The organism is Paracoccus sp. SM22M-07, assembly GCF_001887735.1.
Taxonomy (GTDB): domain Bacteria; phylum Pseudomonadota; class Alphaproteobacteria; order Rhodobacterales; family Rhodobacteraceae; genus Paracoccus.
This window is the reverse complement of sequence record NZ_JPKW01000011.1, coordinates 57672-115342: the sequence shown is the minus strand read 5'-3', so window position 1 is coordinate 115342 and position 57671 is coordinate 57672. Positions and strand designations below refer to the sequence as shown.

Sequence of the window (57671 nt, the reverse complement as noted above, 5' to 3'; positions counted from 1 at the left end):
CCGACCCCGCGCCCAAGGCGGCGTTCGAACAGCTGATCGCGGATTTCGAGGCCGAATATCCCGACATCAAGGTCACGGTAAACACCTTCGACCACGAGGGTTACAAGACCGCCATCCGCAACTTCCTGACGGCCGATGCGCCCGATCTGGCCAACTGGTACGCGGGCAACCGCATGGCGCCCTTCGTTCAGGCCAACCAGTTCATGGACGTGTCCGATGTCTGGGCCGAGAACGGGCTGAGCGAGAGCCTGCATTCGGCGGAATCGGCCATGACCATCGACGGCAAGCAGTGGGGGATTCCCTATACCTACTATCAGTGGGGCATCTATTATAACCGGGACGTCTATCAGCAGGTCGGGGTCGAACCTGCCGAAGATTGGGAAGGGTTCCTGGCCAATTGCGCCAAGTTCCAGGAGGCCGGGATCGACTGCGTGACCACCGGTTCCAAGGCGCTGTGGCCCATCGCGGGGATCTTCGATTACCTGTCGCTGCGCACGAACGGCTATGACTGGCACATGCAGCTGACGCGCGGTGAAATTCCCTGGACCGACGACAAGGTCAAGGCGGTCTTCGCCGAATGGGAAAAGCTGCTGCCCTATATCTCGAAGAACCATGCCGCGATCGACTGGCAGGATGCGGTGTCCAACATCGTCCAGGGCAAGGCGGCCAATTACGTCATGGGCAACTTTGCCGCGGCCACCTTCAAGGATGGCGGCATGACCAATGACAACCTGGGCTTCATGCCCTTCCCCACGATCAACCCCGACATCCCGCGCGCCGAAGAGGCGCCGACCGACACGATCCACATCCCTGCCGGCGCCAAGAACCCCGAGGACGCCAAGCTGTTCCTGGCCTTCCTGGCCCGCGCCGACGTGCAGACCAAGATGAACCAGACGCTTGGCCAGCTGCCGATCAATGCCGAAAGCTCGGTCGGGGATGATCCCTACCTGCAGGCCGGGTTCGAATTGCTGTCGACGGCAGAGGGTGGGATCGCCCAGTTCTTCGACCGCGACGCATCCCCCGAAATGGCCAAGGCGGGCATGGAGGGCTTCCAGGAATTCATGGTCCGTCCCGAACGCCTGGACACCATCCTGGAACGGCTGGAGCGCGTGCGCCAGCGCGAAGCCGGCTGACATCATGCGGGCGGTCCCCATCGGTCCGCCCGCATCCCCCACGCACCCACCCGCTTTCCCCGGAGGTCCCGCATGACCGCCCTTCCCGACATTCACCCGCCCAAGGCGCGCGCCCGCAGGCGCCGCAACAGCCTGACACCCTGGCTGTTCCTGGCGCCGGGCATGCTGATGTTCGCCGTCTATGTGCTGATCCCGATCTTCCAGTCGGTCTGGGTCTCGTTCCACGAATGGGACGGCCTTGGACCGATGCGTTGGGTCGGACTGGCCAATTATTCCGAGCTGTGGTGGGACGACGCCTTCTATACCAGCCTGAAGAACAATGTCATCTGGCTGGCCCTGTATCTGCTGGCCGTGCCCATCGGGCTGATGATCGCGCTGTTCCTGAACCAGACGGTCAAGGGCATCCGCATCTATAAATCGCTGTTCTTCTTTCCCTTCGTCATCAGCCAGGTGGTCGTGGGGCTGATCTTTTCATGGTTCTATGCGCCGGGCTTCGGGCTGCTTTACGTGCTGATCGAATGGGTCACGGGCACTGGCGTCGCGATCCTGGCGGATGAACGCTATGTCACCTATGGCATCATCGCGGCGGGGCTGTGGCCGCAGATCGCCTATTGCATGATCCTGTATCTGACCGGCCTGAACGCGGTCGCCCCCGACCAGATCGAGGCCGCGCGCCTGGACGGCGCCAAGGGATGGCGGATGCTGTGGCATGTCGTGCTGCCGCAACTGCGCCCGGCGACCTTCATCGCGGTGGTTGTGACCGTCATCGGCGCGCTGCGCAGCTTCGACCTGGTCAGCATCATGACCTCGGGCGGGCCCTTCGGGTCCAGCCGCGTGCTGTCCTATTACATGTACGAACAGGCGCTGTCGGAATACGGCTATCGCATGGGTTATGGCGCGGCCATCGCCGTGGTGCTGTTCGCCATCATGATGATCTTCATCACGGGCTTCATCTGGAAGATGTGGCGCGACGAGAGAGGGCTTTGATCCGATGTTCCCCCGTCCCATCCAGACCATGTCCCCCGCCTTTCAGCGCAGCTACAAGATCGCGCTGCCGATCATGCTGGTCCTGTGGCTGCTGCCCTTGCTGGGGGTGGCGCTGACCTCGCTGCGTCCGTCGGGCGACCTGGCGGCCGGCAATTATTTCGGCATCCCGTCGCGCATCGCCTTCGAGAACTATGCCGACGTCTTCCGCAATTCGCCCATCGCCCAATACCTGCTGAACAGCTTCCGCATCACCATCCCCACGGTGATCGGCGCGGTCGGTCTGTCCTGCCTGACGGGCTATGCGCTGGCGGTCTACAAGTTCCGGCTGTCGCTGGTGGTGTTCTTCATGTTCGTGGCGGGCAATTTCGTGCCCTTCCAGATTCTGATGGTGCCGGTGCGCGACCTGACGGTGAACATGGGTCTTTACAACACCGTCACCGGTCTGGCGCTGTTCCACATCGCCTTCCAGACCGGGTTCTGCACGCTGTTCATGCGCAACTTCATCAAGGCCCTGCCGCGCGAGCTGATCGAGGCCGCGCGTGTCGAGGGCGTCAATGAATGGCAGATCTTCTGGTATATCGTGATGCCGCTGGTCCGCCCGGCCATCGCGGCGCTGTCGGTGCTGGTCTTCACCTTCATCTGGAACGACTATTTCTGGGCGATGGTGCTGACCACGGGCGCCGAGACGCAGCCGATCACCGCCGGCCTGAACAGCCTGAACGGCCAATGGGTCGCCGCTTGGCACCTGGTGTCGGCGGGGTCCATTCTGGCGGCCATGCCGCCGGTCCTGATGTTCTTCCTGATGCAGCGGCACTTCATCGCCGGTCTGACCCTGGGTGCGGTGAAATGAGGGTCTGGCGCATCGATACCGCCGCTCAGACCCTGGTCTTCGGCAGCGATGGCGGCGTGGCCTGTTGTCATTACTGGGGCGCACCCCTGCCCGCCGATCAGGATCTGGGCGATCTGGTGGCGGCAGGTGCGGGTGGCCTGACCGGCGGCATGCTGGACCAGCTGCCGCCCCTGTCGCTGCTGCCCGAGGCGCGGCGCAGCTTTCCGGGCCAGCCGGGGCTGGTGGCGTTCGACGGCGACGGCACGCCCCTGGAACCGGCATGGGCGCTGCAATCCGCCGATCAGGGCGATGGGCTGACGCTGGTTCACGCGGCAGACGGTCTGACCCTGACCCACCGCATCCGTCCACAACCGCATGGGCTGGTCGCCATCTCCGCCAGCCTGACCGCAAATCGTCCGATCCGCCTGCATTGGCTGGCCGCCGCCGCCCTGCCCGTCCCGCCGCATATGGACCAGCTGACCGAGCTGGCGGGCCGATGGACGCGCGAATTCCAGCCGGTGACCAGCGATCTGGACCACGGCGCCCGCATCCGCGATGCCCGCACGGGTCGCTCGGGGCATGAACACCCCCCTCATCTGTGGCTGGCCACCGCCGGCACGACCCATACGCGGGGCGAGGTGATGGCCCTGCATTACGGCTGGTCGGGCGGTCACCGCATGGTGGTCGAGGCCCTGCCCGAGGGTCGCCGCCAGATCCAGCTGGGCCACGCCTCGGGGTCCGAACGCGCCACCGGCACCCGATTTGACAGCGCCGAGCTGCTGCTGGCGCGGGGCGATGCGGGGCTGAACAGCGTGTCCATCCCCTTCCAACGCGCCATTCGCGACCGCCTGCCCCCGGCCCGCCAGCCCCGCCCCGTCCATTACAACGGGTGGGAGGCGATCTATTTCCGCCACGACGCCCGGGAACTCTCGGACATCGTCGCCCGCGCGGCGGCCCTTGGGGCGGAACGCTTCGTGCTGGATGACGGCTGGTTCGGGCGGCGCGACGATGACACGACCTCGCTTGGCGATTGGCAGATCGATCCGCGCAAGCACCCCCATGGCTTTCAGCCGCTGATCGACCGGGTGCAGGAACTGGGCATGCGCTTTGGCCTGTGGTTCGAACCCGAGATGATCAACGAGGACAGCGACCTCTATCGCGCCCATCCCGATTGGGTGCTGGGACCTGCCGACCAGATCCGGGGCCGCAACCAGCTGCATCTGGACATGACGCGCGACGATGTGCGCGACCACCTGTTCACGCGGCTGGACGCGATCCTGCGCGATTGGGACATCGACTATGTCAAATGGGATCACAACCGCCTGACGCCCTTCCCCGATGCGGGCCAGACGCGCGGCGTCTATGACCTGCTGGACCGCCTGCGCGCGGCCCATCCGCAGGTCGAGATCGAAAGCTGCGCCTCGGGCGGGGGCCGCATCGATGCGGGCATCCTGACACGCTGCCCGCGCGTCTGGCTGTCCGACAGCAACGACGCGCTGGAACGCCTGCGCATCCAGCATCACGCGGCCGCTTTCCTGCCCGCGATCGCCACGGGCAGCCATGTGGGCCCGCGCGACTGCCACACCTCGGGGCGGGTGCTGCCGATGGCGCTGCGCGCCTGGACCGCCGCCCAACGGCATATGGGCTTCGAGATGGACCCGCGCGAACTGACCGAGCACGAGGCCGAAACGCTGACCCGCGTCACGACGTGGTGGAAGGCCAATCGCGACTGGATGCTGGCGGGCGACATCTGGCGGCTGGACCGACCCCAAGGGGCGCTGGCCGAAATGCAGATGGCGGCGGACGGATCGCGGCTGGTGATCTTTGCGGCGACGCTGGACAGCACTGTGGCCGTCCAGCCACCCCCGCTGCGCCTGACGGGGCTTGATCCCAGGGCGCGCTACAGGTTGCGGATGATTGAAAAGCCGCTTGGGCACCATACGTCCCATACGGCGATCAGTCAGGACGAGGTGACGCTGACGGGGGCCGCGCTGATGGCGCAGGGGGTTGCCCTGCCGCCCGCCTTCCCGCAGACCGTCGCCGTGATTGAAGGAATGCGTTTGTGACTGCCGATATTGACTGGATCGCCGCCGATTGGGGCACGACGAACCTGCGCCTTTGGGCCATGTCGGGCCGCCGGGTGGTGGAACGTCGAGCCTCGGACCGCGGGATGGGCGTTCTGGGCCCCGATGATTTCGCCCCGGCCCTTGCCAAGGCGACCGAAGGATGGCCCGCCGTCCCCGTCATCGCCAGCGGCATGGTCGGATCGCGCCAGGGCTGGGTCGAGGCCCCCTATGCCCCCGTCCCCTGCCCCGCCACGCCGCGCATGGTCGCCGTTCCGGGCGATCCGGGCGGGCGTCCCGTCCGCATCGTCTGCGGCATCCGGCAGGACGACCCCGCCGACGTCATGCGCGGCGAGGAAACCCAGATCGCCGGTCTGCTGGCCATGACGCCCGATTTCGACGGCATCGCCTGCCTGCCCGGAACCCACACGAAATGGGTCCGCATTTCCGCGGGCGAGATCTGCAATTTCAAAAGCCTGATGACGGGCGAGCTGTTCGGCCTGATCGCGGGCCAGTCGGTCCTGCGCCATTCCGTGGGCGGCCAGGATCACGACCCCGATGCCTTTTTGGCGGCCGTCTCCGACGCGATGGCGCGGCCCGAACGCGGCTATGGCGGCCTGTTCCAGCTGCGCGCGGAATCGCTGTTGTCGGGGCTGGACCCGGCCGTGGCGCGGGCGCGCCTGTCCGGCACGCTGATCGGATGGGAACTGGCCGCGGCCAAGCCTTGGTGGCTGGGCTGCGACGTCACCATCATCGGCGCCCCGGCGCTGTCGTCGCTTTATGACCAGGCGTTGCGGGCGCAGGGCGTCCCCGCCGCGCTGATGTCGGTCGAGGATGCGACCCTTGCCGGCCTTGCCGCCGCCCATCAGCAATTCAAGACAACCTGACCGAAAGGCCCCGCCATGTCCCGCCCCCTGATCGCCATCCTGCGCGGCCTGACCCCGCCCGAGGCCCCCGCCATCGCCCAAGCCCTGATCGACGCCGGCATCACCCGCATCGAGGTGCCGCTGAATTCCCCCGACCCGCTGGACAGCATCGCCCTGCTGGCCCGCGATTTCGGGGACCGGGCCACGATCGGCGCGGGCACCGTGCTGACGCCCGACCAGGTCCAGTCCGTGGCCGCGGCAGGCGGGCGCATGGTCCTGTCGCCCAATTGCGACGCCGCCGTCATCCAGGCCACGCGGGCCGCCGGCATGGACAGCTTTCCGGGCATCATGACCCCTTCCGAGGCCTTCGTGGCGCTGAATGCGGGCGCCTCGGGGCTGAAGCTGTTTCCGGGCGAATTGATCGGCCCCAAGGGGTTGCGCGCCATGCGGGCGATCCTGCCTGCGAACACCGCGATGTGGGCCGTTGGCGGCGTCTCGGCCGAAAACATGGGCGAATGGCGCCAGGCCGGTGCGGCCGGTTTCGGGATCGGATCGTCGCTTTACAAGCCCGGCGATGACGCGGCGACGGTGACCGCCAAGGCCCGCGCGATGGTCGCGGCATGGGACGGGGTGGCGGCATGATCTTTGACGACACCCCCTGCACCCTGGGCGAAGGCGCGCTGTGGCATTCCGACCTGAACGCACTGATCTGGTTCGATATCATCGGCAAGCGCATGTATCTGAAACCCGTCGGCGGCCAGCGTCGGCATTGGGATTTCGTCGACCATGTCTCGGCGGCGGGGATCGTGGATGCGAACCGGCTGATCGTGGCGTCGTCGCGGGCGCTGCTGCTGTTCGACCTGCGCGACGGGACCCGCACAACCCTGGTGGATCTGGAGGCGGACAACCCCGTCACCCGATCGAATGACGGGCGCGCCGATCCGCAGGGCGGTTTCTGGATCGGCACGATGGGGCTGAACGCCGAAGCGGGTGCCGGGTCGATCTGGCGCTATTGTCGCGGGGAATTGCGGCGTCTGTTCGCCCATATCACCATCACCAACGCCATCTGCTTTGCCCCACAGGGCGACAGCGCCTGTTTCACCGATACCGACAAGGGCGTCATCATGCGGGTCGCGCTGGACGCGGATGGCTGGCCTGTGGGCGATCCGCAGCCCTTCATCGACCTGCGCGCCGAAGGGCTGAGCCCCGACGGCGCGGTGATGGATGCCCAAGGCGGCCTGTGGTCGGCGCAATGGGGGGCGGGCCGCGTCGCACGATATGACGCGCAGGGGCGGTTCGACCGGGCGGTGATGCTGCCTGCGGCCCATATCTCCTGCCCTTCGATCGGCGGGGCGGATCTGGACACCCTGTTTGCCACATCGGCACGGCAGGGGCTGGACGCGCCCGGTCCCGATGACGGCTGCACCTTCGCGGTCACGGTGGATGAACGCGGCCAGTCCGAACATCGGGTGATTCTGCCATCCTCCGTTTCCTGAGGCTTGGCGGCGCGGCAAAATCCATCAATTTCTGCCCATTGTCTTGTCACCTCATCGTTGCCGCATCATGGTCTGGTTCGATATGCGGCGAAAACATGCTGCCCGTGCGGTCCGGGCCATCCGGCGAACTTGTCTCTTGGAGAAAGGGCGGGTCGTGCCGTAAACCGGACCTGTGCGGGCGGAGTTTGCCCACCATGACGAGTACACCTGTGTGAACGAGGAAATTTCGATGACGAAACGGGCTCTTATCACCGGGATCACCGGTCAGGACGGCTCCTACCTCGCGGAACTGCTGATGGAAAAGGGCTACGAGGTGCACGGCATCAAGCGCCGGTCCTCCTCGCTGAACACGCAGCGCATCGACCACATCTATCAAGACCCCCATGCCGAAGATGCGCGGATGTTCCTGCATTACGGCGACCTGGGCGACACGTCTTCCGTGATGCGCATCATGGAGGCCGTCCGCCCCGACGAGGTCTATAACCTGGGCGCGCAATCCCATGTCGCCGTCAGCTTCGAGACGCCCGAATACACCGCCAATGTCGATGCGCTTGGCACGCTGCGCATCCTGGAAGCGATCCGGTTCCTGAAACTGGAGGGCAAGACCAAGTTCTACCAGGCCTCGACCTCGGAGCTTTATGGCAAGGTCCAGGAAATCCCGCAGCGCGAGACCACGCCCTTCTATCCGCGTTCGCCCTATGCGGTGGCCAAGATGTACGCCTATTGGATCGCGGTGAACTATCGCGAGGCCTATGGCATCTATGCCTGCAACGGCATCCTATTCAACCACGAGTCCCCCCGTCGGGGAGAGACCTTCGTGACCCGCAAGATCACCCGTGGCATCGCCAATATCGCCCAGGGGCTGGAGGATTGCCTGTACATGGGCAACATGGACGCCCTCCGGGACTGGGGCCATGCCAAGGATTACGTTCGCATGCAGTGGATGATGCTGCAGCAGGATCAGCCCGAGGATTTCGTCATCGCCACCGGGGTCCAGTATTCGGTGCGCCAGTTCATCGAATGGTCGGCCAGCCAGGTGGGCATCACCCTGCGCTTCGAGGGCAGGGCCGAGGCCGAGGTCGGGATCGTCGCATCGGTCGAGGGTGACGATGCCCCCGGCGTGACCCCCGGCCAGGTGATCGTGCGCGTCGATCCGCGCTATTTTCGCCCGACCGAGGTCGAAACCCTGTTGGGCGATCCCACCAAGGCGCGCGAAAAGCTGGGCTGGACGCCCCAGATCACCACGCAGGAAATGTGCCGGGAAATGGTCAGCGAAGACCTCAAGGCCGCACGCCGCCATGCGTTCTTGAAGACGCATGGCTATGACCTGCCGCTCTATCAGGAAAGCTAAGGTTCGACATGACGCGGATATTCGTGGCAGGTCATCGCGGCATGGTCGGCAGCGCCATCCTGCGCCAGTTGCAGGCAAGACGCGATGCCGGCGAGGATCTTGACCTGATCACCCGCACCAGCCGCGAACTGGACCTGACCGAACAGGCGGCGGTGCGCGACTTCATGGCGACCGAACGTCCCGACGCGGTGATCCTAGCGGCGGCGAAGGTGGGCGGCATCCATGCCAACAACACCTATCCGGCCGAGTTCATCCACAAGAACCTGATGATCGAATGCAATGTCATCCACGAGGCCTGGGCCGCCGGGGTGACGCGGCTGTTGCAGCTGGGGTCCAGCTGCATCTATCCGCGCGAGGCACCCCAGCCCATCCGCGAGGATGCGCTTCTGACCGGCATCCTGGAACCCACGAACGAGCCCTATGCCATCGCCAAGATCGCGGGCATCAAGCTCTGCGAAAGCTACAACCGGCAATACGGCACCGATTACCGGTCGGTGATGCCCTCAAACCTCTATGGTCCCGGCGACAATTTCGATCCCGAGAACAGCCACGTGATGCCCGCCCTGATCCGCCGTTTTCACGAAGCGGCGCGGGATGGGCTGGATCGGGTCGTCATGTGGGGCACGGGCACGCCGCGCCGCGAATTCCTGCATGTCGACGACATGGCGCGCGCATCCCTGTTCGTCTTCGACTTGGACCGCGAAACCTATCAGGCCAATACCGACCCGATGCTGTCCCACCTGAACGTCGGCAGCGGCACGGATATTTCCATCGGCGATCTGGCGCAACTGGTGGCCCGCGTCACGGGATACCAGGGCCGGATCGAGAACGACCTGACCCGCCCCGACGGCACGATGCGCAAGCTGATGTCCTCGGACAAGCTGATGGCGATGGGCTGGACACCGCAGGTCGATCTGGAACGCGGCGTCGCCGAGACCTATCGCTGGTTCCTCGAGAACCGCGCCGGTTGATGGCCATGTCGGATCAGCAGGGCAAACTGATCGCCTTTCGCGCCGACCGGATGGGGGGGCGGCTGATCGCGCTGCTGAACACGATGCGTTTCGCGCGCAGCTTCGATCTGCCCTTCGTCGTCCATTGGCGCGACAGCGACGGGCTGGGCGACGGAACCCAGCTTTTCGCCGAGGATTTCGTCCGCGACCATTTCATCGACAAGCCCACCTATCAGGCGATGAAAAGCAATGCGACCGCGATCGGCACCGTCATCCACAGCGCGACCAAGGAACAGTTCCTGGACAATCTGAAGGGCGGCATGCACGTCCTGCTGGACCCGCCCTTCGACGTCCTGAAAATGCCCTTCGAGGATGAGGCCGAGGTCCACCGCATCTTCCGCGACGTGGTCGACACCCTGCCCCTGAACCCGGATCTGGCCCGCCACCTGCAGGCCCTGCGCGGCAAGCTGCGCGACGGGCGGCGGACGGTCGCCTATCACATCCGGCGCGGGGATCTGACCAGCGACCTGCGGGCCATGAACCGCGCCTGGCCGAACAAGTTCGTCCCCGACGAATTCTTCGAGGCCCATATCCGCGCGAACCTGGACGGCGCGGCGGCACGCACCATCCTGTTCAGCGACAATCAAAGCGTGCTGGACCGCTATACCCGCATGTTCCCCGACCTGCTGACCTTTGACCGCATCGCCGATACCGGCACCCTGACCGAGGTGCAGCGCGACGCGCTGGAGCTGTTTGCGATCTCCATGTCGGACCTGATCGTCGCGCCGCCCTCCTCGGCCTTCAGCTCGACCGCCAAGACCATCGGCGGCGGCGATTTCCGCGATGTCGAATCCGATATCACGCCGGATGCGCGCCATGCGGCACTGGACCTGTTGGCCAGCCGCCTGAAGGACCGGCCCGACCTGTTCGCCAACCAGGGCGAAATCGGGCAATATCTGGTCTATGCCTGCGAGCATCTGACCAAGACCGGCCGTCGCGGCGAATTCGTCGATCTGGCGCGTCAGCATATCCAATCCGGTCTGAACATCGCCTTCATCTATGCCATGGCCGTCCGCGAGATGTTTCTTGACGGTCAGTATCAGGCGATCTGCGATCTGCGCCCGGCGGTCGATCGCGGCTTTGTCACCTTCCAGCGCAGCTATGCCCAGATCGCGCTCTATCACGGGCTGGCGCTTTTGATGCTGGGCCGGAAGGCCGAGGCGATGGAGCAGATCACCTCGGCCTTCTGGCACGAACCGGTCGAAGGCGAGATCAACGCCCTTGCGGGCCTTCTGCGCAGCCGGGGCGATTACCATGACGGCAATTTCTGGGTCACCGACACGCATATCGAACAGCTGTTCCCGAACCGCTTCATCGTCGATCACATCAAGACATTCTACACCGCACCGGTCGAAGCGGGCATCCTGAGCTTTGACAAGATGATCCCGACGAACCGGGTGATGGTCTGGGAATGGCCCGATTTCACGCGGTCCGACCTGCGCAGTCACTATCGGTTCCGGGGTCATTTCCGTTCGATCCTGCGCATTCTTGAACGTCGCAGCTGGTCGGGCGACATCAAGCCGCATTTCGACAGCTTCACCGGCATGATCGCCCTGCGCGAGGGTGACCCGGGCCTCGCCGAGGTGCTGCTGCTGAGTGCCATCGAGGCCAAGCCCGAGGTCGCACTGTTTCACAAGCGGCTGGCCGAGCTGCGCCACGAACAGAACCGGCACGATGAGGCCCTTGAGGCGATGGACCGGGCGATCACGCTGGACCCCGGAGTGACGATCTTTCGGGCCATGCGCGGGCTGTTCCAGCTGCGCGCCGGCGATGTGGAAGGCGCGGCCGATCTGCTGGTCGGGATCATCGACGAGGGGCAGCTGCAGTTCCCGTCGGTCTATTTCCTGGCGGCCGACGCGGCGCGGGACGCGGGCCGAACCGCCGATGCCGTGCGGATCCTGGAAAAGGGCCTGTCGCTGGCACCGCTGAACTGGCGGCGTCAACATGCGCTGGCGGAGATGAAGGCCAAGCTGGGCGATGCCGCGGGGGCGGGGGCGGTCCTGGACTGGGCCCTGCAATGGGCCGACGACCATCCTCCGCTGGTGATGCTGAAATCCGACCTGCTGGTACAGGCGGGCCAGGTCAATGAGGCCCGCGCATTCCTGGAACGGCTGATGATCCGTTACCCGGACAAGACGCAATATATGCGGCGTCACAAGAAACTGGCAAAGTCGTAAGGGGGCGGGTGGCCCCGATGCCCACCCAAAGGCAGGAGAGCAAGTATGAGACGTGGTCACAGCAGGGTCGGGCAGGCACATTTCCTGGTCTATTCGAACGGGGTCGAACCCTTTGCCCGCAATGCCGATGATTACTGTGCCTCGGCCCTGAAGGTGGGGTTCGACAGCGCCCGCCATGTCACCGAGGCGAATTTGAAGAAGACCCCCTTCTGGGACGAAAACCGCTTCATCCTGGAACAGGAACGTGGCGCCGGCTACTGGCTGTGGAAGCCGTGGATCATCCTGCAGAAGCTGCGCGAGGTCGGCCCCGACGACATCGTCATCTATAACGACGCGGGCCGGTACGGCGCGGGCAGCTTTCACCAGTTTCCGTCCTTCCCCCATGCGGCGGTCGAACTCTGCGCCCTGACGCCCAAGCGGTTCATCCACGGCTTCATCTCGAACTGGCAGATCCAGGGGCATTACACCAAGCGGGACGCCTTCATCCTGATGGATGCCGATACGGACGAACAACGTCTGGCGGCCCAGGTCTGCGCGGGCCCGCTGCTGTTCATGCCGTCGAAGGAAAGTTTCGCGTTCCTGGAGCAATGGCTGGACTATTGCCGCGACCCCCGCATCCTGACCGACCAGCCCGACGAGATGGGCAAGACCCACGAGGTCTTTCGCGACCATCGCCATGATCAATCCGTCGGCTCGATCCTGGCGCACAAGACCGGCGCACACTATTTCGATTTTTCCGAAAGCGGCGCATTCGGCTCGGCCGAGGATGTGCGGCAACGCAACCGCCATGTGCCGCGCCTGCAGACCCATATCGGCTATGTCTCGCTGATCGCTGCGCGTGCCATGCCGGATGATTTCCTGGTGCGCGATGAACCCGATCTGACAGATCTGTCGCATCTGCTGCGCAACCTGGTCCCCGGCGAACCGGTTCCGGTCCATCCCGACAAGGTCCCCCAACCCGTTCTGGCGGCCGAGCTGGAGGAGTTGTTGAAGGAACCCCGGCCCACGCTGTGTCGCGACCACTTGCAGCTGGCGGTGGCCGATAACCGCATCACCAATTCCCGCCTGCACGTCCTGAACAAATACCTGGAAGAGGCACCCTTCTTCTGGGAACTGGCCATTCAGGCCTTCCGCGACCGTGCCGCCGCCCTCCATGCCCAAGGGCGCGAACCGACCATGGAAGATGTGCCGACCCTGGCCGTCACCGCCCTGCGCGACGCCGAGGCGCAGATGCCCGATCTGCGGCGCAAGGTGATGTCGGGCTTTGTCTGGACCCTGTTCACCGACGATGCCCGCGCCATCTTCAAGTCGGCCCATAAGAACGTCAAATCCAGCAAGGGCGCCCTGGCGATGGAACGGTTCGTCGCCTTGCTGGACGAACTGGACTTCATGCCGGTCGAGGTCGAGGTGGCGGGCAAGGACAAGATCCTTTCGGAAGAGGTGTCGCGCCGTCTGATGGACTGGATGCTGGTCGATCATGTCCCCGCCCCGGCCGATCTTTCCCCGGAGGGAGATCACGGCGGTCATTGACTGGCCGGACAGGGCTGCTAACCCTGTCCCCCCAACACGACCCGGAGGCGACCATGCAGATCCAGACGACAGCCTTGCCGGGCGTGACGGTCATCACCCCCGCCCGGCATGGCGACAGCCGCGGTTTTTTCAGCGAGAGCTGGAACCGGCGCAGTCTGGATGCGGCGGGATTGCATCTGCCCGACTTTGTCCAGGACAACCATTCCGTGTCGCGCCATGCGGGGACGTTGCGCGGGTTGCATTACCAGGCCCCGCCCCATGCCCAGGGCAAGCTGGTGCGTTGTGGGCGCGGGGCGCTGTTCGATGTCGCGGTGGATGTCCGCCGAGGCAGCCCGACCTGGGGGCAATGGGTGGGCGTGGATCTGAGCTTTGAGAACGGTCGCCAGCTGTGGATTCCGGCAGGGTTCCTGCATGGCTTCGTCACAAGACAGGACGATACCGAGATCGTCTATAAATGCACCGACCATTATGATCCCGACTGTGATGGTGCAGTGGCGTGGGATTCCCTTGGCATCGATTGGGGGGTAGAGAGCCCCATCCTGTCGGACAAGGACCGTGCTGCCCCAGAATTCGCCGGCTGGCAGTCGCCGTTTTCATGGCAGGCGACATGAAGCTGCTGGTCACAGGGGGCGCGGGCTTCATCGGATCGGCGGTGGTCCGACTGGCCATTGCGCGCGGCCACCGGGTGGTGAACCTTGATGCCCTGACCTATGCGGCGAACCTTGACAATCTGGCATCGATCGAAGGGAACCCGGCCTATTCCTTTGACAAGGCCGACATTCGCGACCGTAATGCGCTTGACCGGATTCTGACGCTTCACCGACCCGACGCGGTGATGCATCTGGCCGCCGAAAGTCATGTGGACCGTTCGATCGACGGGCCGGCGGCCTTCGTCCAGACCAATATCCTGGGCAGCTTCCATCTGCTCGAGGCGGTGCGGAGCTATTGGGCTGCGGCGGGACGGCCGGCGGGATTCAGATTTCATCACGTCTCGACCGACGAGGTCTTCGGCAGTCTTGGAGCCACGGGTCAGTTCACCGAAACCACCGCCTATGACCCGCGCAGCCCCTATTCGGCCAGCAAGGCAGCCTCGGATCATCTGGTGCGGGCCTGGCATGAAACCTATGGATTGCCGGTGGTTCTCAGCAATTGTTCCAACAATTACGGGCCTTATCATTTCCCTGAAAAGCTGGTGCCGGTGGTGATCCTGAATGCGCTGGCGGGGCGGTCGATCCCGGTCTATGGCGATGGCGGCAACATCCGCGACTGGCTCTATGTCGAAGATCATGCCGATGCGCTGCTGACGGTGCTGCACAAGGGCCGGGTCGGGCGCAGCTATAACATCGGCGGCGAAAACGAGGCGCGCAACATCGATCTTGTCCGCATGATCTGCGCCCATATGGACGATCTGCGGCCCGGCGCCGCCCCGCATGCCGATCTGATCCGCTTTGTGCCCGACCGACCCGGCCATGACCGACGCTATGCCATCGACCCGACCCGCATGCGATCCGAACTGGGCTGGCGGCCCTCGGTCACGCTGGAACAGGGGCTGCGGCGAACGGTCGAATGGTTCCTGCAGAACGAAAGCTGGTGGCGACCCCTGCTGAACCGGCAGGGCGTCGGACAGCGTCTGGGGATGGCATGATGCAAGGGCTTCTGGTCTTTGGACGCACGGGCCAGGTGGCGCGGGAACTGGCGGCCCTGGCCCCGGACGCGCGGTTTCTGGGCCGTGACCAAGCCGATCTGGCGGATCCGCAGGCCTGCGCAAACGCCATCGGGAACGCGACCGCCGTCATCAATGCGGCCGCCTATACCGCCGTGGATCAGGCCCAGAGCGATCCGCAGATGGCCCACCGGATCAATGCCGATGCGCCCGCCTCCATGGCATTGGCCTGCCGGATGCGCGACATTCCCTTCCTGCACATCTCCTCGGACTATGTCTTTTCGGGTCAGGGCAGCGCGCCGCGTGCCGAAGACGCAGCGACCGACCCCCTGAACGTCTATGGGGCGTCAAAGCTGGCGGGTGAACGGGCGGTGATGGAACAGGGCGGGCAATCGGCGATCCTGCGGACATCATGGGTGTTTTCGGGTCATGGGCGGAATTTCGTGACGACCATGCTGCGCATGGGGGCGTCGCGCGACAGCATCTCTGTCGTGGACGATCAGGTGGGTGGCCCGACCCCGGCCGCCGACATTGCCGTCGCCCTTCTGACGATGGCCGCAGCCATGCGGGACGATCCCAGCAAAGGCGGCATCTTTCACCTGTCGGGCGCGCCAGACATTTCATGGGCGGGTTTCGCCACGCAGATCTTTCACGACGCGGGGCTGTCCTGCCGGGTCGATCCGATCCCGACCGAAGATTACCCCACACCCGCGCTTCGGCCGCTGAACTCGCGGCTGGAGTGCAGCCGCATCCGGCGGGCCTTCGGCATCGAGCGGCCCGACTGGCGCCAGGCCTTGGGGCGCATCCTGAACGGCGAAAGGCAGCCATGACCGACCGCAAGGGCATCATCCTAGCCGGGGGCAGCGGAACGCGCCTCTATCCGATCACGCTGGCCGTCTCCAAGCAGCTGCTGCCGCTTTATGACAAGCCGATGATCTACTACCCGATCACGGTGCTGATGCTGTCAGGCATCCGCGAGATCGCCATCATCACCACCCCCGAGGACCAGTCCCAGTTCCAGCGGCTGCTGGGCGATGGCGGTCAATGGGGGCTGCGCTTCACCTATATCGTGCAGCCCCGCCCCGAGGGTCTGGCACAGGCCTATCTGTTGGCCGCCGGGTTTCTGGACGGGGCGCCGTCGGCCATGGTCCTGGGCGACAACATCTTCTTTGGGCACGGGTTGCCCCCGATGCTGCTGGCTGCCGATGGGCGACCGACGGGCGGGACCGTCTTCGGCTATCACGTGCGCGACCCTGAACGCTATGGCGTCATCGATTTCGACGAACTGGGCGGCGTACGGGCCATTGTCGAAAAGCCGTCCGTGCCGCCCTCCTCGTTTGCGGTGACGGGGCTGTATTTTCTTGACGGCACGGCCCCAGATCGGGCGGCCAAGGTGACCCCATCGGCACGCGGAGAGCTTGAGATCACCACATTGCTTCAGTCCTATCTGGATGACGGGCTGCTGCATGTCGACCGGATGGGGCGCGGCTTTGCCTGGCTGGACACCGGAACCCATGAAAGCCTGCTGGACGCAGGGAATTTCGTCCGGACGCTGGAAAACCGCCAAGGGCTGCAATCCGGCTGCCCCGAGGAAATCGCCTTCGAATCGGGGTGGATAACCCGCGAGGATCTGGCCCGCCAGGCCAGGACTTTCGGGAAAACCGGATATGGCGCCTATCTATTCAAACTGCTTGATTGATCCTGATCAGTCCCAAAACGCTTTAAAACAACCCCCGCGGTAGTATTTAGATGCAATAACAACTTAATAACTTTTATTGATTAAAAGAATTTTGTTGTCATTATAATTTTAACTATCTATTAGTATAGAGCGTAGAAAGAATAAGGTTGTTCACCTTGTCTTCTGCCCATCCGGAACCGTCCAGGAACCGGATTTTCTGCAAGGCTGCCAAGCCAAGCGCATGTCGGATAAAGATAATGTTTCCAACTGGCCCATGTGGCGCCGGGGCATAAGGTCATTCCTTTTGCCTTGATGATGGGGAATGTCGGAGATCGCAATCTTCAATCTGACAATTCGACTGCAGGTCGGCCCGGGTGGGCAGGCCTTAAAGGCGCCGGGTCATGTCGGCACCGGCTTTTAAACGAGTATCTTTTTTTCCGATGGAGGAAGACATGGCTACGATCGATGGAACGGTGAATGACGACGATCTGATGGGCACCGACGGTGCGGACATCATCAAGGGTGGTGACGGTGATGACCTCGTCAAGGGCGGCGGGGGCAGCGATCACCTGAAGGGCGATGCCGGTGATGATGTCATCAACGGCGGCGCAGGGGGTGATCTGGTCGAAGGCGGTGCGGGCCGTGATACCGTGATGGGCGATTCGGGCGACGATACCATTCGCGGCAATGACGGCAATGACAACCTGTCCGGGGGCGTCGGCAATGACGTGCTGGACGGTGGCGCCGGCAACGACAAGATGTTTGGCGGCCAGGGGAACGACAAGCTGTTCGGCGGTGCCGGCAATGACAAGATGTTCGGTGGCGACGGGGCCGACCGCCTGGAAGGCGGCGATGGCAACGACCGTCTGAGCGGCGGCGGCGATGGCGATGAGCTGAGCGGCGGCCAGGGCAAGGACGTCCTGGATGGCGGTGCCGGAGCAGACATGCTGACCGGCGGTGCGGGGTCCGACACCTTCATCTTCCAGGACGGCGATGGCCGCGACAGCTTTGTCGACTTCACCACCGGTGGGGACAGCGATGTCCTGCAGCTGAGCAGCCAACTGTTCGACGCCCCCATGAGCGCCCAGGACGTCATCGATATGTATGGCACGACGGTGGACGGCATGGCCGCGCTGGATTTTGGTGATGGCGACATGATCATCTTCCAGAACATGACCGACCTGTCCGGCCTGGCCGCGCATATCGAATTCATCTGAGCCCCGGTCAACGACATATGGAACGGGCGGCACCGCAGGGTGCCGCCCGTTTTTCGTCATCCCGTGCCACCTGCTGAAGACGTCTGGAGGTCAGGCGCAACTCACCGCGAATTCCCGATCATTCCGGGGTGGAGAAGCATGCGCAGCGCCTGTTCAGGCCCATCCGCACATGATCACGCGGATAGGGGAACCTTGCCGGATGCGCTCAGACCTCGACCGTGACGGGTCCCATCGGGTTGGAACAGCAGGCCAGGATCCAGCCCTCGGCGATGTCGTCATCGCTGATCCCGCCGTTGTGGACCATGTGCACATCGCCCGCGGTCTTGCGGATCTTGCAGGTTCCGCACAGCCCGAAGGTGCAGCCCGAGGGGATGTTCAGACCCGAACGCTTGGCCACGGCCAGCACGGTATCCGTTTCCGCGCAGGCCGCCGTCACGCCGCTGGCGGCGAAGGTGATCTGGGCGCGGGCATCCTCGTCGGGGGCGATATCCTCGATGACGGGGGCTTCGGCCTCGGTGGCGACGGGCGCGCCGAAGCTTTCCTGGTGATAGCGGTCCATGTCATAGCCAAGCGCGATCAGCATGTCGCGCACCGCCTGCATGAAGGGTTCGGGCCCACAGCAGAACACCTCGCGCTCCAGGTAATCGGGCGCCATCAGGCCCAGCATCAACTGGTTCAAACGCCCTTGGTATCCGGTCCAGGTGATATAGGGCTCGGGCTCCTCGATGGTGAAGCGCAGTTGGACGCCCGGCACGCGGGCGGCGAACTGTTCCAGCCGTTCACGGAAGATGATGTCCGAAGGCCGCCGGGCCGCATGGACGAAGGTGATGTCGGCATTCTGCGCCTGGTCCCACGCCCATGTCGTCATCGACATCATCGGCGTGATGCCCGACCCCGCCGAGATGAACAGGTATTTCGGCGCCCTGTGCCGGTGGAAGCTGAAGATGCCCCCCGGCCCATAGGCCTTCAGCCGCATGCCCGGCTTCAGATGGTCCATCATCCAGCGCGTGCCGATCGAATCCGCCTGCGCCTTGGCCGTCACCGAGATCGACAGCGGCCGCGAGGGCGAGGACGAGATCGTGTAGGTGCGCTGGACGTTGCCCCCCGGAACCGGCAGGTCCAGCGTCACGAACTGTCCCGGTTGGTAATCGAACCATGCGCCCGAAGGTGCCCGGAAGATGAAGGTGGTCGTGTCGCGCGTTTCCGGCACGACCATGACGCATTCCAGGTGTTCGTTGTCGGACCAGGGTTCGACGTTCCAGTTCAGGCGGGGCTTTTTCATCGGATCACTCTGCGGCGTGCTGCATTCCAAGGCGGGCGGACATCAGGCCGCAATACCAATCGACGAAGTGGATGACGCCCGCTTCCTGGGTGGGGGAATAGGGGCCGGGCTGATAGGCGGGCGACAGAATGCCCTTCTGGTTTTCCTCGACCACCTGACGGTCCTCGTCATTGGTGTTCAGCCAGACGCGGGTCAGGGTCTCGATGTCGTAATCCACACCCTCGACCGCGTCCTTGTGGACCAGCCAATGGGTGGTGACCTGCGTTTGGGTGGGGCTGATCGGCAGGACGCGGAAGACGATGGCGTGGTCGGGCAGGAAATGGTTCCAGGTCGAGGGGAAGTGATACAGCATCAGGCTGCCTGCATCGTTCCACGGGATGTTGCCCATGCGCCGCGTGACGGCGGCCTTGCCGGACATGGTAAAGCTTTCCTGATTGTCCATCAGCGGCACGCGGGCCATGCGCCATTGCATCCGCGCATCATTGACGAAGCGCGACGGCAGGTTCGCGGCGTCACAGCGGGCCCAGTGGTCCAGGATCTCGGGGCTGGCGGCGTTCGGCCCTTCCATCACCGTCATCAACGGATCGTCGGAATAGGTCCGGCAAAGCGAGGGATGCGAACCGCCGCAGTGATAGCATTCGCGGTTGTTCTCCATCACCAGCTTCCAGTTGCCCTGTTCGACGATGGTGCTGGAATGGGCGATCTTGGCATCCGCCAGCCCCGAGGGCGCGGCATAGCGCATCACGTTCTGCGCGAAATCGCTGATCGCCGGCGGGACATCGGCCAGGCAGATGAAGACCATCCCCGCCAGGTCGACGCAATGGACCGGCTTCAGCCCGTATTTCGACGCATCGAAATCAGGTCCCATGTCGCGGGCAAAGACCAGCTTGCCCGTCAGGTCATAGGTCCATTGGTGATAGGGGCAGACCAGCTTGGGGTTGCTGCCGCTGGATTTGGCGCAAAGCCGCTGGCCGCGATGGCGGCAGACGTTGTGAAAGGCGCGCAGCCGACCGTCATCGCCGCGGGTGACGACAATGGGGCATTCGCCCACCTGCATGGTGACGAAGCTGCCCGTCTTGGGCAATTCGCAGGACGGCCCCACGAACAGCCACTCGCGGTACCAGATCTGGTCCAGATCGTCGCGATAGGCCTGTTCCCCGCAATAAAGATCGCGCGGCAAGGCGTGGTCGGGAAGGCGTTCGGCAATCAGCTGAGCAGTCGAAGGGGCATATGTCATGGCGCAGATCGTTCCCTAGGCGCTTGGCGGTGGCAGTGACCCGAACCTAGAAGCGCGCCGCGATCCGACGTGGCAGATTTGCGACATTCGGACCGCGGAAACAGACACGCGATGCAATTTACGCCGCCACCAGCCCCGCGGCGCGCAGACGGGCCAGCTGTTCGCCCGAATGGGGCCCCAGTTCCGCCATCAGGGCGCGCAATTCGGCGACCATGGCCGGGGGGCGGGCCAGGTTCACCGTGTGGAACAGGCCGGTCCTTTCCAGATCGCCGGTCATGGTGCTGGTCAGATAGCCGTTCTGACGCGGCACGACCCACATCCACCGGCCCGCCTGTGCGTGGTGGCGGGCGTGGCGCAGATCGACGAAGCCCCTGGCATCCTCGATCTGGTCCAGCCGGGGCATGTTGCGCCCCAGCTGACAGGCGGTGCCGGTGCCCAGGATATCGACCTTGACCATGTGGGGCGCCCGCTTGTGGAACATCCAGTTCTTCCACCCCTGCTGCCCCTTGTCGTCCTTGGCGACCCAGGCACTGCCCAGAAAACCCAGCACGTTCCGATCCGCCGGCAGATCGTCAAAGAAGGCCATCGTCCGGCTGACATAATCGGGCGGATAGACGATGTCGTCGTCGATGGTGAAGACCATGTCGTCATCTGCGGTCCGAAAGGCGAACTTGCCGGCATCCTTCAGGTCGCGGTCGGGAATCATCGCCTCTATCCGGTCATCGGCGGCCAGCGCGTCGGGAATGCGATCATGGCCGTTCAGGCAGATGCACAACCGGTCCACCTGCGGCAGGATCGAGGCGACGGTCTGCATCAGGATCCCCGCGCGCGGGGGAAAGGTCGCCAGATGGGCGCGGATCATGGGTCGGGCCTGTGATGTCTGTCCGATTGCAGCATGCCCGCCGGCGAATGGTCAGGCAACCGCCCGCCTCGCCTCAGTCCCAATAGGCGGCGGCCATGAAGTCGCGCTTGGCCACGCCCCGATCCAAGAGCATCTTGCGCGCGGCACGGGCATCGGGCGCATGACCCGCGAACCAGACAAAGCCGTTTTGGGGCAGATCGGCCTGCGACAGCGCCGTCAGCAGGTCGTGCCGGATGCGGACGCGGGGGTCATCGGCCAGGGCCTCAAGATCGGCGGGATCGGCATCGACGATTGCCTGGACCGGCCCCGGGACCAGGTCGCGCGACAGGTGCAGCATCCGCGCGATGGCCGGCAAGGCGGTCTGATCGCCGAACATGGACAGCGCCGGCACCTGCGGACACCACCCCCCGCCCGGTCCGATGATGCCCACCTGCGTGCCGGGCCGGACGGTTTCAGCCCATGCGCAGGTGGGGCTGCCGTCATGGCGGAAGATGTCGAAATCCAACCAACCCTGCCCCTGTGCCGCCACGGTATAGACGGGACGGTGAAGGGCATCATCGCCCTCGGGCCAGATCGTGCGCCCCTTGGCTCCGACCCGCGGCCAGACCGGATCGCGCCCCATTGCGGGCAGCAGCAGGCGGAAATGCAGGCTGTCGCGGCCGAAACGCTCGGCATCGGGTCCGGTCAGGCGGACACGCAGGAAGCCGGGGCTGGGATGGCTGACGCCCGCCACCCGCATCAGCGACAGGCCGGGGGCCAGCGCGCCTTCGTCGACATGATCCCATGCGACCTCCAGCCCCGCTTCGGCAAAGATCTCGGACGCGCTGTCCTGAAGATTGCCGATCAGGCGCAGTTCGGGGGCCAGCAATTCGACCCGGGTGCTGTCGGATTCGGCGGTCAGCCGCAATTCGCAGCCCCAGACGAACAGGCTGAGCACACCGGGCGTTTCGGTCAGCGGTGCCTCCCACGCGCTGGCCCGCGCCTTCAACGCCGCCGCCGCAGCCCCCGAGGCCCGAGGAATAACGCCGACACGGCGGTGGCTGGACATGAGCGACATGGCGAAACCTTTCCTTTGCAGAAGGTGTGATATTCCCCATAAATTTTGTCAACTAATTTTGGCAAAAAGCATGATCCAGCTTTTGCAATTTAATGGAAGGATTTTTCAAAATACTTGGCAAAGCGCCCCCGCTGTCGTATGCCAAGCTGACGCAACAGGCGGTGGTACCCGATTCCACCGCAATCCGGAGGAACAGCATGACCGACAGCACCACCCATCGCCACGGCCTTCAGATCGACGGCCGGCTTGCGGATTTCATCGACACGCAGGTGCTGCCGGGCACCGACGTGCAGCCGGATGATTTCTGGAAGGGCTATGCCGATCTGCTGTCGGAATTCGCCGGGCGGAACCGGGCGCTGCTGGATCAGCGCGCCGCGCTGCAGGGGCAGATCGACGACTGGCACCGGGCCAATCCCGACATGGACCCTGCGGCCTATCGCGCATTCCTGACCGAAATCGGCTATCTGGTGCCGGAACCTGCGCCTTTCAGCGTCGAAAATGGGGATGTCGACCCCGAGATCGCGACCTTGGCCGGTCCGCAGCTGGTCGTGCCGGTCAGCAATGCCCGCTTTGCCCTGAACGCGGCGAATGCGCGGTGGGGATCGCTTTACGATGCGCTGTACGGATCGGACGTGATGGGGCCGGTGCCTTCGGGCGGCTTCGACACGGCGCGCCGTGATGCGGTGGTGGCAAGGGCGGCGCAGTTCCTGGATGACAGCTTTCCGCTGACCCAAGGCAGCCATGCCGATGTGACGGCCTATGCCGCCGACGCGGCAGGTCTGCGCGCGACGGTCGACGGTCAGGACGTGGCCCTGGCCGATCCGACGGGTTTTGTCGGCACCCGCACGGACGGCGCCGATACGGCGCTGGTTCTGCGCCACCACGGGCTGCATGTCGAACTGGTGCTGAACCCCGACCACCCGATCGGCGCGGCCTCGGCCAGCGGCCTGCGCGACATCGTGGTCGAAGCGGCCCTGACCGCCATCCAGGATTGCGAGGACAGCGTCGCCGCCGTGGATGCCGCCGACAAGGTGGCCGTCTATGGCAATTGGCTGGGCCTGATGAAGGACGACCTGACCGAGAGCTTTGACAAGGGCGGCAAGACCATGACCCGCCGCCTGGCCGATGACCGCCGGATCACCCGCCCCGACGGCAGCACCCTGACCCTGCCGGGTCGCGCACTGCTGCTGGTGCGCAATGTCGGTCACCTGATGACCACCGATGCGGTGCAGATCGACGGTCAGCCGACCCCCGAAGGCCTGATGGACGCAATGGTCACCACCGCCTGCGCCATCCACGACCTGAAGCGGACCCAGGGTCTGGGCAACAGCCGCGCGGGCGCGATCTATGTCGTGAAGCCCAAGATGCACGGCCCTGCCGAAGCGGCATTCGCCGATGAGGTCTTTACCCATGTCGAAAAGGTGCTGGGGCTGGCGCCCAACACCGTCAAGCTGGGCCTGATGGAAGAGGAACGCCGTACCAGCGCGAACCTGGCCGCCTGCATCCACGCGATCCGCCACCGCATCGTCTTTATCAACACCGGCTTCCTGGACCGCACGGGCGACGAGATTCACACCTCGATGCAGGCGGGCCCCTTCGTCGGGCGCGACGGCATGAAGACCTCGACCTGGCTGAAAGCCTACGAGGATCGCAACGTGCTGATCGGCTTGGCCGCGGGCATGAAGGGGCGCGGTCAGATCGGCAAGGGCATGTGGGCCAAGCCCGATGCCATGGCCGAAATGCTCGAGGTCAAGATCGGCCACCCGAAATCGGGCGCCACGACGGCATGGGTGCCCAGCCCGACTGCCGCCGTGCTGCACGCGTTGCATTACCACATGGTCGATGTCGCGGCCCGTCAGGAAGACCTGAAGGACAAGCCCCTGCCCGGTCTGGACCTGCTGCTGACGCCGGCGCTGGCCGATGGCCCGATCCCGCAGGACCAGGTGATGCGCGAGCTGGACAACAGCGCGCAGGGGATCCTGGGCTATGTCGTGCGGTGGGTCGATCAGGGCATCGGCTGTTCCAAGGTTCCCGACATCGACGATGTGCAACTGATGGAGGACCGCGCCACCTGCCGGATCAGCGCGCAATACCTGGCCAACTGGCTGGAACACGGGTTGATCACGCAGGATCAGGTCGAGGAGGCCCTGCGCCGCATGGCCGCCAAGGTCGATGCCCAGAATGCGGGCGATCCCGCCTATCGCCCGATGGCACCGGAGTTTGACGGGCCCGCCTTCAATGCGGCCCGGGACCTGATCCTGACCGGCGCGGAACAGCCCTCGGGCTATACCGAACCGGCTCTGCATGCTTGGCGGGCCAAGGCCAAGTGGGCGGCCTGATCTCTCCTCCGAAAGGTGAATGCGGGCGCCATTGCGGCGCCCGCGCCACCTGCTAAGCTGGTTCGGCAAAACATCAGCGGGGCTTGGAACGGCATATGGCGGGAAAACGAATTGCGGTGGCCGGGATCGGCTATGTCGGTCTGTCGAACGCCGTCCTGCTGGCCGAACGCAACAGCGTCCGCGCGCTGGATGTGGATGAAAGCCGCGTGGCGATGCTGAACGGGCGCAAATGCCCCATCGTCGATGACGACATCTCGGATCATCTGGCCCATCGCAAGCTGGACCTGACGGCGACGACCGACCCCGCCGTGGCCTATCGCGACGCCGACGTGGTGATCGTGGCCACGCCCACGAATTACGACCCGGTGACGAATTACTTCGACACCTCCAGCGTCGAGGCCGTCATCGCCGACGTGATCCGGTTGGCCCCGCAGGCGCTGATCGTGGTGAAATCGACCGTTCCCGTGGGCTTCACCCGCCACGTGCGCGACAAGATGGGAACAGACCAGGTCATCTTCAGCCCGGAATTCCTGCGCGAGGGCTTGGCGCTGCATGACAACCTGCACCCGTCGCGCATCGTGGTGGGCGAGGACAGCCCCCGCGGGCGCGCCTTTGCCGACCTGCTGGCCGAGGCGGCGCTGGACGACGACGTGCCGATCCTGTTGACCGGATCGACCGAGGCCGAGGCGATCAAGCTGTTCGCCAACACCTATCTCGCTCTGCGCGTGGCCTATTTCAACGAATTGGACAGCTATGCCATGTCGCAAGGCCTCGACAGCCGCCAGATCATCGAGGGCGTCGGTCTGGATCCGCGGATCGGGACCCATTACAACAACCCGTCCTTCGGCTATGGCGGTTATTGCCTGCCCAAGGACAGCAAGCAGCTGCTGGCCAATTACCGCGATGTGCCGCAGAACCTGATCGCCGCCGTCGTCGATGCCAATCGCACCCGCAAGGACACCATTTCCGACGCGATCCTGGCCCGGAACCCAAAGGTCGTCGGCATCTATCGTCTGGTGATGAAGGCCGGTTCGGATAATTTCCGCCAAAGCGCCGTTCAGGGCATCATGAAACGGCTGAAGGCCAAGGGCCTCGAGGTCATCGTCTATGAGCCCGCGATGACCGACGACAGATTCTTCGGATCCGATGTCGTCGCGGATCTGGCCCAGTTCAAGGCACGCGCCGACCTGATCGTCGCCAACCGCGTGACCCAGGACCTGCATGATGTCCGCGACCGCATCTATACCCGCGACCTGTTCGGGGCGGACTGACCGTCACAGCATCTGGCGCAGCCGCTGTTCGATCTGGCGGCGGCGCCAGCGCGACCTGATCTGCTTGGCGTAAAGGTTTCTGGGCAGCAGGCAGATCGTTTCGTCGTTATGCTTCAGCAGGAAACGCCGGGTGGCGGCGGCGACGCGGCTGTCGGCGGATGTCAGCGCGGCGACCGTCACCTCGACCTCGGTGATGTCCTCGATGTCGATATTGTCGAAGCTGTTGTGGCGGGCGCGGTCCAGAAGGTCGGTGACGCTGCCGATATCCACGGAATCGCCCGATTTCAGCGGCCCCTGCAGGGTCGCCTCGCGCGGGGTCCTGTGCTGTTCGCGCGCGATCTCGGTCCGGTCGGCGACCGAGGAGATGCGTTCCCCCTGCGCCGTGCGCACCGACAGCATGATCTCCAGCACATAGATCGGCTCGAACCCCAGGTTGCTGACCAGAATGCGGGCCGACAGGTCGCGTGCGCCGCCCAGATGCACCAGGATTTCGGTCCGGCGCTGTCGCCGCAGCCCGGACACGATGATGTGCAGATAGACCATCCAGACCATCGCCGTGACGGTCGCCATTCCCGCCTGAACGATCCCGCTGTTTTCGGACACCCAGTCCCACATGGTATTCCCCCCGCCTGACCCCTTGCACGGTTTGCGGGTCCCAACACGCGCATGGCGTGGTTGTTCCACCTCAGGAACTTCGTGCCACCGACGCGGGTTCAACCCCAGTCCGTGAAAGGAAATTGCCATGACCGAACCCACCCCAAGCGCATTCGAGGGCCGCATGCTGGCCCATCGCCGCATTCTGGCCCGCCTGATCGCCGCCCTGCCCGAGGCCGATCGCACCGCCATGATGGACTGGATGGACAACCGCGAGGTGATGCGGGACGGACAGGAAGATCCGGGCGCCGTCCCCACCGAGGGAAGCGCGCTGGAGCTGGCCATGGCCGATGAATTCACCCGGATCGCCACCTTGGCGGGCGACAGCATGGCCGAACGGTCTAGCTGACGTTCAGCCTTGTCAGCAGCCGGTCCAGGTCGATCCGCACCCGAAGGCGCGCCATCAGCAGGAACATGCCCCCCAGCTTGCGATGCAGGAACATGACCTCTGGCGGGGGCATATGCGCCGCGCATCGGGACCTAGACAGGCGCAGGGCGATATCGGCGATCTGCTGGGGGATCTGGGTTTCCGCGGCATCGAAGACCCCGCCGCGACGCAATGGTGCCAAGGCCAGGCCCAGCATCTGCATCACCGCGACCCTCTGATCGTCACCGGCATTTGGCGCCAGATAGCCGATGTCGGTGGCGGCCTTTTGCAAAGCCGCTTGATCCTGCGCCAGTCCCGCCCGCAGCAGCGCCTTGTATTTCGGTGCCAGATCGGGGGAAAAGCCGCGCAGGGCGCCGAAATCCAACAGCACGATGCGACCGCTGTCCCCCTGCCAGCGGTAATTGGCGAAGTTCGGATCGGTCTGCATCAGGTTGAACGTGAACAATTCATCCATGGCCAGATCGACCAGGTCCTGCCCCACCCGATCGCGCGTTTCGGCAGGGGCGGTCACAAGGCTGTCGATGGGCCGGCTGTCGATGAAATCCATCGCCAGCACCTGATCCGAGGTCAGAGCCGCATCGGGTGCCGGCATGACGATGCCCGGCCGGTCGCCCAACACTTTGGCATAGGCGGTCATGTTGGCGGCTTCGGCCAGGTAATTGGCCTCGGCATGCAGCTGCTGGCGGGCTTCGGTCAGAATCGGCGCCATGTCCAGACCCTGGGGCAGCAGTCCCGACAGACGCAGCAGCATCCCCAGATTGTCCACGTCGCTGTCGATGCTGGCCCGAACTCCCGGATACTGGACCTTGACCGCCAGAACGCGCCCGTCCCGCGTCACCGCCCGATGCACCTGTCCGATCGAGGCCGCCGCGATGGGCGTCATGTCGAACCGGGAAAAGCGGGTTTGCCAATCATCGCCCCAGGCCCGGGTCAGCACGGTCCTCAGCTGGCGTTCGGGCATATGATCGGCCCCCGCCTGCAATCCTTCCAGGATCACGGCAAGTTCCGGGGGCAGGAACTGGCCCGTCTCCATCGAGACCAGCTGGCCCACCTTCATCGCCGCACCGCGCATCCGCGACAGCTGCGTGGCAAGACGAGCGGCATTCGCCGGCGTCATCAGCAGTTCGCGCGCGTCGGGGCGACGACCGGTCGCCAGCTGACCCAGGCCCTGCGCGATGGCGCGGCCGCCGATGCCGGTGGCCAGCCCCCCGATCCGCATCAGCCGCGTCAACCGACCCGAGGGGACGGCAAGGGGCCGGGGCGGGCGCCTATCCATGGCCCAGGATCTGGGCCGCCATGGCCGTGCCGCTGGCCCATCCGTCCCGCGCGGTCGGCCCAAGCGCCCAATCGCCGCCGACCAGCAGACCCGCATCCATATCGGCCAGGAAAGCCTCTCCAAGCGGGCGCGACGCACGGGCATAGAGCCAGCGATGCGCCGCACTGTGCTGCAGATGTCGCGGTTCCGCCCCCAGACGGTCCAGCAGAACGGGGGCCATCATCGCCGCCAGATCGTCGAAGGCCAGATCGATATGGCGCGCGCTGTATTCCGGATCGGCCTGCATGACCCAAGTGGCCAGCGGCCGGCCTTGGCGGCCCGGCTTGCCACCGTCATGGGCGATCCAGGCGGCGGCCCCCGATCCCTCGGCCCAGGCAAAGGGCCGGGGCGCATCGGGCGACAAGCCCGCCATCAGCGTGACACAGGGGTCATAGGTCACGTGATCAAGCGCCGCCGCAAAAGGATGATCGGCACCCAGCAGGTCACGGGCCTGAGGCGCGGGGATCGCCAGAACGACGCGGCCCGCATCGATCCAGCGGTCGTCGAGGGCAATCTGCCAGCCCGCCCCATCGCGACGCAGCCCGGCAAACATCGCGCCTTGGGTCACCTCCAGACCGGCAGCCATGGCCCGCACGACATCGGACATGCCGGGGCGTCCGACCCACCCGCGATCACCCCATGGCGCCACCGCATCGCCAAGCCCCTGCAGCATCGTCAGGAACTCAGGGTCGGACACCGGCAGATCCTGGGCGCCGTGATCGAATTGCATCCCTTGGGGGCCGCGCCGCGTGGCCATTCGTCCACCGATGCCCCGCCCTTTGTCGAAAACACGCACGCGAAGGCCGGCCCGGTGCAGCAGCCTTGCACAGGCAATGCCGGTAATGCCCGCGCCGATGATGGTCACCTGATCGGTCATGAATGGCCCCCTGCCTTGTGCCGCACGCCCCATCAGGGCAGGTCGGGCCGACCGGTGCAAGGCGGCGATTTGTCACCAGCCCGTCAGTCCAGGTTCAGGTGACCCACGAAATCCAGGAAGCTGGCCAGCGCGGCCGTCACCAGCTTGCGGCTGGAGTAGAGCACATGGACCGGCACGCCGGGCAGCGCATAATCGGGCATGACCGGAACCAGCCGACCCTGCGCCAGGTCATCGGCGACCTGGAATTCCGGGGCCAGCGCGATGCCCTTGCCCGCCACGGCCAGCGATCGCAGCAGTTCCCCGTTATTCGAGGAAAAAGCCGGGGTGATCTTTTGATAGATCACCTCGTTTTCATGGCGCAGGGGCCATGTGCTGGGACCGCGCAGGTTGGTGTAATGCAGGCATTGATGATCGCGCAGCTGGGCGGGGCTGTCCGGGCTGCCCTTGGCGGCGATGTAATCGGGCGAAGCGACCAGCATGATCCGCGCATCATGCAGCTTGCGGGCATGAAGGGTGCTGTCCTCCAGGTTGCCGATGCGGATGACCGCGTCGAAACCGTCGCGGGTCAGGTCCGAACGCCCGTCATCCAAAACCACGTCCAGCTGGATGTCGGGATGTTCCTCCATGAAGCGGACCAGATGCGGTTGAAAGACCTTCAGCGTATATTGCACCGGGCTGCCCAGCTTCAGCGGCCCCGACGGGCGTTGCGATGCCGCGCGCACGGCCTCGGTCGCGGCGTCCAGCCGGGCCAGGATGTCGCTGATCTCGGCATAAAAGCTGAGCCCGATGGCCGTCGGCTTGACGGCCCGCGTGGTGCGCGTCAGCAGCCGCGTGCCCAGATCCGCCTCAAGATCCGAAATCAGCTTGCTGCACATGCTTTTGGAAATGCCGACCTTGCGCGCGGCATTGGCAAAGCTTCCCTCGTCGATGATGGCCGCAAAACTGCGGAGGACCTTGATATCCATGCCGATGTCCAACAGGGACCCGTCGCGTTCAGCCAAGACGCCCATGGGCCCGGTGCCAGATAAAGAAAGACCGCCATGCCCGAACTGGACATGACGGTCGGAGGGTTCCGTGACGGAACCGACCAGCTTCTGAACCATTAGCGGTCCTGGTTGTCGGTTGCAACTTTCGTGCTGGTCGGGAAGGCGGTGACGGTCAGGATTTCGTCGCCGTTCAGGTTGGCGCGGGCCAGTTCGGCCGAGGTCATCACCGAATCCGCACGGACGTCCATGGTTTCGACGGCGGTGACGGTGTTGACGGCGTCGGGGCGTTCGTTGCGGGCGCTGGTTGCTGCACCGGCAGCGGTGGTTGCCAGGGTCAGGGCGGTCATTGCGATCATGATGGATTTCATGGTTTCAGTCTCCGTATGTGAATGTCAGGGAAACGACTGCGCCGTTTCGATGACTGTCAGATAAGAGGGAGGACTGTCATTGATTAGTCATGAAATATCGCCTTCTGTGTTCGATATGGCGGTATAATCGCGCGCCATCGTTCACAGGATCAGCATTATCCGGCGCCGTCATTCCCCTCCACAGATCTGCGCGATGCGCGACAGGATCGCGTCCGTGTCCCCATCCGCGCCATAGGCCTGCAGCGGCAGATCGGCCCATTCGGCGTCGGGACCCTTGCGGTCGCGCGGGTTCATGACGGTCAGGCCAAGACCGATCCCCTGCCACAGCACCCTGACCTGTCCGTGGATCAGGCGGAACAGCTCGGGGTCGGTCAGAAAGACCGCAGCACAGCAATCGTGGATGACCATCCCGTCATAGCCCGCCTGGCCATAGAAGCTGATGTAATCCTGCGACAGGTCCGCCACCAGCTGCATCCCTGCCCCGCCCGTGGCCGCAATGGCCTGCAATTCGCGCCGCGTGATCAGGGTCCGCGTGGTCAGGTCCAGGGGGATCGCCGTGACATGCCAATCGGCCCCGAAGACCATGTCGGCGGCCAGGGGGTCGCCCCAGATATTGGCCTCGGCGGCGGGGGTGATATTGCCGGGGACACGGAAGGCGCCGCCCATGATGACCACGTCACCCACCAGATCGGCGATATCGGGGGCCATCTGCAGCGCGCGCGCCAGGTTTGTCATCCGACCGACGGCCAGGATGCGGATCTGGCCCGGATTGGCGCGGATCTGGTCGATGATGAACTGCGCGGCGCTGTCGGGTTCATCAATGGGCTGTTCGGGAATGTCGATATTCCCCAAACCGTTCTGCCCGTGGATGTGGACGGGAAAATTCTCGGTCGGCATGTCGGGGGTCAGGGACTGGGCGGCACCCGCATGGACCGGGACCGTCACCCCCCAGGACCGCAACAGGAACCGCGCGTTTCGCGTCGTGACCGCCACGGGGGCATTGCCGAAGACCGTCGTCACGCCCACCAGCTGCACCTGCGGATGCCGCACCAGGTAATAGAGGGCAAGCGCGTCGTCCACGCCGGGATCGGTGTCAAAGATGACCTTGTGCTTGCCCATGTTCCGTTCCTGCCTATCATGAAGAAGCGGTTGCTTTAACCTGCTGTCCGGCAGGGTCAACCACCCGCATGCCCTGATGGCAAGGCTGGGACGATGCGAATGCGCAAGGCGGGACGAATTGCAGGACTGGTCGCGCTGCTGCTGGTGCTGGCGGTCGGGGCCGTGCATCTGTGGAACGGGCGGGGATCGGGGGCGCAGGCGCTTGGCGCGGCGGGGCCGCAGGATCTGCGGCTGGCCAGCTTCAACGTGCATTACATCCTGCTGGACAAGCCCGACGGCGCTTGGTCGGTGGCCGATTGGGACCGCCGCAAGCCAGCCATGATCCAGGCGGTGGCCAGCCTTGGCGCGGACATCATCGCCTTTCAGGAAATGGAAAGCTTTCGCCACGGCGATGACGGGGCGGTGAACCTGGCGCGCGATGCCCTGCTGGACGCCATGCCCGATTATCGCGCCGCCGCGACCGGCGACTGGCGCAGCTTTCCGTCGACGCAACCGATCTTCTATCGTCCAAAGCGTCTGGAGCTGCTGGACCAGGGCTGGTTCTTCTTTTCCGAAACGCCCGAGGTGATCTATTCGCGCACCTTCAACGGGTCCTATCCGGCCTTTGCCACGTGGGCGCGGTTCAACGACCGACGCAGCGGGCGGGATCTCCGGGTCGTGAACGTGCATTTCGACTATCGCAGCGGGCAGAACCGCCTGCGTTCGGCGCAGCTGGTCCGCAACAGGGTAGCTGCATGGACCGGGACGGGCGAACATGTCGTGCTGGCGGGTGATCTGAACGCCATGGCCGGATCGCAGACCGTCGACATCCTGAAACAGGCCGGGCTGGCCCTGACGCCTGTCCGGGGGGCGACCTATCACCTGGACCGTGGGCTGAACCTTTTCGGCGCGATCGATCACGTCATGCATGATTGCGGCACGGCCATGCCGGCGCGCCCCGTCGCGATCCGCAAGCGTTTTGCGGGGGAATGGCCAAGCGATCACTATCCGATCCTGTCGCAGATCATCCCCGGCGCGGGCCGCTGCGGGCCCTAGCGGCCGGTGCGCGCCATGAAGCGGCGGTCGATCCGGTCCTTCCACCGCCAGACCCAGGGCCCCGCGACATGCAGACCGCGCCACAGGGCCAGCCCCGACTTGCCGCCAAGCGAGACGATCTTCAGGTGATGGCGCTGCGGCTTGTGCGCCAGCAGCGGCTTGTCCAACAGCAGGGCCAGGATGTTCTGGGCCAGTACCGGCCCTTGCCGGACCGCATGAACACCCGCCCTGGGGCGTGGCGCATCGGTGATGACCGCGCAGTCGCCCACCGCGAAGATGCCCACATGACCCTGGGCCTGAAGGTCCGGCCCGACGGACACGAAGCCCTTGGCATCGCAGGGCAGGCAGCGCGCCAGCCAGGGCGCGGGCCGCCCCCCCGCCGCCGCGATGGTCAGGTCGCTGGCGATACGGGTGCGGTCGGTCAGGATCACATCCTCGGGCAGGATGCAGGCGACCTGGGATTTGATGTGGACCGTCACCTGCCGGTCGGCCAGCGCTTCCAGCAGCATGCGGCGTGACGCGGGCGGCAGTTCACCAAGGATTCGCGGCCCGGATTCGATCAACGTGACATGGGGCCCGATGCGATGGGCCGCGGCCAGGGCCAGCTCGACCCCGGCCACCCCGCCGCCGATGATGGCGACGGGACCGGGATTGTCCAGAAAGCGCGCCCAACGATCGGCAAAGGCCGACAGGGGTTTGACCGCCACGGCATGTTCGGCAAAACCGGGGATCTGGCGCAGATCGCCCTGGATGCCGATATCGATCGAGGCGATGTCGAAACCCATCCTTCCCGCCGTCGTGGTGGCCTGCCGATGCAAGGGGTCGATGCCGTCGACCTTGCCCGTGACCAGGCGGACCCCGTGCCGTGCAGCGATCCGGGCCAGGTCAAAGCGCGCATCAGCGGCCTCATAATGTCCCGCGATGACCCCCGGCAGCATCCCGGAATAGGCGGCAAAGGGGGAAGGGTCGATCAGGGTGACCTGCGCATCGGGCATCTGGCGCCTGATCGTGGCAAGGGCGACCAGATGGGCGTGGCCCGCGCCGATCAGCAATATCCGGGGTGCATCCTGCATCTTGGGTCCTGCCTTGTCGCGCTTGCCAAGGGTTGCGCAGGAACGCCCCCCTTGGCAAGCGCGACAAGCGGGCTAGAGCGCCATCGTCGCCTTGACCGCCCGACCCCAGGCCGCATAGCGGGCCTCGCGGTCCTCATCGTCCATCTGGGGTGTAAAACTGCGGTCCAGCCGCCATTCATCGGCAAACCCCTGGGCGTCGGGATAGATCCCGCATTTCTGTCCTGCCAGCCAGGCCGCGCCAAGTGCGGTGGTTTCGGTCACGCGGGGACGGTCGACCTGGGCGCCAAGGATGTCCGACAGGAACTGCATGGCCCAATCGGACGCGCTCATCCCGCCATCGACGCGCAGGGCGGTTTCGCCCTTGGCCTGCCAGTCGGCCTTCATCGCCTCCAAGAGGTCGCGGGTCTGGAAACCGACGCTCTCCAATGCGGCGCGGGCGAATTCGGCGGGACCGGAATTGCGGGTCAGCCCATAAATGGCGCCGCGGCAATCGGGCTGCCAATAGGGGGCGCCAAGTCCGGTGAAGGCCGGGACCAGGATCACCTGCTGCCCGGGATCGGCGGTTTCGGCCAAGGGCTGGGTCTCGGCGGCGTGGCGGATGATCTGCAGCCCGTCGCGCAGCCATTGCACCACCGCGCCCGCGATGAAGATCGACCCCTCCAGCGCATAGGTCGGCTTGCCGTCCAGCTGATAGGCGATCGTGGTCAGCAGGCGCTTGGTCGAGGTAACGGGCGTGTCGCCGGTGTTCAGCAGTGCAAAGCAGCCGGTGCCATAGGTCGATTTCATCATGCCGGGCTTGAAGCAGGCCTGGCCCACGGTCGCGGCCTGCTGATCGCCCGCGACGCCGGTGATCGGAATGGGACGCCCGAACAGGTCGGGCCGCGTGGTGCCGAAATCGTCGGAACAGTCGCGCACGTCGGGCAGCATCTTCAGCGGGATGCCGAACAGATCGCTGATCGTGCGGCTCCAGCGGCCCTTGTGAATGTCATAGAGCATGGTGCGCGCGGCATTGGTCGCATCGGTCGCGTGGACCTGTCCGCCAGTCAGGTTCCAGATCAGCCAGCTGTCGACGGTGCCGAACAGCAGGTCGCCGGCCTCGGCCCGGTCGCGGGCGCCGTCGACATGGTCCAGGATCCATTTCAGCTTGGTGGCCGAAAAATAGGGGTCGACCAGCAGGCCGGTGCGCTCGGTGATCATCGGCGCGTGGCCGGCGGCCTCCAGCTCGCGGCAGAAATCGGCGGTGCGGCGGTCCTGCCAGACGATGGCATTGTGGATGGGCTTGCCGGTCTGGCGGTCCCAGACCAGCGTGGTTTCGCGCTGATTGGTGATGCCGATGGCGGCGATGGTGGGGTTGCCCGCCTTTTCGATGGCGGCGCGACAGGTGGCGGCGACGCTGGCCCACAGGTCGGCGGGGTCGTGTTCCACCCAACCCGATTGCGGGAAATGCTGGGGAAATTCCTCTTGCGCGCTGGCGGTGACGGCCATCTTGCTGTCAAAGACGATGGCGCGGGACGAGGTCGTGCCCTGATCGATGGCAAGGATATGGGTCATGGCAATTCATCCTGTCAGGCGTGTCAAAAGGGGGCGCGGCTGCCCGCGCCCCCCGTTTCGCATGGCGCGGGCTTATTCCTGCCAGCGCTTGATCAGGTCTTCATAGGCGATGGTGACCGGTGCCGGTTTTTCGTTTTCCAGCTTGGGCTTGGGGGCGCCCGCCTCGTCCAGCCAGACCTGCGGGTCCTTCGGCTCGTTCAGCTTCGGGCCCAGATCGCCCTGGACGCCCGAACGCTCCAGACGCTCCAGCACGGCTTCCTGCTGTTCGCAAAGCGCGTCCAAGGCTTCCTGCGCGGTCTTGGCACCCGAGGATGCGTCGCCGATATTCTGCCACCACAGCTGCGCCAGACGCGGATAATCCGGCACGTTCAGACCGGTATCCGACCAGCGCGTGCGGTCGGGCGAGCGATAGAACTCGACCAGGCCGCCCAGTTGCGGCGCACGTTCGGTAAAGCTCTCGTGGCGGACGGTGCTGTCACGCACGAAGGTCAGACCGACATGGCTTTTCTTGGTGTCGACGGTCTTGGAGACAATGAACTGGGCGTAAAGCCAGGCGGCCTGCGCACGATCCACCGGGGTCGATTTCATCAGCGTGGCGGCACCCACATCCTGATAGCCGACCTTCATGCCCTCTTCCCAATAGGCGCCATAGGGGGACGGGGCCATGCGCCATTTCGGCGTGCCGTCCTCGTTCATGACGGGCAGACCTTCCTTGACCATGTCGGCGGTGAAGGCGGTGTACCAGAACATCTGCTGGGCGATGTTGCCCTGCGCGGGGACGGGGCCGGCCTCGGAGAAGGTCATGCCGGCAGCGGCGGGGGGCGTGTAGTTCTTCAGCCAGTCGATGTATTTCTCGATGGCATAGACGGCGGCGGGGCTGTTCGTGGCACCGCCACGCGCCATGCACGAACCCACGGGCTGATAGTTTTCGTTGACGCGGATACCCCATTCGTCGACCGGGAAGCCGTTGGGTTCGCCCTTGTCGCCCATGCCGGCCATCGACATCCAGGCATCGGTGAAGCGCCAGCCAAGCGACGGGTCCTTCTTGCCGTAATCCATGTTGCCGAAGACTTCCTGGCCGTCGATCTCGCGGCCGGTGAAGAACTTGGCGATGTCCTCATAGGCCGACCAGTTGACCGGAACGCCCAGGTCATAGCCGTATTCGGCGCGGAATTCGGCCATGATGTCGGGATCGGTGAACCAGTCGTGGCGGAACCAGTATAGGTTCGCGAACTGCTGGACGGGCAGCTGGTACAGCTTGTCGTCGGGACCGGTCGCGGATGCCAGGCCGATGAAATCGTCCAGGTCCAGGTCGGGGTTGGTGAAGTCCTTGCCCTCTTCGGCCATCCAGTCGGTGATGTTGCGGGCCTGCTGATAGCGCCAATGCGTCCCGATCAGGTCGGCATCGTTGATATACATGTCATAGACGTTCTCGCCGGTCTGCATCTGGGTCTGCAGCTTTTCGACGACGTCGCCCTCGCCGATCAGGTCATGGGTGACCTCGATGCCGGTGATGGCGGTGAAGGCGGGCGCCAGGACGCGGCTTTCATATTCGTGGGTGGTGATCGTTTCCGAAACCACGTTGATGGACATGCCCTTCAGGGGCTCTGCCGCATTGATGAACCACTGCATCTCGGCTTCCTGATCTTCGCGCGACAGGACCGACTGGTCGCCGATCTCGGCGTCAAGGAAGCTGCGCGCAGCCTCGATGTCGGCGAAGGCCGGGCCCGTCAGCGCCATCAGCACCGCAGTGGTGGACAGCAATCTTCTGTTCATGTGTTTTCCCTCCCTGGGATATCGTCAGTTTCTTGTCGTCGACCCGCGGGATCCTTACCCCCGCAGGCCCTGCGCGATCACACCCACCGAAAGACGGCGGCCGCGTAGATCAGGCAGACCAGCAACGCCCAAGGCTGTGCCAGCCCCACCAGACCCAGCCATGCCAGGTTGATGAAGGCCGAGCCCAGAAGCGTGATGAACAGTCGGTCGCCGCGCGTCGTCTCGATCCCCAGGACGCCGGTGCGCGGCGTTTCGGGGTATCGGACCGCAAGGATCGTGAAGACGATCAGCAACACCGCGATGGTGGCGAAGAAAAGCGCCGTCGGCATGGTCCAGGCCATCCAGGACATGATGCAATTCCCCCCTTACACGCGGCCCAGGGCAAAGCCCTTGGCGATATAATTTCGAACGAACCAGATGACCAAAGCACCCGGCACGATGGTCAGCACGCCAGCCGCGGCCAGCACGCCCCAATCCACCCCAGATGCACCTTGCGTCCGCGTCATCGTCGCCGCAATAGGCTTGGCGGCCACTGAGGTCAGCGTGCGCGACAACAGCAGTTCGACCCAGCTGAACATGAAGCAGAAGAAGGCGGCCACGCCGATGCCGGATGAGATCAGCGGCATGAAGATCTTCACGAAGAACCGCCCGAAGCTGTAGCCGTCAATATAGGCGGTTTCGTCGATCTCCTTCGGGACGCCGCGCATGAACCCCTCCAGGATCCACACGGCCAGCGGCACGTTGAACAGGCAATGCGCCAGCGCCACCGCGATATGCGTGTCAAACAGCCCGACCGAGGAATAGAGCTGGAAGAAGGGCAGCGCAAAGACCGCGGGCGGTGCCATGCGGTTGGTCAGCAGCCAGAAGAACAGGTGCTTGTCGCCCATGAAGTGATAGCGGCTGAAGGCATAGGCCGCCGGCAGTGCCACGGCGACGGAAATCACCGTGTTCATCACCACATAGATCAGGCTGTTCACGTAACCCATGTACCAGGCCGGATCGGTCAGGATGGTCGCGTAATTGGCGAATGTCAGGTTCTGTGGCCACAGGCTGAAGGTGCCGGTGATCTCGGCATTGGTCTTCAGGCTCATGTTGATCAGCCAATAGATCGGCAGCATCAGGAACAGAAGATAGAGGATCATGACGACGGCGCTGCCGTTGATGCGCTTGCCCATGGATCAGCCCCTTTTGTCCAGATTGGTCATCACGGTGTAGAACACCCAGGAAATCAGCAGGATGACCAGGAAATACATCAGCGAGAAGGCCGCGGCCGGACCCAGGTCGAACTGCCCCAGGGCCATCTTGACCAGGTCGATCGACAGGAAGGTCGTCGCGTTGCCCGGACCGCCGCCGGTGACGACGAAGGGTTCGGTATAGATCATGAAGCTGTCCATGAAGCGCAGCAGGATGGCGATCATCAGGACGCCCGCCATCTTGGGCAGCTCGATATAGCGGAAGACCTTCCAGCGGCTGGCCTGGTCGATCTTGGCGGCCTGGTAATAGGCGTCGGGGATCGATTGCAGGCCCGCATAGGCCAGCAGTGCCACCAGCGACGTCCAGTGCCAGACATCCATCACGATGACCGTCGCCCAGGCATGAACCGTGTTCTGGGTATAGTTGTAATCGATGCCGATGGCGTCCAGGACATATCCCAGCAGGCCGATATCGACGCGCCCGAAGATCTGCCAGATGGTGCCGACCACGTTCCACGGGATCAGCAGCGGTAGAGACATCAGCACCAGCACGACGCTGGCCCAGAAGCCGCGCTTGGGCATGTTCAGCGCGACGAAGATGCCAAGCGGGATCTCGATCGCGATGATGATGGCGGAAAACGCCAGCTGGCGGCCCAGGGCGTTCCACATCCGGTCCGACGCCAGCAGGTCCCTGAACCAGTCCAGACCGGCCCAAAAGAAGACGTTGTTGCCGAAGGTGTCCTGCACCGAATAGTTGACCACCGTCATCAGCGGGATCACCGCCGAAAAGGCGACCAGTACCAGCACCGGCAGGACCAGGAACCAGGCCTTGTTGTTGACTGTCTTGTCCATCTTTCTTTCCCCTCCCCTTGCCGGCCCCTAGAGGGGCACGACGCGCCAGTCGTCGGCGTAGATATTGACATGCGCCGGATCGAAGACCGCGCGGGTCATGTCCGGCCCGATCGGCTGGTCCTCGGGGGCGATGATGTTGATCTCGTGGCCCATCAGGTCGGCGCGGATGATCTTGTGGCGGCCCACATCCTCGATCCGGCGAATGGTGACGGGCAGCCCCTGATCCGACGACAGGCGGACATGTTCGGGGCGTATGCCCAGCTGGACGTTCCCGGCGGCCGGGCCGTAGCCCTGCGCCAGGGGCGTCGTGCCGCCCGGCACCAGCGCCTGCCGACCGTCGATCTTGGCCGGCAGCAGGTTCATGCCGGGCGATCCGATGAAATAGCCGACGAAAGTGTGTTCGGGACGTTCGAACAGCTCCTCGGGGGTGCCGATCTGGACGACGCGGCCGTCATACATGACCACGACCTTGTCGGCGAAGGTCAGCGCCTCGGTCTGGTCATGGGTGACATAGATCATCGTGTGACCGAAATCATGATGCAGCTTCTTCAGCTGGGTGCGCAGCTCCCACTTCATGTGCGGGTCGATCACCGTCAGCGGTTCGTCGAACAGAAGCGCGTTCACGTCCTTGCGGACCATGCCGCGCCCCAGGCTGATCTTCTGCTTGGCATCGGCGGTCAGCCCTTGGGCCTTGCGCGACAGCATGTGCTCCATGCCGATCATGCGGGCGATCTCGTTCACGCGTTCGGCGACATAGGCCTCGTCCCGGCCGCGGTTGCGCAGCGGGAAGGCCAGGTTGTCGCGGACCGTCATGGTGTCGTAGACGACCGGAAACTGGAAGACCTGCGCGATGTTGCGTTCCGCCGTGGGTGCGCGGGTCACGTCCTGACCGTCGAACAGGATGCGACCCTGGCTGGGGATCAACAGCCCCGAGATGATGTTCAGCAGCGTCGATTTCCCGCAGCCCGACGACCCCAGAAGCGCATAGGCCGCCCCGTCATCCCAGTCATGGTCCAGCTGTTTCAGCGCGTAATCGTCTTCCGACTGCGGGTTCGGCAGATAGGAATGCGCCAGGTTTTCAAGCGTGATCTTGGCCATCGTCGCGGTCCCCCCTCAGGCTGCGGTTGCATAGGCGGCGGGGGTGACCAGGCGGCCATCCTCGGCGAAGACATAGACATGGCGTGGATCCAGCCAGACAGGCAGGGTCCGGCCCAAGGGCAGGTCATGGATGCCGTGGATCAGCCCGACCCACCGCTGCCCGTGGTGGTCCAGGTGGACGAAGGTCTCGGACCCGGTCAGCTCGGTCACGACCAGCGTGGCGTCAAAGCGCAGCGCGTCATCAGAAGGCTGGGACAAATGCAGATGGTTGGGCCGGAAGCCCGCCTGATATCGCCCGTCGGACAGGGCCGACAGCACCCCCGCATCGGCACCCTGCCCGCCATCGAACGACAGACGGCCGCCGCGCTTGTCCATGCCGACGAAATTCATCGGCGGATCGGAAAACACCCGCGCCGTCGTGGCCGATGCCGGTTGGCGATAGACATGGGGGGTCGGCCCGAATTGCGTGACGCGGCCTTCCCACAGGGTGGCGGTGTTGCCGCCCAGCAGCAGCGCTTCCTCGGGTTCGGTCGTGGCATAGACGAAGATCGCGCCCGAGGCCTCGAAGATGCGCGGGATCTCGACGCGCAATTCCTCGCGCAGCTTGTAGTCCAGGTTCGCCAGCGGTTCGTCCAGCAGGACCAGCCCGGCATTCTTGACCAGCGCCCGCGCCAGGGCGCAGCGCTGCTGCTGGCCGCCCGACAGTTCCAGCGGCTTGCGCTGCAGCATCGGCGTCAGCTTCATCATGTCGGCGGATTCGCGCACGCGGGCGTCGATCTGGGCCGCGTCCACACCCATCAGCCGCAGGGGCGAGGCGATGTTGTCGAAGACCGTCATCGCCGGATAGTTGACGAATTGCTGATACACCATCGCCACCTGGCGATCCTGCACCCGCATGCCGGTGACATCCTTGTCGTTCCAAAAGATGCGCCCCGCGGCCGGCTTGTCCAGCCCGGCCATCAGGCGCATCAACGAGGTCTTACCCGACAGCGTCGGTCCCAAGAGCACATTCATGGTGCCGCGTTCCAGCGTCAGATCGGTGGGGTGGATATGCACCTGCCCCTCGACGATCTTGCTGACGCCTTTCAGTTCCAAAGTCATGTCTTGTTCCCCTCCCAAGGACGCGTCGCTTATGGTGCGGCGGCGACCATGTGGCCCGTGCGGGCCCTTATCCATTCATCCAGTATCCGGACCTGCGCCTCGGACATGTGCAGGCCCAGCTTGCTGCGGCGCCAGATCACGTCGGCGGCGCAGGTGGCATATTCGCGATCCATCAGCCAGATCACCTCGGCCTCGGTCAGGGTCGCGCCGAAATCGACGCCCAGATCCGCGGCGGTGATGGCACCGTTCAGGATCTCGGACGCCTCGCGGCCATAGGCGCGGACCAGACGCAGCGCCCAACGATCCGTCAGGAACGGATGCGCCCGGCGCAGCGAGGCCACCAGATCGGCGACCCCATCCACCGGGAAATCGCCCCCCGGCAGGGCGACGCCCCGCGTCCAGGGGCCCGACAATCCGTCGAAATGCCCACCGATCTTTTCCAGCGCCGATTCCGCCAGGCGGCGATAGGTGGTGATCTTGCCTCCGAACACGTTCAGCACCGGCGCGCCGCGGTCGCTGTCCACCTTCAGCGTATAGTCCCGCGTGGCCGCCGTCGCGCTTTGCGCGCCGTCATCATAGAGCGGACGGACCCCCGAATAGGACCAGACCACGTCATCCGCCGACAGCTGCCGGCGGAAATACTGGTTGGCGAAATTCAGCAGATAGTCGCGTTCCTCGGGCGTGCATTCGGGCTTGGCCGAAGGGTCGTGATGTTCGGCATCGGTGGTGCCGATCAGCGTGAAGTCGGTTTCATAGGGGATGGCAAAGATGATCCGGCCATCCGTCCCCTGGAAGAAATAGCATTTGTCGTGATCATAGAGCTTGCGCGTCACGATATGGGACCCGCGCACCAGGCGCACCCCTTCGGAGGAATTCAGGCGGATCTTGCCCTGGATGATGTCGCCGACCCAAGGCCCGCCCGCATTGATCAGCATCCGGGCGCGATGGGTCCGGCGCTGCCCGTCGGGACCTTCGACGGTGACCACCCAATGATCGGCATGGCGGTCGGCGGACACGACCTTGGTCCGCGTCATGATCCAGGCGCCCCGCGCCTCGGCGTCGCGGGCGTTCAGGACGACCAGGCGCGAATCCTCGACCCAGCAATCGGAATATTCATAGGCGTGGTGAAAACGGTCCTGCAGGGGCGCGCCTTCGGGCGTGCCGTCCAGCGACAGGGTGCGCGTGCCGGGCAGGATCTTGCGACCACCCAGGTTGTCATACATGAACAGCCCCAGACGGATCAGCCAGGACGGTCGGCGACCCTTCATCCAAGGCATCACCATCCCCAAGAGCTTCGAGGTCGGCGTATCGGATTCAAAGCGCATGTCGGGATGCCAAGGCAGCACGAAGCGCATCGGCCAACTGATATGGGGCATGGCCTGCAACAGGACCTCGCGCTCGATCAGGGCCTCGCGGACCAGGCGGAATTCGAAATATTCCAGATAGCGCAGCCCGCCGTGGAACAGCTTGGTCGAGGATGACGACGTCGCCTGCGCCAGATCGCCCATCTCGGCCAGGGTCACCGACAGACCGCGCCCGGCCGCATCGCGCGCGATGCCGCAGCCGTTGATGCCGCCGCCGATCACGAACAGATCGACAAGATCGGGGGTGCTGCTGTCGGACAAGGGCCGTTCCTTTCCACGTCTGGCGTTCCCCAAGTTCTGAACCGAAGCGCACAAAAAAGAAAGCCCCTAATTTTCGTTTCTTTTCATTTTAGAATAGGTCGCCGTTTCAATGCTTTGCGCCCATTAGGTCACAGCATATGCCGTTTATCCGGCGACCCACAGGCCGATATCGCCTGTGAACCCCTCGCCATATTGCACAAAGCGCAAGAAAACGAACATCTTGTCTGATCGATGCGCGCATGGCACATCTTTGAAAAAAGGACGCAGGATGTCGCAGAGTTTCCGCCAGCCCCAGATCCTCGAGATTGCGCGCCGCGACGGCAAGGTCACGGTCGAGGGTCTGGCCGATCATTTCGGCGTCACGCTGCAGACCATCCGCCGCGACCTGTCCGAACTGGCCGATACCGGACGCCTGGAACGCGTGCATGGCGGTGCGATCCTGTCCTCGGGGGTCGCCAATATCGGCTATGAAGATCGCCGCGCGCTGCATCAGGATGCCAAGACCCGCATCGCCCGCGCCTGCGCCGTCGAGGTGCCCGAAAACATCTCGCTGTTTTTGAACATCGGCACCAGCACCGAGGCCGTGGCCCGCGAATTGCTGGGCCATCGCAACATGCTGGTGGTCACGAACAACATCAACGTCGCCAATATCCTGGCGGCCAATCCCGATTGCGACGTCATCGTCACCGGCGGCAGTCTGCGGCGGTCCGATGGCGGGCTGGTCGGATCGCTGGCCGCGCAGACCATCCAGCAGTTCAAGTTCGACCTGGCGGTGATCGGCTGTTCGGCGCTGGACCGCGATGGCGACATGCTGGATTTCGACATCCAGGAGGTCGGAGTCAGCCAGACCATCCTGCGCCAGTCGCGCCGCACCTTCCTGGTGGCCGACCATTCCAAGCTGGCCCGCAGCGCCCCCGCCCGGATCGCCAGCCTGTCGCAGGTCAACTGCCTGTTCACCGACAAGGCCCTGCCCCGCGATCTGACCCAGGCCTGCCAGGATTGGCAGACCCGCATCGTCGTCACGGATTAGACCGCGGCCAGGATCGCGGCCGTGTCGGGCATGCGCGCCAGACTGGCGGCGATCCGGTCCCGCCAACGGGGGCCGCGCGACAGAGCATCCTCATGCGCCTCGGCCAGGTCGTCGGGGCGGTCGCGGGCCAGGGTTTCGATCAGCAAGGCCGCCTGCGCGCGATCCTTGGCCGATTTCAGGCGGTCCTGATCGCGGCGGCGGTCGGCGACGATCAGCTTGTGGATGGCGAAACGCTCGGGGCGGGGGATCTGCACCAGAACCCCGCTGCGATAGGGGATGGCGGCGTGGATGGGTTCGGCGATCAGATAGTTCAGGTGCCGCAGCGCCTGCGCCTGCACACCAAGCGCGGGCAGGTCGCGCAGACCCTCCTGGTCGAAGGCCGGGGTCAGGAACTCGACCAGCGCATTGCCGGCAGTCTGACGCCAGCGCCATGCGCGTCCGGGCTCGATGCTGGGCGCGGGGTCAAAGTCGAAATCGGCCAGCACCTGCTGGACCGGCGGGGCGGCGGCATCCTCCAGCGCCAGCGACAGGCGTTCAAAGCTGGCGATGTCCAGATCATCGGTCTGCGCCACCTGATCCAACCCAAGGCGCAGGTTCAGCTCTCCCTCATAAAGACGGAAGGCATGGGTGCCGACGACGGTGCCGCCAAGCCGGAACACCCCCGCCCCCGCAAGCGCCGCCATCAGGCTGCCGGTGGTGGGATCAAGGCCCAGAAACCCCTCGGCCCGCAACAGGCGCACAAGACGCGATCGGTCGCGGCGGCGCTGGTCGGCCGGGGCGCGATCGGCGCGGGCGCGTTCCATGCGTGCGGCCAGGTCGGGGCTGTCCTCGCCGATATAGCGCTTGCGCACGTCGGCCCCGACGCGAAAGCTGTCATACCAGTATCCGCGCCCGTTGCGCGTCACCAGGCTTGGCGTCCCGCGCAGGTCGCGCAGACCTTCGTCGCGCAGCGACCGCAGCAGATCGTGATAGGCCGCGTGGGCCAGGGCGGAATGGGGTGCAGCCGACATGTTCAACAAACCTTTCGATTGTTGAATACACCCATGTTCAACGAACGACAAGATTGTTGAACATGGTCTCGGGCCGGACCTGGCAAACAGATGCGCGCGTCGGGCCCCGGCAGGAATTCGGCTGACCCAGATCAGGCGGGCGAGGCCAGTGCTCTGCTGGGGCCGCGCGTGATGGCGCGAACGGGGCATGGCCGTTCCCCTATTTCCTGACCGGCACTTTACGACTATGTCTGCGGCAGAAAACCGGAAGGGAAGGCCGCATGCAGGTCGATCTGATCATCTTCGACTGCGACGGCGTGATCGCAGACAGCGAGCTTTTGTCCGCAAGCGTGCTGATCGATCAGCTGGCGCAGCTGGGGGTGCCGATCACCATGCAGGACGTGCGCCGCGATTTCCTAGGGCGCAGCTTTCCCACCGTCGCCGCCACCATCCGCAGCCGCTTCGACCTGGCCCTGCCGCCCGATTTCGAGGCGACCTATCGCGCCCGCCTGCTGCAGCGCTTCGACACCGATCTGAAGCCGACCCCCGGTTTCGATGCGATGCTGTCATCCCTGGGCGATCGGCGCATCTGCGTGGCCACATCGTCCAGCCCGCCGCGCGTGGCCCATACGCTGAAGGTTCTGGGGCTGACCGATCGCTTCGGCGCGCATGTCTTTACCGCCAGCCAGGTCGCGCGCGGCAAGCCCGCCCCCGACCTGTTCCTGTTCGCGGCCGATCAGATGGGCTGCACCCCCGACCGGGCGATCGTCATCGAAGACAGCGCCCCCGGAATCCAGGCCGCCCAAGCGGCCGATATCCGCGTGCTGCATTACACCGGCGGCGCGCATCTGCGCGACCAACCCGCCCATCAGGGCGTCGAAAGCTTTGACGACTGGTCGCAGCTGCCCGACCGCATCGCCGATCTGCGCCCGGCGGGGGGTCGCAGATGACAAACGGACATTTCAGCCCCGAATCGACGCGCCTGGACGACGCCGCCCGGGCGGGCTGGCTCTATTACGTCGCCGGCAACACGCAGGACGAGATCGCACGCAAGCTGGGCGTCAGCCGCCAGACCGCGCAGCGGCTTGTGGCGATGGCCATCAGCGAACGCCTGGTCAAGGTGCGTCTGGATCACCCCATCGGGCGCTGCATGGATCTGGCGGCGGCGCTGCGCGCGCGTTTCGGGCTGGTCATCTGCGAGGTCGCGCCCTCGGACCCCGACGCGCCGGACCTGCTGGCCGGCATCGCCATCGCCGCCGCCGCCGAGCTGGAACGCGTGCTGAAATCGCCCGAACGCCGGATCATCAGCCTGGGCACCGGGCGGACCCTGCGGGCACTGGTCGAACAGCTGCCGCGGATGTCCTGCCCTCAGCATGTCATCGTGTCCCGCCTTGGCAACATGATGGAGGACGGGTCGGCCACCCCCTATAACGCCACGATCCGCCTGGCCGAACGCGTAGGTGCGCCCCATTTCCCCTATCCGCTGCCGGTTCTGGCCCCCAGCCCCGAGGAACTGCGCGCCATGCAGCAGCAGCTGGGCGCCCGCAACACGATCAACCTGTGCAACCAGGCGGACATTTCGCTGGTGGGGATCGGGCAGATGGACATGACTGCCCCGCTGCATGTGGACGGCTTCCTGTCGGATGCCGAGATCCGCGCTCTGATCGCGGACGGGGCTGCGGGGGAAATCACCAGCTGGGTCTATGACGGCGAGGGCCGGATCATGGATTGCGACTTCAACCGCCGGGTCGCCTCGGCCCCCCTGACCGCCGATCCCGACAGACCGGTCGTGGCGCTGGCTTCGGGGCAGTCCAAGCTGCCGGCGATCAGGGCTGCGCTGAAGGGTCGGCTGATCAGCGGTCTGATCACCTCCGAAGCGACCGCCGAGCGTCTTCTGGCCTGACACGAACCCCTTAATTTTTCGCGACGTCAACGGCTTGCAGAATTTTGCAGGTCTTCTGCGCATGGGTCATTGACAGAATCCCGTTTGCCACCGAAGATATGCCCATCGGTCGGGCAAATGCCCATCCGGCAAGGGAGGACTTCATGAACACCACATTGCGCGCCCTTTTGGGCGCTACGGCCCTATGTGCCATTGGCGGTGCCGCCATTGCACAGGACAAGACGACCCTGACCATCGCGACCGTCAACAACGGCGACATGATCCGCATGCAGTCGTTGACCTCGGATTTCACCGAAGCGAACCCGGACATCCAACTGGAATGGGTCACGCTGGAAGAAAACATCCTGCGCGAGCGCGTCACCACCGACATCGCCACCAATGGCGGCCAGTACGACGTGCTGACCATCGGCACCTACGAGGTTCCGATCTGGGCCAATCAGGAATGGCTGACGCCGCTGAACGACCTGCCCGAAGGCTATGACGTCGACGATCTGGTCCCGGCCGTCCGTCAGGCGCTGTCGGTCGACGACACGCTCTATGCCGCGCCCTTCTATGCGGAATCGGCGATGGTGATGTACCGCACCGATCTGGCCGAAGCCGCCGGCGTGACCATCCCCGACAACCCGACCTGGACCGACATCACCGCCGCCGCCAAGGCGATGACCGACAAGGACAACGAGGTCTATGGCATCTGCCTGCGCGGCAAGCCGGGCTGGGGCGAGAACATGGCCTTCCTGACCGCCATGGCCAACAGCTATGGCGCGCGCTGGTTCGACACCGAATGGGCGCCCCAGTTCGACAGCCCCGAATGGCAGGCGACGCTGACCGACTATCTGACGCTGATGAACGAATACGGACCTCCGGGTGCGTCGTCGAACGGCTTCAACGAAAACCTGTCGCTGTTCCAGCAGGGCAAATGCGGCATGTGGATCGACGCGACCGTCGCCGCCAGCTTCGTGACCGACCCCGAGGATTCGACCGTCGCCGACAGCGTCGGCTTTGCCCAGTTCCCCAACAAGGAAGGCGTCGACAACCACGGCAACTGGCTGTGGGCGTGGAACCTGGCCATCCCGGCCTCCAGCCAGAAGCAGGACGCGGCCAAGACCTTCGTGGCCTGGGCGACCAGCAAGGAATACACCAACATGGTGGCCGAGGCCGAAGGCTGGCGCGCCGCACCTCCGGGCACGCGCACGTCGCTCTATGAGAACGCCGAATACCAGGAAGCCGCACCCTTCGCCGCGATGACGCTGGAATCGATCAACGCCGCCGATACGCAGAAATCGTCGGTTCAGGACATTCCGTATACCGGCGGCCAGTTCGTCGCGATCCCGGAATTCCAGGGCATCGGCACGGCGGTCGGACAGACCTTCTCGGCGGCGCTGGCAGGCCAGATGTCGGCCGAAGACGCGCTGGCCGCGGCACAGTCCACGACCGCGCGTGAGATGACCCGCGCCGGCTATCCCAAGTAAGACGACCCGCGCCGCCCCTATCGACGGGGCGGCGCACCACCCATCCCCCGAAGGACGCAAGCCATGGCCACCCGCCAGACCGCGAGTCTTGCGCGCCTGATGCGCGCACCCGCCATCATCCTGCTGCTGATCTGGATGATCGTCCCGTTGGGGATGACGCTGTATTATTCATTCCTGAACTACAACCTGCTGAACCCGACCGGGACCAGCTGGGCCGGGTGGTTCAACTATCAGTATTTCTATTCCGATCCCGCCTTCTTCGACGCGATCTGGAACACGCTGGCCCTGGTGCTGGGCGTGCTGGCGATCACCGTTGTCGGCGGCATCGCCATCGCGCTGCTGATCGACAAGCCGATCTTCGGACAGGGGATCGTGCGGATCCTGATCATCTCTCCGTTCTTCGTGATGCCGCCGGTGGCGGCGCTGATCTGGAAGAACATGATCATGCATCCGTCCTATGGCGTCTTTGCCGATATCGCCCGGTTCTTCGGGGCGCAGCCGGTGGACTGGTTCGCGCAGTTTCCGCTGACCTCGATCATCATCATCGTGGCCTGGCAATGGCTGCCCTTTGCCACGCTGATCCTGCTGACGGCCCTGCAGTCGCTGGACGGCGAACAGATGGAGGCCGCCGAGATGGACGGCGCCGGCGCGTTCAGCCGGTTCATCCACCTGACGCTGCCGCATATGGCACGCGCGATCACGGTGGTGATCCTGATCCAGACCATCTTCCTGCTGGGCATCTATGCCGAGATCCTGGTGACCACCAATGGCGGCCCCGGCAATGCCAGCACGAACCTGACCTATCTGATCTATCGCGCGGCCCGACTGAACTTCGACATCGGCGGCGCCGCTGCCGGGGGCATCATCGCCGTCATCCTGGCCAATATCGTCGCCGTCTTCCTGATGCGCGCCGTCGGCAAGAACCTGGACTGAGGAGCATCTCATGGCACGTGCAGTCTCGACCCGCACCAGGATCGGCTATACCGCCGCGGCCTGGATCGTGGCCCTGCTGATCTTCTTCCCGATCCTCTACACGATCATCACCAGCCTCAAGACGGAACAGGAGGCGATCTCGGGCTTCGACCTGATCCCGTCCTTCACCCTGTTCAGCTTCGAGGCGGTGCAGAGCCAGAACAACTATTGGAAGCCGTTCACCAACTCGGTGATCCTGGCGGTCGGCTCGACCATCCTGGCGCTGATCGTGGCGATCCCGGCGGCCTGGGCGATGGCCTTTTCACCCACGAAAAACACCAAGAACATCCTGATGTGGATGCTGTCGACCAAGATGATGCCCGCGGTCGCGGTGCTGGTGCCGATCTATCTGATCTTTCTGCGCACCGGACTGATGGACACGCGGATCGGCCTGACGGTTATGCTGATGCTGATCAATCTGCCGATCGTGGTCTGGATGCTCTACACCTATTTCCGCGAGATCCCCGGAGAGATCCTGGAAGCCGCGCGCATGGACGGCGCCACGCTCAAGGACGAGATCCTGTACGTGCTGACGCCCATGGCGATCCCCGGCATCGCATCCACCATGCTGCTGAACGTCATCCTGGCCTGGAACGAGGCGTTCTGGACGATCCAGCTGACCACCACCAACGCGGCACCGCTGTCGGCCTTCATCGCCAGCTTCTCCAGCCCGCAGGGGCTGTTCTGGGCGAAACTCTCGGCGGCATCCGTCATGGCCATCGCGCCGATCCTGATCATGGGCTGGTTCAGCCAGAAACAACTTGTCCGCGGCCTGACCTTCGGCGCGGTGAAATAAGGGGACGACCATGGGACGCATCACCTTGGAGAACGTGACCAAGCGGTTCGGCGACGTCGAAGTCATCCCGCCACTGGATCTGGACATCAATGACGGCGAATTCGTGGTCTTCGTGGGCCCGTCGGGCTGCGGCAAGTCGACCCTGCTGCGCCTGATTGCGGGGCTGGAGGACACGTCGGGCGGGCGCATCCTGATCGACGGCAAGGACGCCACCGACACGCCCCCCGCCAAACGCGGCCTGGCGATGGTGTTCCAGTCCTATGCGCTTTATCCGCACATGTCGGTCAGGAAGAACATCGCCTTCCCGATGCGCATGGCCGGCATCCCCGAGGATGAGCAGACCCGCCGCATCGACGCCGCCGCCAAGGCGCTGAACCTGACCGATTACTTGGACCGCAAGCCCGGCCAGCTGTCGGGCGGCCAGCGTCAGCGCGTGGCCATCGGGCGCGCCATAGTGCGCGAACCTGCGGCGTTCCTGTTCGACGAACCGCTGTCGAACCTGGATGCCGCCCTGCGCGTCGGCATGCGCCTGGAGATCAGCGAACTGCACAACCGCCTGCGCACCACCATGGTCTATGTGACCCACGACCAGGTCGAGGCGATGACCATGGCCGACAAGATCGTCGTGCTGCATGCCGGGCGGATCGAACAGGTGGGCAGCCCGATGGACCTTTATCGCGCGCCCAAGAACCTGTTCGTGGCGGGCTTCATCGGCAGCCCCAAGATGAACCTGATCGGCGGGCCCGCCGCTGCCGAATTCGGCGCCACCACCATCGGCATTCGCCCCGAACATATCTCGGTCTCGGCGACCGAGGGCAAGTGGAAGGGCCGCATCGGCGTCAGCGAACATCTGGGCAGCGACACCTTCCTCTATGTCGAGGAAACCGGCCTGGCCGAGACGATCACCGTCCGTTCGGGCGGCAATATCGACCTGCATCACGGCGACACGGTCTGGCTGACGCCCGACACCGCCGAAATGCACCGCTTTGACGACAAGGGCGACCGCATCGCCTGATGCCCCAGCCCGCCCCATGATCTGCCGACCCCCGCGCATGCATCACGCATCGCGGCAAGGGTCGCCTTGACGAAAGGTCCGACCATGACCACTGCCCTCGGCCAATCCACCCTTGCCGATCTGCCCGCGGATGTGGGCCGCCCGGACTATGACCGCAGCGCGCTGCGGGCGGGCATCCTGCATGTCGGGGTGGGCAATTTCCATCGCGCCCACATGGCATGGTATCTTGACCGGCTTTTCGCGACCGGTCGCGACCATGACTGGGCCTTGGTGGGTGCGGGCGTCCGCCCCGGCGATGCCGACATGCGCGACCGCCTGGCTGCCCAGCATTGGCTGAGCACCCTGGTCGAACTGGACCCCGAGGGGCTGTCCGCCCGGGTGCTGGGGTCGATGATCGATTTTCTGCCGATCGACCCCAAACCGGTCATTTCGGCCATGTCCGATCCCGCCATCAGGATCGTGTCGCTGACGATCACCGAGGGCGGCTATTATGTCGATGCCAAGACCGACGGTTTCGATGCGTCCCATGCCGACATGGTCCATGACGCCGCCCACCCCGATACCCCGCGCAGCGTCTTCGGGATGATGCTGGCCGCGATCCGCGCCCGCCGCGATGCCGGTCATGCGCCCTTCACCGTGCTGTCCTGCGACAACCTGCCGGAAAACGGCCATGTCTGCGCGCGCACCCTGCGCGGGCTTGCGGCCCTGTCCGACCCCGATCTGGCCGACTGGATCGCGGACAACATCGCCTTTCCCAATTCGATGGTCGATTGCATCACCCCCGCAACCTCGGACCGGGAACGCGACCTGGTGCGCGACCGCTTCGGCATCACCGATGCCGCCCCCGTCGTCTGCGAGCCGTTCCGCCAATGGGTGCTGGAGGACAATTTCCCGCAGGGCCGTCCGGCGCTGGAACAGGTGGGCGCCGAATTCGTCCAGGACGTCAGCCGCCATGAGCTGATGAAGCTGCGCATTCTGAATGGCGGCCACGCGGCCATCGCTTATGCCGGGGCGCTGCTGGGGCATCATTTCGTGCATGACGCCATGGCCGATGCGCGCATCGTCGACTGGCTGACCGCCCTTGAAACGCGCGAGGTGATCCCCACCCTGCATCCCATTCCCGGCGTCAGCTATGACGATTACCTGCAGCTGATCCTGCAGCGTTTCTCGAACCCGCGCATCGGCGACACCATTCCCCGCCTCTGCCTGGACGGGTCGAACCGCCAGCCCAAATTCATCCTGCCGACATTGCGCGACAGGTTGGCGGCGCATGCCTCCATCGACGGGCTGGCCCTGGAACTGGCCCTGTGGTGCCGTTACTGCGAGGGCACGACCCAGGACGGCTCACCGATCGCACCGAACGACGCCCAGCATGAACAGCTGAAGGCCAATGCGCTGGCCGCCCGGAACGATCCGGCCGCCTTCCTGGCCAATGCCGCGATCTTCGGGGATCTTTCGGACGACGCGACCCTGCAACAGGCCTTTGCCGCGCAGCTTCACGGGCTGCACGAAAAGGGGGTCGCAGCGACGCTTGCGGCCTATGTGGCAGGCTGAGGCGGTTCGGCCGTGTCGGGATGCGTGCGTTCGACATGGCCGACAAACAGCCTTTGTCCTTCGGGGGTCAGCGCCCAGATGCCGAAACTGCGGAATTCGACCGTGATCGGCCGCCCCTCCCCTGTGGCTTCGGCCACGACAAGCAGGTTGCGGATCATGTCCAGGGTAAATTCCGCCCGACCCACCAGGGATGGGGGATCGCGGCCCATCATGTCGATGGTCTGGGTCATCATGGCCTCGTAAAATCGCAACGCTTAACAATTGAAAACTAGCAACACAAAGCGCACGAAGCCACAAGTCAGTATCGCCTGCGCGGGATCGCGCGCATAAATCTGCACGTATCGCATCGCGATCAGGGGGTCCTGCCCGGTTTTATGGGCAGGACCGGGGTCGTCAGGCCTCGATCACGGCGATCGGCGCGCCATGGGCCAGGGTGTCGCCCTGCCTGGCCTTGTGCGTCAGCCGGCCTGCGCGGGGGGCCTCGATTCGCGTTTCCATCTTCATCGCCTCGATCACGGCGATGACCTGACCTTCGGTGACGTCGGCCCCGTCATCCGCCTGCCACAGGGACAGGATGCCGGCAACGGGGGCGATGACGGCCCCCGGTTCGGGCGCGGTTTCGGTCTTTTCAGGTCCGCCCGTCGGTGGGGCGGCCGACAGGATGCCCTGCGGCAGGGACAGGTCATGGCGCTTGCCGTCGATCTCGATGGACAGGCGCAGCATGGGGGTTTCGGGGGCGGGTGTCACACGGTCTGCCGGCGCGACCGCCGCCGCGAGGCGTTCAGCGAAATCGGTCTCGATCCAGCGGCAATGGACGCCGAAATCGCCATCCTCGGCGCGAAACTCGGGCGCCATGACGACCGCGCGATGGAAGGGCAGGACCGAGGCCACGCCGCCGATCCGGAATTCGTCCAGCGCGCGCACCGCACGGGCCAAGGCCTGCCGGCGGTCCTCCCCCTTCACGATCAGCTTAGCCATCATGCTGTCAAAGCTGCCCGCGACCTGACCGCCCTGTTCGACGCCGCTGTCCAGGCGGATGCCGGGACCACCCGGCGGCTGCCACAGGTCGATGGGGCCGGGGGTCGGCAGAAAGCCGCGGCCCGGGTCCTCGGCATTGATGCGGAACTCGATCGCGTGGCCGCGGGGCGTCGGCACGCTGTCATCGGCAATCGCGGCGCCCTGCGCCACGCGGATCATCGCGACGACCAAGTCGATGCCGGTCGTTTCCTCGGTCACCGGATGTTCGACCTGCAGCCGTGTGTTGACCTCAAGAAACGAGATCGTCCCATTGGCCGACAGCAGGAATTCGACCGTACCCGCGCCGCTGTAACCGGCATGGGCGCAGATCGCGCGGGCCGCATCATGGATGCGGTCGCGCTGTTCGTCGGTCAGGAAAGGGGCGGGCGCTTCCTCGACCAGCTTCTGGTTGCGCCGTTGCAGCGAACAGTCGCGGGTGCCCAGGACCTTGACCGTGCCGTGGCGGTCACCCAAGACCTGCGCCTCGATATGGCGGGGGCGGTCCAGGAACTGCTCGATGAAGCATTCGCCGCGACCAAAGGCCGTCACGGCCTCGCGCACCGCGCTGTCGAACAGCTCTTCGACCTCGTCCAGATCCCATGCGACCTTCATGCCGCGACCGCCGCCGCCGAAGGCCGCCTTGATGGCGATGGGCAGCCCGTGTTCGCGCGCAAAGGCCAGCGCATCCGCGCCGCTGTCCACCGGACCCGGACTGCCCGCAACCAGAGGCGCCCCGACCGCCTGCGCGATCTCGCGCGCGCGGATCTTGTCGCCAAGTGCGTCGATGACATCGGGGTCCGGCCCGACCCAGATCAGGCCCGCATCCTGCACGGCGCGGGCGAAATCGGCGTTTTCCGACAGGAAACCATAGCCCGGATGGATCGCATCGGCGCCCGCGCGTGCCGCGATCTTCAGGATCTTGCCTTGATCCAGATAGGTGTCGCCCGGCCGGAACCCGTCCAGGGCATAGGCGTGGTCGGCCATGCGCACGAAGGGCGCATCCCGGTCGGGATCGGCATAGACGGCGATGGTTTCGATCCCCATGTCGCGGCAGGCGCGGATCACGCGCAGGGCGATTTCACCGCGATTGGCGATCAGCAGGCGGTCGATGGGGCGCAGATCGGCGCTGTCATGGAACAGGGTCATGGTTGGCCTTCCGGGGTGATGGGGGCGAAGGGGGTATCGGTGACGAAACGGATGCGCGCGCCGGGGGGGATCTGACCGGCCAGATCCAGCGCCTGCGGCAGGACCGTGGCGATGACGGGATAGCCTCCGGTCAGCGGGTGATCGGCCAGAAACAGCACCGGCTGACCGGAATGCGGGATCTGGATGGCTCCGGTGGCCGTGCCCTCGGACGGCAGTTCGCTGGCATCGCGGCTCAGCGCCTCACCCGACAGCCGGATCCCGACGCGCGAGGATTGGGCCGTCACCTGCCAGTCCTGTTCCAGAAACCGTGCAACCATCTGGGCGCTGAACCAATCGGTGCGCGGTCCAAGCGTCACGGGCAGTTCGACGACCTGATCCCCGGCGGGCAGGGTGGGGCCGGGCTGTGGATCGACGACCGCGCCGGCGGGACGTCCGGCAGGCGCGATGGCATCGCCGGATGTCAGCGCGGGCGGTCCGATATGGGCCAGGGTGTCCGTCGCGGCGGACCCCAGAACCGGCGACACATCGAACCCACCGCGCAGCGCCAGATAGCTGCGCATGCCGCGCGCAGGCGGATCGATCTGGACCTGATCGCCTGCATCCAGCGCAAAGGCCGCGCCCGGCGCGACGGTCGTGCGGCCCTGCGGATGGATCACCACCGCCTGCCCCGCGCCCGCCAGCGCCAGTGTCATGGCGCAATCGGCGCGCAGGCGGACGGGACCAAGGGTGATTTCCAGCGCCGGATCGTTTGCGGGATTGCCCACCGCGCGGTTCGCGCGCCGCAGCGCCGCCAGATCCAACGCCCCCGAGGCCGAGACCCCCTGCCCCGCCTGGCCCATCCGCCCCGCATCCTGCACCAGGATCGGAAAGGCGGTCTGGACCACGGCCAAGCCGGTCGGGGTCGTCGCGGGTGCGGGTGTTGCCACGGGATGAACCTTGGCGGCCCCTTCGACAAAGCGCGCCCGCACGCCGGGACGCAGCAGGGCCGAAGGGTCTCGGGTCAGGTCGAACATCGGCAGCTCGGTCCGGCCGATCAACTGCCAGCCGCCAGGCGTCTCCTGCGGATATACGCCGCAGAACCGCCCCGCCAGCGCGACCGACCCTGCCGGGATGCGGGTCCGCGGCGCGGAACGGCGCGGCAGGTCAAAGCGGGCGTCGTCGCAGGTCATATAGGCGAAACCGGGTGCAAAGCCGCAAAAGGCCACCTGCCACAGCACCTCCTGGTGGGCGGCGATGACCTGATCGGTGGTCAGGCCCATATGGTCGGCCACGTCGCGCAGATCCTCGCCATCATAGGTGACGGGGATTTCCACCGTTTCGGTGCTGCGCGGCGCAGGGGCCGTGCCGGGGGCGGGCTGGCGATGGGCGATGGCACCGGCCAGCGCTGCATCGGCGGCCACGCCCGGATCGGTGGTGATCATCAGGGTGCGGGCGGCGGGCACGATCTCGGCCACGCCGGGGACGGGATCGGCCAGCAGTGCGTCGAACAGGGCCAGCGTCGCATCCAGATCCGGCAGCTCGACCAGCAGGCAGCGGGGGCCGACGGGCAGAAAACGCACGGTCATGTCTGCCACCGGGTGTCGGGCGTGTCGGTGATGAACATGTGCCCCGGCGCATGGGTGATGGCAAAGGGCGGACGCGATGCCATGACCGCCGCCTGCGGCGTCACCCCGCAGGCCCAGAAGACCGGCACCTGTCCCGGCCCGATCGCCACCGGATCGCCGAAATCGGGCCGCGACAGGTCGGTGATGCCCAGTGCCGCGGGGTCGCCCACATGGACGGGCGCCCCATGCACCGCCGGCATCCGCCCCGAGATCATCACCGCCTCGGCCACGCGATCGGCCGGAATGGGCCGCATCGACACGACCATCCGCCCCGACAGCCGACCCGCCGGGCGGCATTCGCGGTCGGTCAGATACATCGGCACGTTGCAGCCCTGTTCGACATGGGCGACGGGAATGCCCGCCGCCAGCAGCCCTGCCTCGAAGGTGAAGGAACAGCCGATCAGAAAGCTGACCAGGTCGGGATGTTCCGCCCAGGCTTCGGTCGCGTCGGGCGTTTCCTGCGCCAGCACCCCGTCGCGCCAGATCCGGTAAAGCGGCAGGTCGCTGCGCAGATCGGCATCGGGGGCCAGGGCGGTGACATGGCTGCCGGGGTCGGTCACGTCCAGGACGGGACAGGGCTTGGGGTTGCGCTGCGCGAACAGCAGAAAGTCCCAGGCCCAATCGCGCGGCAGGGAGATCATGTTGCATTGCGTGAACCCGCGCGCCAATCCGGCGGTGGGGCGGGGGGGACCGTTGCGGCAGATGGCCCGTGCCTCGGCCGGGGTCATGCGGCACCTGCGAAGGCTGCGATGGTCACGCCGCGCGCCAACAGCGCCTGACGGATCTGCGCCGCCATCTGCACCGCGCCCGGGCTGTCGCCATGCACGCAGATGCTGTCGGCCCGCAGATGCAGGTCCGATCCGTCCACAGCCTGGATGACCCCGGTGGTCGCCAGCTGGACCATGCGCGCGGCCACCGTCTCCGGATCATGCAGGACGGCCCCCGCCTGACGGCGCGACACCAGCGCCCCTTCGGGCGTATAGGCGCGGTCGGCAAAAGCCTCGGCCACGACGCGCAGACCGGCGGCGCGGGCGCGGTCCAGGATCGGTGCGCCGGCCAGGCCCATCAGCACCAGGTCCGGGTCGATGGCGCGGATCGCCGCGATGACCGCGTCCCC

At 65.2% G+C, this 57671-nt stretch carries 53 protein-coding genes (2 of these 53 cut by a window edge); 28 read left to right on the top strand and 25 right to left on the bottom strand.

The annotated features are described in order from the left end of the window. From IE00_RS15180 to IE00_RS15105, 16 genes are all read left to right on the top strand, one after another. Positions 1-1133, top strand: the 3' portion of a protein-coding gene (locus IE00_RS15180) for an ABC transporter substrate-binding protein (RefSeq protein WP_072298048.1). 100 nt of this gene lie to the left of the window's left edge; the window shows 1133 of its 1233 coding nt (coding positions 101-1233); its start codon lies beyond the left edge, outside the window; it ends in the stop codon at positions 1131-1133. A 72-nt stretch (positions 1134-1205) separates the two neighbouring features. Beyond that, on the top strand, positions 1206-2120 hold the full coding sequence (locus IE00_RS15175; protein ID WP_072298047.1) for a carbohydrate ABC transporter permease: 915 nt from the start codon (positions 1206-1208) through the stop codon (positions 2118-2120). Between the two features lie 4 nt (positions 2121-2124). Beyond that, positions 2125-2970: a carbohydrate ABC transporter permease gene (locus IE00_RS15170; protein ID WP_072298046.1), complete on the top strand. Its 846-nt coding sequence runs from the start codon at positions 2125-2127 to the stop codon at positions 2968-2970. Then, positions 2967-5015, top strand: a complete 2049-nt coding sequence (locus IE00_RS15165; RefSeq protein ID WP_072298045.1) for an alpha-galactosidase — start codon at positions 2967-2969, stop codon at positions 5013-5015. The genes IE00_RS15170 and IE00_RS15165 overlap by 4 nt, the downstream gene beginning before the upstream one ends. Further along, positions 5012-5899, top strand: coding sequence for a 2-dehydro-3-deoxygalactonokinase (locus IE00_RS15160; protein ID WP_072298044.1), 888 nt, complete (start codon positions 5012-5014; stop codon positions 5897-5899). The genes IE00_RS15165 and IE00_RS15160 overlap by 4 nt, the downstream gene beginning before the upstream one ends. A 15-nt stretch (positions 5900-5914) precedes the next feature. Next, positions 5915-6520 carry a 2-dehydro-3-deoxy-6-phosphogalactonate aldolase gene (locus IE00_RS15155; RefSeq protein WP_072298043.1) on the top strand — a complete coding sequence of 202 codons (606 nt, stop codon included), beginning with the start codon at positions 5915-5917 and terminating at the stop codon, positions 6518-6520. Next, positions 6517-7374, top strand: coding sequence for an SMP-30/gluconolactonase/LRE family protein (locus IE00_RS15150; protein WP_072298100.1), 858 nt, complete (start codon positions 6517-6519; stop codon positions 7372-7374). The genes IE00_RS15155 and IE00_RS15150 overlap by 4 nt, the downstream gene beginning before the upstream one ends. Positions 7375-7603: 229 nt before the next feature. Beyond that, entirely contained in the window at positions 7604-8725 is a 1122-nt protein-coding gene (gene gmd, locus IE00_RS15145) for a GDP-mannose 4,6-dehydratase (RefSeq protein WP_072298042.1), read from the top strand. Between the two features lie 8 nt (positions 8726-8733). Further along, positions 8734-9696: a GDP-L-fucose synthase gene (locus IE00_RS15140; protein ID WP_072298041.1), complete on the top strand. Its 963-nt coding sequence runs from the start codon at positions 8734-8736 to the stop codon at positions 9694-9696. Next, positions 9696-11912 (top strand): tetratricopeptide repeat protein, encoded by a 2217-nt coding sequence (locus tag IE00_RS15135; protein ID WP_072298040.1) that lies wholly within the window; start codon positions 9696-9698, stop codon positions 11910-11912. The genes IE00_RS15140 and IE00_RS15135 overlap by 1 nt, the downstream gene beginning before the upstream one ends. 45 nt (positions 11913-11957) lie before the next feature. Further along, the gene (locus IE00_RS15130) at positions 11958-13442 is read left to right on the top strand and encodes a hypothetical protein (protein ID WP_072298039.1); all 1485 of its coding nucleotides are present in this window, start codon (positions 11958-11960) and stop codon (positions 13440-13442) included. Between the two features lie 53 nt (positions 13443-13495). Next, positions 13496-14053, top strand: a complete 558-nt coding sequence (gene rfbC, locus IE00_RS15125) for a dTDP-4-dehydrorhamnose 3,5-epimerase (RefSeq protein ID WP_072298038.1) — start codon at positions 13496-13498, stop codon at positions 14051-14053. Then, a complete protein-coding gene (gene rfbB, locus IE00_RS15120; RefSeq protein WP_072298037.1) occupies positions 14050-15087 on the top strand; it encodes a dTDP-glucose 4,6-dehydratase in 1038 nt (345 codons plus the stop codon). The genes rfbC and rfbB overlap by 4 nt, the downstream gene beginning before the upstream one ends. Further along, complete coding sequence (gene rfbD / locus IE00_RS15115) at positions 15087-15935, top strand: dTDP-4-dehydrorhamnose reductase (protein ID WP_072298099.1); 849 nt, start codon at positions 15087-15089, stop codon at positions 15933-15935. The genes rfbB and rfbD overlap by 1 nt, the downstream gene beginning before the upstream one ends. Next, positions 15932-16804 carry a glucose-1-phosphate thymidylyltransferase RfbA gene (gene rfbA / locus IE00_RS15110; RefSeq protein ID WP_072298036.1) on the top strand — a complete coding sequence of 291 codons (873 nt, stop codon included), beginning with the start codon at positions 15932-15934 and terminating at the stop codon, positions 16802-16804. The genes rfbD and rfbA overlap by 4 nt, the downstream gene beginning before the upstream one ends. Before the next feature lie 431 nt (positions 16805-17235). Continuing rightward, entirely contained in the window at positions 17236-18000 is a 765-nt protein-coding gene (locus IE00_RS15105) for a calcium-binding protein (protein ID WP_072298098.1), read from the top strand. 205 nt (positions 18001-18205) lie between these two features. Here the strand turns inward: IE00_RS15105 and IE00_RS15100 are convergent, their stop codons facing one another. The 4 genes from IE00_RS15100 to IE00_RS15085 form a co-directional block, all read right to left on the bottom strand. After that, positions 18206-19282, bottom strand: coding sequence for a hybrid-cluster NAD(P)-dependent oxidoreductase (locus tag IE00_RS15100; RefSeq protein ID WP_072298035.1), 1077 nt, complete (start codon positions 19280-19282; stop codon positions 18206-18208). Positions 19283-19286: 4 nt separating this feature from the next. Continuing rightward, on the bottom strand, positions 19287-20519 hold the full coding sequence (locus IE00_RS15095; RefSeq protein WP_072298034.1) for an aromatic ring-hydroxylating dioxygenase subunit alpha: 1233 nt from the start codon (positions 20517-20519) through the stop codon (positions 19287-19289). A 118-nt stretch (positions 20520-20637) separates the two neighbouring features. Beyond that, positions 20638-21381: a glycosyltransferase gene (locus tag IE00_RS15090; RefSeq protein WP_072298033.1), complete on the bottom strand. Its 744-nt coding sequence runs from the start codon at positions 21379-21381 to the stop codon at positions 20638-20640. A 73-nt stretch (positions 21382-21454) separates the two neighbouring features. Then, positions 21455-22438, bottom strand: coding sequence for a siderophore-interacting protein (locus tag IE00_RS15085; protein ID WP_072298032.1), 984 nt, complete (start codon positions 22436-22438; stop codon positions 21455-21457). A gap of 197 nt (positions 22439-22635) precedes the next feature. Here IE00_RS15085 and IE00_RS15080 point away from each other — a divergent pair, with 197 nt between their 5' ends. Then, positions 22636-24777 carry a malate synthase G gene (locus IE00_RS15080; protein ID WP_072298031.1) on the top strand — a complete coding sequence of 714 codons (2142 nt, stop codon included), beginning with the start codon at positions 22636-22638 and terminating at the stop codon, positions 24775-24777. Between the two features lie 95 nt (positions 24778-24872). Continuing rightward, positions 24873-26048: a nucleotide sugar dehydrogenase gene (locus IE00_RS15075; RefSeq protein ID WP_072298030.1), complete on the top strand. Its 1176-nt coding sequence runs from the start codon at positions 24873-24875 to the stop codon at positions 26046-26048. A gap of 3 nt (positions 26049-26051) precedes the next feature. On the opposite strand, the gene IE00_RS15070 is transcribed toward IE00_RS15075, so the two are convergent. Further along, entirely contained in the window at positions 26052-26663 is a 612-nt protein-coding gene (locus IE00_RS15070; RefSeq protein ID WP_072298029.1) for a hypothetical protein, read from the bottom strand. Between the two features lie 127 nt (positions 26664-26790). On the opposite strand from IE00_RS15070, the gene IE00_RS15065 reads away from it, so the two are divergent. Continuing rightward, positions 26791-27051 (top strand): hypothetical protein, encoded by a 261-nt coding sequence (locus tag IE00_RS15065; RefSeq protein WP_072298028.1) that lies wholly within the window; start codon positions 26791-26793, stop codon positions 27049-27051. Here IE00_RS15065 and IE00_RS15060 read toward each other — a convergent pair. The 5 genes from IE00_RS15060 to IE00_RS15040 form a co-directional block, all read right to left on the bottom strand. Then, a complete protein-coding gene (locus IE00_RS15060; RefSeq protein WP_072298027.1) occupies positions 27044-28366 on the bottom strand; it encodes an AarF/ABC1/UbiB kinase family protein in 1323 nt (440 codons plus the stop codon). The genes IE00_RS15065 and IE00_RS15060 overlap by 8 nt on opposite strands. Next, complete coding sequence (locus IE00_RS15055) at positions 28359-29282, bottom strand: NAD(P)/FAD-dependent oxidoreductase (RefSeq protein WP_072298026.1); 924 nt, start codon at positions 29280-29282, stop codon at positions 28359-28361. Before IE00_RS15055 ends, IE00_RS15060 begins: the two co-directional genes overlap by 8 nt. An 83-nt stretch (positions 29283-29365) precedes the next feature. Continuing rightward, on the bottom strand, positions 29366-30385 hold the full coding sequence (locus IE00_RS15050; protein ID WP_083554439.1) for a LysR family transcriptional regulator: 1020 nt from the start codon (positions 30383-30385) through the stop codon (positions 29366-29368). After that, positions 30385-30624 (bottom strand): hypothetical protein, encoded by a 240-nt coding sequence (locus IE00_RS15045; RefSeq protein WP_139291473.1) that lies wholly within the window; start codon positions 30622-30624, stop codon positions 30385-30387. Before IE00_RS15045 ends, IE00_RS15050 begins: the two co-directional genes overlap by 1 nt. 180 nt (positions 30625-30804) lie before the next feature. Next, a complete protein-coding gene (locus IE00_RS15040; protein WP_072298024.1) occupies positions 30805-31755 on the bottom strand; it encodes a nucleoside hydrolase in 951 nt (316 codons plus the stop codon). Positions 31756-31848: 93 nt separating this feature from the next. Here IE00_RS15040 and IE00_RS15035 point away from each other — a divergent pair, with 93 nt between their 5' ends. After that, the gene (locus tag IE00_RS15035; protein WP_072298023.1) at positions 31849-32790 is read left to right on the top strand and encodes an endonuclease/exonuclease/phosphatase family protein; all 942 of its coding nucleotides are present in this window, start codon (positions 31849-31851) and stop codon (positions 32788-32790) included. On the opposite strand, the gene IE00_RS15030 is transcribed toward IE00_RS15035, so the two are convergent. The 9 genes from IE00_RS15030 to glpD all read right to left on the bottom strand — a co-directional run bounded on the left by IE00_RS15030 (position 32787) and on the right by glpD (position 43059). Further along, complete coding sequence (locus tag IE00_RS15030) at positions 32787-33863, bottom strand: FAD-dependent oxidoreductase (RefSeq protein WP_072298022.1); 1077 nt, start codon at positions 33861-33863, stop codon at positions 32787-32789. The two genes, IE00_RS15035 and IE00_RS15030, sit on opposite strands and share 4 nt — an antisense overlap. 72 nt (positions 33864-33935) lie before the next feature. After that, on the bottom strand, positions 33936-35414 hold the full coding sequence (gene glpK / locus IE00_RS15025; protein ID WP_072298021.1) for a glycerol kinase GlpK: 1479 nt from the start codon (positions 35412-35414) through the stop codon (positions 33936-33938). 72 nt (positions 35415-35486) lie between these two features. Continuing rightward, positions 35487-37190 (bottom strand): ABC transporter substrate-binding protein, encoded by a 1704-nt coding sequence (locus tag IE00_RS15020; protein WP_072298020.1) that lies wholly within the window; start codon positions 37188-37190, stop codon positions 35487-35489. 77 nt (positions 37191-37267) lie between these two features. Beyond that, positions 37268-37540 (bottom strand): DUF2160 domain-containing protein, encoded by a 273-nt coding sequence (locus IE00_RS15015; RefSeq protein WP_072298019.1) that lies wholly within the window; start codon positions 37538-37540, stop codon positions 37268-37270. A 15-nt stretch (positions 37541-37555) separates the two neighbouring features. After that, entirely contained in the window at positions 37556-38365 is an 810-nt protein-coding gene (locus IE00_RS15010; RefSeq protein WP_072298018.1) for a carbohydrate ABC transporter permease, read from the bottom strand. Between the two features lie 3 nt (positions 38366-38368). Then, a complete protein-coding gene (locus tag IE00_RS15005) occupies positions 38369-39235 on the bottom strand; it encodes a carbohydrate ABC transporter permease (RefSeq protein WP_072298017.1) in 867 nt (288 codons plus the stop codon). Positions 39236-39262: 27 nt separating this feature from the next. After that, on the bottom strand, positions 39263-40333 hold the full coding sequence (locus IE00_RS15000) for an ABC transporter ATP-binding protein (RefSeq protein WP_072298016.1): 1071 nt from the start codon (positions 40331-40333) through the stop codon (positions 39263-39265). Between the two features lie 15 nt (positions 40334-40348). Beyond that, positions 40349-41434, bottom strand: a complete 1086-nt coding sequence (locus IE00_RS14995; protein ID WP_072298015.1) for an ABC transporter ATP-binding protein — start codon at positions 41432-41434, stop codon at positions 40349-40351. Between the two features lie 29 nt (positions 41435-41463). Then, positions 41464-43059, bottom strand: a complete 1596-nt coding sequence (glpD, locus tag IE00_RS14990; RefSeq protein WP_072298014.1) for a glycerol-3-phosphate dehydrogenase — start codon at positions 43057-43059, stop codon at positions 41464-41466. A 268-nt stretch (positions 43060-43327) separates the two neighbouring features. On the opposite strand from glpD, the gene IE00_RS14985 reads away from it, so the two are divergent. Next, positions 43328-44089, top strand: coding sequence for a DeoR/GlpR family DNA-binding transcription regulator (locus IE00_RS14985; RefSeq protein ID WP_072298013.1), 762 nt, complete (start codon positions 43328-43330; stop codon positions 44087-44089). Here the strand turns inward: IE00_RS14985 and IE00_RS14980 are convergent. Beyond that, on the bottom strand, positions 44086-45099 hold the full coding sequence (locus IE00_RS14980) for a GSU2403 family nucleotidyltransferase fold protein (RefSeq protein ID WP_072298012.1): 1014 nt from the start codon (positions 45097-45099) through the stop codon (positions 44086-44088). The genes IE00_RS14985 and IE00_RS14980 overlap by 4 nt on opposite strands. A 260-nt stretch (positions 45100-45359) precedes the next feature. Here IE00_RS14980 and IE00_RS14975 point away from each other — a divergent pair, with 260 nt between their 5' ends. The 7 genes from IE00_RS14975 to IE00_RS14945 all read left to right on the top strand — a co-directional run bounded on the left by IE00_RS14975 (position 45360) and on the right by IE00_RS14945 (position 52787). Then, positions 45360-46028 carry an HAD family phosphatase gene (locus IE00_RS14975; RefSeq protein ID WP_072298011.1) on the top strand — a complete coding sequence of 223 codons (669 nt, stop codon included), beginning with the start codon at positions 45360-45362 and terminating at the stop codon, positions 46026-46028. Beyond that, complete coding sequence (locus IE00_RS14970) at positions 46025-46981, top strand: sugar-binding transcriptional regulator (RefSeq protein ID WP_072298010.1); 957 nt, start codon at positions 46025-46027, stop codon at positions 46979-46981. The genes IE00_RS14975 and IE00_RS14970 overlap by 4 nt, the downstream gene beginning before the upstream one ends. Before the next feature lie 143 nt (positions 46982-47124). Continuing rightward, positions 47125-48450: a sugar ABC transporter substrate-binding protein gene (locus IE00_RS14965; RefSeq protein ID WP_072298009.1), complete on the top strand. Its 1326-nt coding sequence runs from the start codon at positions 47125-47127 to the stop codon at positions 48448-48450. A 63-nt stretch (positions 48451-48513) separates the two neighbouring features. Beyond that, on the top strand, positions 48514-49383 hold the full coding sequence (locus IE00_RS14960) for a carbohydrate ABC transporter permease (RefSeq protein WP_072298008.1): 870 nt from the start codon (positions 48514-48516) through the stop codon (positions 49381-49383). 10 nt (positions 49384-49393) lie between these two features. After that, positions 49394-50218 (top strand): carbohydrate ABC transporter permease, encoded by an 825-nt coding sequence (locus IE00_RS14955; protein WP_072298007.1) that lies wholly within the window; start codon positions 49394-49396, stop codon positions 50216-50218. 10 nt (positions 50219-50228) lie between these two features. Beyond that, a complete protein-coding gene (locus tag IE00_RS14950; protein ID WP_072298006.1) occupies positions 50229-51233 on the top strand; it encodes an ABC transporter ATP-binding protein in 1005 nt (334 codons plus the stop codon). A gap of 84 nt (positions 51234-51317) precedes the next feature. Continuing rightward, positions 51318-52787, top strand: coding sequence for a mannitol dehydrogenase family protein (locus IE00_RS14945; protein WP_072298005.1), 1470 nt, complete (start codon positions 51318-51320; stop codon positions 52785-52787). Here IE00_RS14945 and IE00_RS14940 read toward each other — a convergent pair. The 5 genes from IE00_RS14940 to IE00_RS14920 form a co-directional block, all read right to left on the bottom strand. After that, complete coding sequence (locus IE00_RS14940) at positions 52772-53017, bottom strand: hypothetical protein (RefSeq protein ID WP_139291472.1); 246 nt, start codon at positions 53015-53017, stop codon at positions 52772-52774. The two genes, IE00_RS14945 and IE00_RS14940, sit on opposite strands and share 16 nt — an antisense overlap. Positions 53018-53180: 163 nt before the next feature. Further along, entirely contained in the window at positions 53181-54950 is a 1770-nt protein-coding gene (locus tag IE00_RS14935) for a biotin carboxylase N-terminal domain-containing protein (protein WP_240493930.1), read from the bottom strand. Then, positions 54947-56515 carry an urea amidolyase family protein gene (locus tag IE00_RS14930; protein WP_072298003.1) on the bottom strand — a complete coding sequence of 523 codons (1569 nt, stop codon included), beginning with the start codon at positions 56513-56515 and terminating at the stop codon, positions 54947-54949. The genes IE00_RS14935 and IE00_RS14930 overlap by 4 nt, the downstream gene beginning before the upstream one ends. Continuing rightward, positions 56512-57282: a putative hydro-lyase gene (locus IE00_RS14925; protein ID WP_072298002.1), complete on the bottom strand. Its 771-nt coding sequence runs from the start codon at positions 57280-57282 to the stop codon at positions 56512-56514. Before IE00_RS14925 ends, IE00_RS14930 begins: the two co-directional genes overlap by 4 nt. After that, positions 57279-57671: the 3' portion of a LamB/YcsF family protein gene (locus IE00_RS14920; RefSeq protein ID WP_072298001.1), read on the bottom strand. 375 nt of this gene lie beyond the right edge of the window; 393 of the gene's 768 nt are visible here — the last part of the coding sequence; the start codon falls outside the window, past its right edge; it ends in the stop codon at positions 57279-57281. The genes IE00_RS14925 and IE00_RS14920 overlap by 4 nt, the downstream gene beginning before the upstream one ends.

Excerpts from the sequence above, each read along its gene's own strand:
- IE00_RS15035 (WP_072298023.1), top strand. The coding sequence starts at position 31,849 with ATGCGAATGCGCAAGGCGGGACGAATTGCAGGACTGGTCGCGCTGCTG.
- IE00_RS14950 (WP_072298006.1), top strand. The coding sequence starts at position 50,229 with ATGGGACGCATCACCTTGGAGAACGTGACCAAGCGGTTCGGCGACGTC.
- IE00_RS15095 (WP_072298034.1), bottom strand. The coding sequence starts at position 20,519 with ATGACATATGCCCCTTCGACTGCTCAGCTGATTGCCGAACGCCTTCCC.
- IE00_RS15075 (WP_072298030.1), top strand. The coding sequence starts at position 24,873 with ATGGCGGGAAAACGAATTGCGGTGGCCGGGATCGGCTATGTCGGTCTG.
- IE00_RS14945 (WP_072298005.1), top strand. The coding sequence starts at position 51,318 with ATGACCACTGCCCTCGGCCAATCCACCCTTGCCGATCTGCCCGCGGAT.
- IE00_RS15140 (WP_072298041.1), top strand. The coding sequence starts at position 8,734 with ATGACGCGGATATTCGTGGCAGGTCATCGCGGCATGGTCGGCAGCGCC.
- IE00_RS15135 (WP_072298040.1), top strand. The coding sequence starts at position 9,696 with ATGGCCATGTCGGATCAGCAGGGCAAACTGATCGCCTTTCGCGCCGAC.
- IE00_RS15150 (WP_072298100.1), top strand. The coding sequence starts at position 6,517 with ATGATCTTTGACGACACCCCCTGCACCCTGGGCGAAGGCGCGCTGTGG.
- IE00_RS14940 (WP_139291472.1), bottom strand. The coding sequence starts at position 53,017 with ATGACCCAGACCATCGACATGATGGGCCGCGATCCCCCATCCCTGGTG.
- IE00_RS14985 (WP_072298013.1), top strand. The coding sequence starts at position 43,328 with ATGTCGCAGAGTTTCCGCCAGCCCCAGATCCTCGAGATTGCGCGCCGC.
- glpK (WP_072298021.1), bottom strand. The coding sequence starts at position 35,414 with ATGACCCATATCCTTGCCATCGATCAGGGCACGACCTCGTCCCGCGCC.
- rfbB (WP_072298037.1), top strand. The coding sequence starts at position 14,050 with ATGAAGCTGCTGGTCACAGGGGGCGCGGGCTTCATCGGATCGGCGGTG.
- IE00_RS15065 (WP_072298028.1), top strand. The coding sequence starts at position 26,791 with ATGACCGAACCCACCCCAAGCGCATTCGAGGGCCGCATGCTGGCCCAT.
- IE00_RS15000 (WP_072298016.1), bottom strand. The coding sequence starts at position 40,333 with ATGGCCAAGATCACGCTTGAAAACCTGGCGCATTCCTATCTGCCGAAC.
- IE00_RS15015 (WP_072298019.1), bottom strand. The coding sequence starts at position 37,540 with ATGTCCTGGATGGCCTGGACCATGCCGACGGCGCTTTTCTTCGCCACC.
- IE00_RS14955 (WP_072298007.1), top strand. The coding sequence starts at position 49,394 with ATGGCACGTGCAGTCTCGACCCGCACCAGGATCGGCTATACCGCCGCG.
- IE00_RS15100 (WP_072298035.1), bottom strand. The coding sequence starts at position 19,282 with ATGAAAAAGCCCCGCCTGAACTGGAACGTCGAACCCTGGTCCGACAAC.
- IE00_RS14930 (WP_072298003.1), bottom strand. The coding sequence starts at position 56,515 with ATGACCGTGCGTTTTCTGCCCGTCGGCCCCCGCTGCCTGCTGGTCGAG.
- IE00_RS14935 (WP_240493930.1), bottom strand. The coding sequence starts at position 54,950 with ATGACCCTGTTCCATGACAGCGCCGATCTGCGCCCCATCGACCGCCTG.
- IE00_RS15045 (WP_139291473.1), bottom strand. The coding sequence starts at position 30,624 with ATGATCGCAATGACCGCCCTGACCCTGGCAACCACCGCTGCCGGTGCA.
- rfbD (WP_072298099.1), top strand. The coding sequence starts at position 15,087 with ATGCAAGGGCTTCTGGTCTTTGGACGCACGGGCCAGGTGGCGCGGGAA.
- IE00_RS15170 (WP_072298046.1), top strand. The coding sequence starts at position 2,125 with ATGTTCCCCCGTCCCATCCAGACCATGTCCCCCGCCTTTCAGCGCAGC.
- IE00_RS14925 (WP_072298002.1), bottom strand. The coding sequence starts at position 57,282 with ATGACCCCGGCCGAGGCACGGGCCATCTGCCGCAACGGTCCCCCCCGC.
- IE00_RS15050 (WP_083554439.1), bottom strand. The coding sequence starts at position 30,385 with ATGGTTCAGAAGCTGGTCGGTTCCGTCACGGAACCCTCCGACCGTCAT.
- rfbC (WP_072298038.1), top strand. The coding sequence starts at position 13,496 with ATGCAGATCCAGACGACAGCCTTGCCGGGCGTGACGGTCATCACCCCC.
- IE00_RS15085 (WP_072298032.1), bottom strand. The coding sequence starts at position 22,438 with ATGTCGCTCATGTCCAGCCACCGCCGTGTCGGCGTTATTCCTCGGGCC.
- IE00_RS15090 (WP_072298033.1), bottom strand. The coding sequence starts at position 21,381 with ATGATCCGCGCCCATCTGGCGACCTTTCCCCCGCGCGCGGGGATCCTG.
- IE00_RS15055 (WP_072298026.1), bottom strand. The coding sequence starts at position 29,282 with ATGACCGATCAGGTGACCATCATCGGCGCGGGCATTACCGGCATTGCC.
- IE00_RS15005 (WP_072298017.1), bottom strand. The coding sequence starts at position 39,235 with ATGGACAAGACAGTCAACAACAAGGCCTGGTTCCTGGTCCTGCCGGTG.
- IE00_RS15070 (WP_072298029.1), bottom strand. The coding sequence starts at position 26,663 with ATGTGGGACTGGGTGTCCGAAAACAGCGGGATCGTTCAGGCGGGAATG.
- IE00_RS14975 (WP_072298011.1), top strand. The coding sequence starts at position 45,360 with ATGCAGGTCGATCTGATCATCTTCGACTGCGACGGCGTGATCGCAGAC.
- IE00_RS14960 (WP_072298008.1), top strand. The coding sequence starts at position 48,514 with ATGGCCACCCGCCAGACCGCGAGTCTTGCGCGCCTGATGCGCGCACCC.
- IE00_RS14965 (WP_072298009.1), top strand. The coding sequence starts at position 47,125 with ATGAACACCACATTGCGCGCCCTTTTGGGCGCTACGGCCCTATGTGCC.
- IE00_RS15080 (WP_072298031.1), top strand. The coding sequence starts at position 22,636 with ATGACCGACAGCACCACCCATCGCCACGGCCTTCAGATCGACGGCCGG.
- IE00_RS14980 (WP_072298012.1), bottom strand. The coding sequence starts at position 45,099 with ATGTCGGCTGCACCCCATTCCGCCCTGGCCCACGCGGCCTATCACGAT.
- IE00_RS15105 (WP_072298098.1), top strand. The coding sequence starts at position 17,236 with ATGGCTACGATCGATGGAACGGTGAATGACGACGATCTGATGGGCACC.
- IE00_RS14970 (WP_072298010.1), top strand. The coding sequence starts at position 46,025 with ATGACAAACGGACATTTCAGCCCCGAATCGACGCGCCTGGACGACGCC.
- IE00_RS15020 (WP_072298020.1), bottom strand. The coding sequence starts at position 37,190 with ATGAACAGAAGATTGCTGTCCACCACTGCGGTGCTGATGGCGCTGACG.
- IE00_RS15175 (WP_072298047.1), top strand. The coding sequence starts at position 1,206 with ATGACCGCCCTTCCCGACATTCACCCGCCCAAGGCGCGCGCCCGCAGG.
- IE00_RS15165 (WP_072298045.1), top strand. The coding sequence starts at position 2,967 with ATGAGGGTCTGGCGCATCGATACCGCCGCTCAGACCCTGGTCTTCGGC.
- IE00_RS15155 (WP_072298043.1), top strand. The coding sequence starts at position 5,915 with ATGTCCCGCCCCCTGATCGCCATCCTGCGCGGCCTGACCCCGCCCGAG.
- IE00_RS15030 (WP_072298022.1), bottom strand. The coding sequence starts at position 33,863 with ATGCAGGATGCACCCCGGATATTGCTGATCGGCGCGGGCCACGCCCAT.
- IE00_RS14995 (WP_072298015.1), bottom strand. The coding sequence starts at position 41,434 with ATGACTTTGGAACTGAAAGGCGTCAGCAAGATCGTCGAGGGGCAGGTG.
- IE00_RS15010 (WP_072298018.1), bottom strand. The coding sequence starts at position 38,365 with ATGGGCAAGCGCATCAACGGCAGCGCCGTCGTCATGATCCTCTATCTT.
- IE00_RS15060 (WP_072298027.1), bottom strand. The coding sequence starts at position 28,366 with ATGGATAGGCGCCCGCCCCGGCCCCTTGCCGTCCCCTCGGGTCGGTTG.
- IE00_RS15130 (WP_072298039.1), top strand. The coding sequence starts at position 11,958 with ATGAGACGTGGTCACAGCAGGGTCGGGCAGGCACATTTCCTGGTCTAT.
- gmd (WP_072298042.1), top strand. The coding sequence starts at position 7,604 with ATGACGAAACGGGCTCTTATCACCGGGATCACCGGTCAGGACGGCTCC.
- rfbA (WP_072298036.1), top strand. The coding sequence starts at position 15,932 with ATGACCGACCGCAAGGGCATCATCCTAGCCGGGGGCAGCGGAACGCGC.
- IE00_RS15040 (WP_072298024.1), bottom strand. The coding sequence starts at position 31,755 with ATGGGCAAGCACAAGGTCATCTTTGACACCGATCCCGGCGTGGACGAC.